Below are 57,671 nucleotides of genomic sequence, written 5' to 3'. Positions count from 1 at the left end.
CCTCGTGGTGGGCCAGATTCAGTTGGTGCCCGACCTGGCCTCCGGCGCGGTGCTGAAGCAGCTAGTGAACGGCAAGGAAATCGCGCCCGGTGCGCCCATTGCCAAGGGCACGAAAGTGGACCTCGTGGTGGGCGACGGCCAGGGCAACCAGACCTTCGCCGTGCCCAACCTCATCAACATGCCCGAGGACGAGGCCATTACTTTGCTCGTGGGCCAGGGCTTGCAAAAGGGCGAAGTATTTGAGCAGCCCGCCGAGGAAGGCCAGGTAGCCGGCACCGTGGTGCGCCAGCGCCCCGTGGCCGGTCCCGATGCCACCATTCGCATGGGCCAGCTGGTGGACATCTGGGTGGCGAAATAAACTGTTAATTTTCAGCGCAAAGCGGTGCTTTGCGTCGCCGCGCCCGTGCAAACTTTTCACCGGCCAGGCGGCGCGGGGCACCGCTTCGTCGTAATGCACTATTCCGGATGCTTCGGTCGTTAGGCCCTCAAAATCCTACTAACTTATGATGACACGATTCCACACGTTGTCCCGCCTGCTACTGCCGGCGCTGCTGCTGAGTGCCGGCCCGGCGGCGGCTCAGCTCTCCCCTTCCGAGCCCCTGCTGGCCGACCCGGGCCGGGCGGCATATGCGCCCACGGCTGCTAAGCGGGCCCAAATGCGCGGCACCACGGCCTTGGGCCTGCCTTTTTTCGACGACTTCACCACTCCGCTCAATGGCAACCCCAACCCGCTGAAGTGGCTGCCCACGGGCGGCCCGTATGTGAGCAACCGCCTGGCCATCCAGCCGCTCACCCGGGGCGCGGCCACCCTCGACGGCCTGCGCGCCAATGGCCAGAGCTACAGCGGCCAGGTGAACATCGTGTACGGCCCCCTCGACTCACTGGTATCGCAGCCCATCAACCTGGGTGGCCTCACCGTCAACGACAACGTGGCCCTCAGCTTTGCCTGGCAGGCCGGCAGTGTAGTGAGCGCCCCCGGGGCCAATGGCAGCACCACGCCCGTGCGCCTGGAGCTGTTTGTCAGAACCGATGGCAATGCCTGGGAGCAGGTCTGGATGTACAATGCCCAGCGCGTGCGCACCGGCTTTCGGCAGCAGGTGGTGCTGCTGAACCAAGCCAGATACCTGCACGGCAATTTCCAGTTCATGTTCATCGCCACCGGCAACAGCTCCGAAAACCGCGACAACTGGAGCGTGGACTACATCTTGCTGGACCGGGGCCGCACCGCCGGCCTGGCCGATACTACGTTTCTGGATTCGGGTGCCGGGGGCGGCCTCACCGGCGGCAACCCTTCGGGCGGCATGCGCAGTCCGCTGCGCCGCTTTACGTCGATGCCGGTCTGGCAATTCAACGCCGCCACGCCGCCCAGCAGCGAGCTGGCCACCAATCTGGGGGTGAATTACAGCAATCTGCGCAGTAGTCTGGCCCCGCTCAACGTGAACGTGCTGGGCACCGTGCAGCAACTGCCCGCCGGCCCGGTGGTAGGCACCTGGCTGCAACGGAGCCTGCCCTTGGGTACGCTGCCCCGCCTCACGCCCGTGACCGGCGCGGCCAGTTCCGTGGCCCTACCCGCCACCCCCGATGCCAAGCGCCTGCGCTATACCATGGCCCTGAACTCGCAGGAGCAAAATCCGCTCACGCTGCCCAACGATACCATTTTTCGGGACGTGGAACTGGCCAATTATTATGCGTATGACGACGGCAGCGCCGAGGGATTTACCAACCTGCTGCCCTACGCCAGTGGCCAGCAGTCGGCCTTCGCCTACCGCTTCGACCTAAACCAGCCCGACTACGTGCGCGGCCTGCGCCTATACCCGGTGTATCCCGGCTCCAGCGTGAACAACGGCTCCCGAACGCTGGATTTTGATGCCCGCCCCGTCACCATCAGCGTGTGGGACGATGCCAGCGGCCGCCCGGCCGCCACCGCCCGGGTTTCCAAAACGGCCACCATTCCGGCTTCCGCCGCCAACATTCCGACCGGCTCGCAGTACTATCAGATTGATTTCGACCAGCCGGTGCCGGTATCGGGCATTTTCTACGTGGGCTTTTCGCAGCCATCCACCTCGGCGGGCCGCATCCTGCCCTACGCCCTCGACTACAATAACAGCTTCCCGGCCCAGCACCTGCTGCGCCGTGACAATGCCGGCGTGTGGGACACCACCAATTTCGTATCCGGCCGCGGCGCCATCATGATGCGCCCCGTGATGACCAATAACGTGGCCACTGCCACCACCCCCAGCCGCGCCGCCGCTGCCTACAGCCTCTACCCCAACCCCGCCCCTACCGGGCACGGCCACGGCACCGTGAGCATCGCCGGGCCGGGCTTTGCGCGGGCTGCCCTGCTCGATGCGCTGGGCCGTGTGGTGTGGGAGCAGCCCGCCGCCCAGGCCGGCAACGCCACCCTGCCCCTGCCCGCGCTACCCGCCGGCCTCTACACCGTGCGCCTGACCCTGGCCGACGGCCGCACCATCGGGCGAAAGCTGGTGCTGGAATAACTGCCAATTATCAACCAACAAAAAAGCCGTCCGGAGTGTCCGGACGGCTTTTTTGTTGGGTCACGCAGCCTGAGTCGGCTGAATTACTTAGCTGGCATCAGCACGGTGTCAATTACGTGGGTCACGCCGTTGCTCGATACCACGTTCGGGATGGTCACGGTGGCCATGCCGCCTTTGGCATCTTTCAGCATCACGTTGTTGCCGGATTTCATCACCGTCAGTTGCTCGCCTTCCACGGTGGTCAGCACCTGCCCGTCTTTGAGGTCAGCGGCCATGAGGCGGCCGGGCACCACGTGGTAGGTGAGAATTTTGGTGAGCGTAGGCTTCATTTCGGGCGTCACCAGTGAATTCACGGTGCCGGCGGGCAGCTTATCAAAAGCAGCATTAGTGGGCGCAAATACGGTGAATGGTCCGGCGCTTTTCAGGGTTTCGACTAGGCCGGCAGCTTTCACGGAGGCTACCAGGGTGGTGTGGTCGGCGCTGCCGCCGGCATTGTCCACGATGTCCTTATCGGGAGTCATCATGGCTCCGCCCACCATCACGCCGCCAGTGTTGGTGGTAGTGGTAGTAGTGCTCATGCCATCGCTAGTCATGGCCATTTCGCCTTTGCGGGGCGTGGTTTTGGACTTCATCTTATCGCCGGCGTCCGACTTGCCTTTCACTTTCATCTTGCCATCGTCGGCCATTTTAGTCTTCGTCGTCATGCCATCGGCTTTCGTCTTGGTCTTTTCGTCGTCGCTTTTGGTCTTCATCTCCTGCGCGAAACAGGTGGCCGAGCAGGCGACGGTCAGGGCGAGGGCCGCGAAGAATGGTTTCGTGTTCATGGTGGTGGGATTTGGAGTGAGAGAAATAGTTGTTATTCAGTCTATACGGTAGCGCAACAGCGTTGGATTTCATCCTTTCGAACTCGTCCGCATCAACAATTAATATATAATATATGAAATAAATATTATTTGAAAAGCATTCTCCGCCTGATATTCATCGGTGCTTCAATTTCCTTAACCCTGTATGATGCAGGCCCAACAGTGGATAAAATAAAAAACCCCACTTCCAGCTTGGAAATGGGGTTTTTAGTGGCCACGTTAGGAATCTCACCCTCCGACTTGCCCCGACACCGTTATATCGAAAAATACCCTGTTACAGGCTGTCTAGGCATATTGACCTTTGACACTGTCGGGATAAGACAGATCTATACCGGTTCGAATCGTCTTTTTTGTCCCCCGTTTGTCCCCCGGCTGTCCCCAGTCGGGGGACAAATGTTTACCTTTGAAGCGGCACTTTTCCCCTCCCACATATGGCAACTGTCTCGTTTCTGCTTAAGGAACCCAACGCCGCTAAGGCGACTCCAATCTTCGCATTTCTGAGCTTCGATGGCCAGCGCACAAAGGTGTCCACTGGGCTGAGCATCCGACCCAAGCAATGGCTCAAAGCAGACCAGCGGGCTCAGGTGCGCGGCTACCCCGACAACGGCACCTTGAATGACGCGCTCGAACTCATCGAGGAGCAACTACTGGCCTGCTACGGCGAACACCGAGCACAAGGAGCGCTGCCCACTACGGAAGCGTTGCGGGCTGCTGTTGCTCCCGCGGCCCCTGCCCTCCCCGCAACTATTCCCGCCCCAACTCTAAGCTTCTGGCAGCACCTGGCCGACTGGGAAGGACAAAAGCGTGCGGCCGGGCTGCTCAACACGGCCCGCACCTACGCCACGGCAGCCCGCCACTTGCGCGAGTTCGCCCAAAGCACAGGGTATGCGGTCGACTTCGATACCATCACCCCCACCTTCGGCGACAAGTTCACCGCCTACCTCATCGGGCCCGCCCATTTAACGGACAACACCGTGGGCAAGGTGCTCTCCCGAGTGAAGCGCTTCATGCGGTGGAGTGCCGAGCGCGGCTTGCACACCACCACGCAGTACACGCACCTTCGTTGGGCCCTGCGTGAGCCCGACGTAATGACGCTCAGCGCGGCGGAGGTGGCCCATCTAGCAGAGCTGCCCTTGCCCGCCGGCGGGTACCTCGACAACGCCCGCGGGCTGTTTCTGCTGAGTTGCTACACCGGTCTGCGCTACTCGGATTTGGTCAGCATCCGCCCCGAGCACGTGCACGGCACCACCCTGCGACTGGTGATGCAGAAGACGCGCGACGTGGTCACGGTTCCCTTACGCGCCGAGGCGGCCGAACTCGTTAGCAAGGTGCTCAGCGGCGAGGTGCGGCCCATAGCAAATCCTGTGCTTAACCGTTATTTGAAAGAGTTGGGGCAGCGCGCCGAATTAGCTTCCCCCGTCGAGGTGGTTCGCTACCGGGCCGGCAAGCGCGAGAGCGAGACGCTTCCCAAGTGGCAGCGCTTGACCTGTCACACCGGCCGGCGCACTTTTGCCACGCTTGCCTTGGAGCAAGGCCTGCGTCCGGAACTGGTGATGAAGATCACCGGGCACAAGAGCTGGACCAGCTTCAAGCGCTACGTCAACATCACGGCTGACGTGGTGAGCCGGGAGTTCCACCGCGTGTACGGCGGGGGTGTTTAGGTAGATTCGTTAAGTAAGCAGATGAGGTCCTTCGAGTAGGTATGTGAAGCCCGGTGCCGTGTAGTAATGCCTGGCTGCCTAGATCACCAGGGATGTCACACCGCCCTCAGCACGTTCGTGGCTTTGTTGCGAGAGCCGTTCCTACAGGTCTAGCTGGTGCTGATGGTAACTGTATACTGCACTTGGAAATTGATTACGTGGAACGTGGACACCACAGTGCAGAATGCGAAAAAGCAGCTTGTACTGGCTATTTTTTGCCAATGGGACTGGCTGAATGTTAAGGCCCGCTACCAGAAACGAAACCTGAAATGGACCGGAAGGCATGATGACCAAACGTTAAATACGCGTATGGACTAAGGTCCCCGAATTTAAAAAAGTCCTCATACGCCTCATTTTGGCATATTACCCTTGTTCGTACTTGACCTCTACATGTCGGGTTCCGCAGTTTCGTGTCGTCTTCCCCACTTAAGGGAGGCGACACAAACACATGCCACAACAACAGATACTAATCTGCGGAGTGCCGTATGAGGAACTGCTCGATGCGTTCCGTAAGGTAGTCCAGGAAGAGGTTCGCAAAGCGCTGCCGGCCGCTCCTCAGTCAGAGGAAGACCAGCACCCTTACACTGTCCAAGAGACGGCAAAATTTTTGTCCGTAACAAGACAAACAGTGCATGAATACGTCCGGCAAGGCAGGCTCAGAGTCCACAAAATCGGCGCCCGCTCCTACTTCATGCGGGCCGAAGTTCTAGCCGCCTTGCAAGGCGAAAGCTATCTGCGCACTCCCAAAGCCACCCGGACTCATGGCCGCCGTTAATCTCACCTCCGCCATCGTCGAGGCGTTGGCCGGAAACGAACGAGCTTCCATGCCGGGAAATTACGCGGCTGCCACCGGTACCTACAAACCGAACCCGGCACCAGCTTCACGCCCCTCTTCGGCCGCGTCCGTGAATTACGTTCACCACACGCGGGCGGCGCACCGCAAGCTGCTCGCGGAGCCCGCTTGCCGCCCGCATCACATGAGCCTTTACATGGCGTTGTTCCACCAGTGGAATAACGAACGCTTTCCAAAGAGCCTACGAATTGAGCGCCCTCTCCTCATGCAGGAAGCCCGAATCGGTTCTAAAAATACTTATAGCGCCGCCCTGCGCGAGCTAGAAGCGTGGGGTCTAATTGGCTACTATCCCACACGAAACAGCAACGAAGGATCCCGCATTGCCATCGTTGAGCTAGGTGGTGAGGTTAGCCCAGAAGTGGACCATCCTACGGCTTCCCGTATGCCCACTTCTGGGCCATCCGGTGGCAAGCCGCATGGCCCAGAAGTGAGCCAACCGGTTGGCCCGAAAGTGGGCCATCTCTCTTCCTCGGTTAGCCCAGATGTGGGCCATCACTCCTTATTATATAAAACTAGTACTACTAAACCAGTGCAAGGAAACGGCACTGGCGGTGCTACGCAAAAAAAAAAGGAGGGGGTAGCAGGCCCAGAGCTTGTAAAGAATGCTAGTCGGCCATCAGGCGGTACTCATTCCTCTCGCATTCGCGACGCGGCGTCCGCTCAAGCATCTGGGGTGTCCTCGACTGCGGAAAAAGGTAAGGTGCCCGCGCCGGATGTCCCCTTTGACCGGTCGGAGGTCGCGGGATTGGCTGCTTTCTGCGCAGCCTTTGCCGGCACTGATTACGAACTCGCCGACCTGGCTTTCTACCACGAGTTAGTGGGAAGCTGGCGCGACAAAAAAACCGGCGAAGCCCCGCGCCGCAAAGACTGGGTGGCCACCGCCAAACGATTTATGCTCAATGATGCCCGTGACAACCGCCTCAAACTTGCCCCAAACGTCCAGCAACACAGCGGTGGACCTAGCCACTCCCCAAACTCATCTACTGGCTATCGCTCAAGCCGCTTCGACTAGGGAGCTCGCCCATTCCACCAGCCCTGAAATCCGCGAAATATTATTTGACCTCCAAATCGGTCTCACGAAGCAAAAGGCTCTCAGTGCCCCGAAAGTGCGCGAGCTTATCCGGAGCCACGATGAGAAAACGGTTATCAAACTGGTAGTTATGACACTACGGGCAGCCGTGGAATCCTTCCAAGTAAAGCAGGCACCGGACGCTTTGGCCCTCATGGAACTCGCGGCCGACTTGGTGGCAAAGTATCCTTGCGAAAGCCTGGAAGACTTCCAACTGGCGTTAAAAACCGCGCTCCTTAAGGGAATCCAAACCTATAATTCATTGGACTCCAGCAAGTTTCATAGGATTTTCAACGACTACTTTGAGGATAAGGCCAAGTTCCTTGAAAATCGCCACCGCGACCAAAAGGCAACTAGTTCCAGTCAAGACGCCGCTGTGGTAGCCTCCATTGCCGCACAGCCACAAATTGCCACTATGCTGCAACGACGCCTCGACCCCGGCCACCCCAATCACGAGAGCCTGCGTCTTAAACTCAGCATTACCAACGGCTGCGAAAAGCGTGGGTTGATAACGCAAGAGCAAGCTGTTGAACAACGGACGCAAGTTGAAAAAGCCAATTATCGCCACGCCACCCGCCGCCAAATACCCACCTAGTGAACCACATTCGCTATTATCGTTCCCGGTGCGGCAGTACCTACCGCATTCAGACATTCTCGTCTAATCGACAGCAACCCGGCAGTGTCTTACAGGCCCGCTGCAGCAAGTATGCTACTGCGTTCGGACCTGAATACTTGACACACTCAGCGGAAGTAGACCGCCTCGTTACCATTGGTTTTTTGTGGAGATGGTCGATAAAGCACTGTATGAGGGGTCAAGCTAAACCAACCTCATTGGCGCTTTACTTAAATTCGGGCCGAACAAGAAGGGGGCTTTACCAAGGATGGTAAAGCTCCCTTCTCATTGATACCCTAGCAAAATTCTTCCACTAGTCTGCCCTACGCAGCCGTTTCTAGCGAGTGAGGCTTGCGGTCGCGCTTGGCAACGCCTTGCTACTCTTTGGCAATTTTGGTCAGCGCCTCCTTCTCTATCATCTTTTCAGCCCGCACCAAATAACCACTCAGGAAATTGCACGTGCGCCCCACGCCGCTACTTGGCATTGGAAAGATTAGGATATGCCTCTACTGCTAATGCCCATCGAAATGGACGTTTGACGAGTAATTGCTTCCGTTCTACAAGTCAAGGCAGGTACCCTGTGCGTAGGCCACTTGCTGCCGTCGGGCCTTTTCACGCGCTTGCAGTACTTGGCTCAGTTGCGCCGTGAGCTGGCCCAGGGCCACGCCTGAAAGGTGCGCCACTTGCTCAAGATGGCCGGGAGTAAGCAGCGCTGGATTATTCTCCCGCCGTTGCAACTCCCGCATCGACCAGCCCAACTCCGCCGCTTGCTGCGGCCGCGTGAAATTGGATAGGGCCAATACCTCGGTCAGGAAGGGTGCTGGACCTAACAGCCCTTGCTCTGCTTCGTTGATGGAGCCGGCCGACGCCACTGGCATGACCGGCCCCTTCCAAGACGTTTTATTTTCAAGCAAATACTGCGCGTAAGGCTTCGGCACGCGCATGCCGTCCATCACATGCCACTCCACGCTTTGCCCGGGCCATTTGACCGCGCACCCATACGTTGCCCGGGGAAAGGCCATCCGGTGCTCGGAATCGGGACTGGGCAACGATTCAAAGTGCGCCCAGGCTTCTTCGGTCGTGGCGTAAGCTGCCACGAGGCAGCGCTGGTCGTCTCCGGGCTCCAGTTGTACCCATACCCCGTACTGCCAGCTCGGCTGGGCCAGGGCCAGCGTGCGGCCCAGCGAAACGAGTACTTGCTCCAACGCCAATCGATCCGTAGCGTACCAGCCGCGCCAGTCTCCCTCTTGGCCGATTTCCCATTCGTGCCGCTCCAGGCCTGCCAGGTCGCGCAGCCTCGCCACGAGAACCGGCTCCGTTCGCTCTACGTCCTCAGGCATCGCCAACTGGTAGTACGTGATGCCAGACCGCCAGCAGGTGTGGGGGGTAAATGGGACCTGCTGCTCCGTAACAGGCGACTCGGGTAGTTCATGCACTGCGAATCCATGCGGATTCTCTCCCCAGCGCAGGCATAGGGCGCCGTAGATGGGATGGGTAAATACTTTGCCCGGGTGCGCCGCACTCCATTCCATAATATCCGGTACGGTGAGACCAGCGGCTTGCACGGCTTGTGGATTCAGGAATGGTACTAACTCGGCTCGATAGTGGTTCTTATGCCCCGCCTCGCTGGCCTTGTAATAGCGGCGTTGGACCACAAAGCCCTGGTGGCGCAGCGCGTGGGCAATATACCAGATGGCTTGGGGGGTGGATACTTGGGCAATGGATGGTGGCAGCAAGTTCATTGCGGACATAGGTAAGGAATTTGACATTAAAATACTTATTCCTGCTCCGTTTGCTTGATATACGTCCCTTCAATACCCAAATTCCCCTTGTTGCTGATAATGCCCAGTCCGTCGATGGTGAAGCACATTTGGCTGGGCTGCCCGCCGACGTAGATGATACCGTTTTCCACCGAGTAATCCATGGCCATGTCCCCGTTCAGCGGCATGGTCAGGATGAATTTGGAATTGGTCAAGCGTAGCTTCTGCACCACGGCCGAGGCATTGTCTTTATCAGAGCGATAATAAGTGCCACTCAGGCGGTGTTTGGTGAGGGTTTCGCAGCTGGAAAGAAGAAAGAGGGCGAGGCAGGAAAGGGCGTAAAAATGTCTGGTCATAGCAAGGGAAAGGAAGAAAAATCCTCCTGGCAAATATACGTTCCCTCTACCCAATTATATCGGATGCGATAAGTTAATAATTCGTCCCTGGCCGGTCCTTCGGGGCTGTGAAAAACCCGGCTCTTATTCAGGCTTTCGGTGAGCACCTGCGCGCCTTGCGCAAGGCGCGCGGCCTCAGCCAGCAAGCCCTGGCCGATGAGGCAGAAATCAGCTGGCCCACCGTGCAGCGCATGGAAGCTGGCACGCAGGTGGCCAGCCTGGATGTGCTGGCTTCCCTAGCCCGGGCGCTGCAGTTGCCGCTACGGGAGTTGGTGGATGTTGTGGTTAAAGAGCAAGCATAGGGGGGTGAGTCAACTAGGCCTTTTCACCTAAACGAACCCATGACGTATATTTACGTCATACGCTTTTCCACTATTATGGCCCAGGCTAAAACTGCTGCTTTTTCTCCCGCACACCAAAGCCTCGCCCGGGTTGCCCAGGCGCTAGCGCACCCGGCGCGCCTGGCGATTCTCCAGCTGATGTCGGACCGAAAACGGCGCCTATCCGGAGAGATTTCAGAGGCCTTTCCCCCCTGCCCCGCACCACGGTATCTCAACACATAAGTGTCCTGCACAAGAGTGGGTTGCTGCGGGCCCAGGCCAAAGGATTGACCATCACCTACTGGCTTAATCAGGAAGTGGCGCAAACCGGGCTGCGGCAGCTCGCCTCCTTTGGCATTGCCATCATTACTTGTCCGTTCTGCTTAGTTGGGAACGGATGCGGGTGTGTTGATAAGGACTAGACAGAGGAATGCGTCTGATTGCGTTAGGTACGACTGGGAATATATTCCTGCTACTTGCCATTAGCTAAAAAAGGGGAGCCAGCGTGCAAGATTTCTTGCACACTGGCTCCCCTTTTTAACCAACACAAGGCACCGGTTTTACCGGATTTCGATGCGCTGTGTGGTTGTTTTGCCTAAGCTTGTAAGTTGGAGCAGGTAAAGGCCTGGATTGAGTCCATTGGTGGGAAGCGTTCCCAATAATAGCCCATTGCGTATGGCGAATTGCTGATTGGCTACTACTTTTCCATAAGGCGTAGTTAAAGTTGCCGTGGCACTCCCTTCGCCGAGGCCATCGGCGCTGAATTGAATCGCCTGACCTTGCCGGCCAGGATTGGGGTACACTTCAAGTGAAGGAGAGATTTTAGCTCCTGCGATTGGGCTACTGCCAGCTGTGCTCACAAAACGCAGGAAAAAGCGATGCTCATAAGTTGTGGCCTGCGCTTTGAATACGTACTGTGGCTGGCTGGTCAAATCCTGTAGGGTTCCGTTCTGGCGGTCTTCCAGAAAGACCTGACCCGACGAGAGTTGCAGTAGCTTGGCGGGTTGAAGCACGTACGACTGGCCGAGTTGTAGGGTGCGCATGCCAACCGGTACGGTCACGGTTCCCTGAAGAGTAGGAAGCCCATTGCGCATGCATTCTTCCCCTACTGGGTTTACGGTAAATAAGGTGGGCGTTAGCCCCGTATTATTTCCTGGCCGGACAGCGTCGTAGCGTGCATCGTGCCCAGCAGTGGCATCGGACCGAAATTCCACGCGGATTTCATCCTGCAGACTGCTGTCTTTCGCATTTCGCAGATTTAGGTAGATTCCAGTAACTGGGGAGGGCTGTGTCGTACGATAGAACGGAGTGGTATTAGTTGTCGGATAGCCGAAAGAACCTATCCGCTGGGTATCGTGGAATTGGTACGATGCAGTACCTACGTTATCGGTTTTTCGCACGAGAAAACCCTGCATCATGGGAAAGAACTGGTTCAGCGAATCGGTTCCCGTATCGTTCAGATAAAGTGCCTGATAGCTGCCGCTGTACATACTGGTGGTGTGGTATTTGTACACTACGCCGTCAAATCCCTGGTTGGTCGAGTTGTCCAGGTTATCCCCCATAACAGCGTTCATATCGATAAAGCCAGGATAAGGGTTTCCGACCAGATTGTAACCCGAGTTGTTTGGGTCGCCCCCCCGCCCATAAGCTGGGCTCAAAAAGTCGCCCGTGTGGGGAATGCCCGTTAAGCTGATGGTGTTAGGATTCCCGGTAGTTGCATTAGTAGCCTCAATCTGGACCGTATACCCACGCCCATCTTCCATGGTTTGGGCCTTGGAAGCCACTGAGAGCCAACCAAAACTAAATGGCGTGGGGTCGGTCGTGGTTGCCGGTACCAACGACTCATCGTAGTAGAAAACGGTTGGATAAGGCTTGAGCGCGTTGTTGGTGGGGTAGGCGTACGAGGAATTGCAGACCGCCGTAAAGTCGGTCCCGTTCTCGAACATGGCGAAGGTTGCGCCGCTGACCGGCGAAGCATAGTGGCGGTAACCGCTGTTGCGATTGTAGAGCGTGCTGATGTAACGCTGCGCCACGGCATTGTCGGTAACTATCCCGGAGCCATTATTATACAACATCCCCGTGGAATTTACGTCGGAGGTCAAGCGCAGCTTACCGTTGCTGATTACATCCGCCGATTGAATCGTTGCCAGGCGACGGACATCGACAAACCGAGCCAATGAGGCGGATAGGGTAAGGGTCGCGCCCACGGTATTGCTGAACGTAACGTTGCTAAGTCCGGTGGTGCCACTGCCGCTGAAGGTGATGGGCAATCCGTTGCTAAACGTAAGCTGTCCTGCATCGCTGCTGCTCACCGTTCCATTGTTGGTGAAGTTGAAATTGCCCGTGTTTTCGTAAGTGCCGTTGATGGCCAGTGTGCCCGTGTTGGTGATGGTAGTGGCGTTGCGTGCGGTCACAATCCGCAGCCCCGACGTACCGACGCCGCCAACGGCGAACGTGCCGGCGTTGACCGCGGCGCCGTAAATGGAGAGACGGCCGTTGACGGTGAGCGACGCCCCGGCATTAATGGTCAGGGCCTGACACATACCGGTTTTACCGGCTGGAAGCACCGGATAAACTTTGGGCGCGGTTACCAGGGGGATAACAACCGGGCGGGTTGCGGTGGGTGCTGAACCAACGGACCAATTGCTTCCCACAGTCCAGTCCTGGGTGGTGCCGAGCCATGTGCCTGTTTGGGCGTAACTGGTCCTGCCCACAAGCAGTAACACAAAAAAGACGACGGTAGTGATTCTCATAAAAGCAGTGGAAAAAATGAAGGTGTAAACTGGAAATCCCTCCAGTGGGTAGATTTACTCAAGAGTTAAAGGGATTATCTGAGGTGCCCGGGTCTTGGTGCGCACGCGCAGAAAATACACTCCCTTGGGCAGTTGGCTCACATCGTAAGTCTGCGTTGCACTAGCTGAAAAACGCCGTACTTCCCGTCCCAGCGCATCATGCAGGCTGAGTGTTTCCACGACCTGGTCTCCCTCAAATTGGATTCGGTCGTGCGCAGGGTTGGGGTAGACGGTCACGGAAGCCCCGCCTTTGCTTTGCGTCGTGGCGAGCACCACTCGTCGGGAGCCGAGCAGCACGGGCCAGTAGTCGTAGCCATCCTTGGCCGGCTGTTGATGGTCGCCACTGGCAGTGGGGGAATTGCTGAATCCCCCAAGGGCATAACCATACCCGGGGGTGGGCGTCAGGCAGGTCAACTCGTCGTGGCCGCTGCCCCCTTCGCGCTGGTCCCAGGAAACCTGCCCTTGGGCCGTCAGGCGCAGGAGCCAGTAATCGCTGCCGCCTCGACTGGCTTGGCTGACTTCTCCGCTGACGGGCGAATTGGTCGTTGCTCCCACGAGGTACCCCCCATCCGGGTCAATTTCCGTGGTCGCCGCTTGCTCGCCCCCGCTGCCGCCGTAGCGGTGCTGCCACTGCAGCTGACCGGTCGCGTTCACCTTCACAACCCAAATGTCGCGCCCGCCCCGGCTCGCCTCGGTAATGTCGCCCCCTACCCCCGACGCCGTCGTTCCGACCAGCAGGTAGCCTCCATCGGGCGTGGGGCGGGCGGCCGCCAGCCAGTCGTCGGCAGTCCCGCCGTAACGAGCCTGCCATTGCACCGCCCCAGCCGCGCTCAGCTTGAGTACCCAAAAATCGGCCCCGCCCCGGCCTGCACTGGTCACGTCCCCGCCCACGGGCGAGGTAGTAGAGCCGGCCAGCAGGTAGCCGCCGTCGGCCGTTTGGCGCACGGTGGCCAGGGAATCAAGCCCGCTGCCGCCGAAACGGTGGTCCCATTGCTTGACGCGCAGGCGCGAGAGCTTGACGAGCCAGAAATCGGCCCCGCCCCGGCTGGCCTCGCTTTTGTCAGCGCCTGCGCCGGAACGGGAGGTGCCGCCAAACACAAACCCCTGGTCGCTGGTCTGTCGGGCTTCGGCCAGCCAGTCATCGGCCAGCCCGCGCAGTTCCACGGCGTACTCCGCGCGACGGTAGCGGTCGAGTTTATAAGCCACAAAGTCGGCGTCCAGGGGTGAGTCGCCCCAGTCGGCGCTGCCGCTACGCTCCGTGCCCGCCAGCAACAGGCCCTGGTCGGCGGTGGCCACCAGCGAGCGCAGGCGGTGGTCACGGTAACTTACAAAAGAGGTGTCCCACCGCGCGGAACCCAGCGAGTCGCGCTCCAGGAGCCAAAACTGAAACAGCTGGTTGCCGTCCTGGGTAAAGCGGCGGTCGGCGCTGCTCCCGCCCTGGGTCTGGCCGGCCAGCCACAAGCCCCTGTCGGCAGCAGGGAGCACGGCCTGCAGGTAATCGTCGGCCGCGCCGCCCGTGGCCTGGTCCCATTGTCGCTGGCCGCTGGCATTGAGCTTGAGCAGCCACACATCCGTTGTGCCGCGGGCAGGGGAGCGTTTGGTGCCGGAAGCAGGGGAGTCGGACGCCCCCACTACCGCTACCCCTCCGTCCGCGGTCGTTGCCAGGTCACTGCTGGACTCGTAGCCCGTGCCCCCGTGGCTGAAGTTCCACTGGGGGACGCCCGCCGCGCTTAGCCCCACCACCCACACGTCCGAACTGCCCTGGCTGGGCTGGCTTTTGTCGCCATCCGCGCCACCGGTTGTATACCCCCCCACTACATACCCACCGCCGGTGAGCGCCGCCACTCCGGTGGTGTATTCGTCAGCCGCCGTGCCGAGCGCTCGGTCCCACTGCAGAACGCCGGCCGCCGATAGCTTTACAACCCAGTAGTCTTGCCCGCCGCGGTTGGACTGGGTGCGCGCGCCGCCGATGCCCGACCACGAATTACCGGCCACTACGTAGCCCCCGTCCGGGGCCACGCAACAGGCAGCCGCGATGTCCTGGTCGAGGCCACCGCACCGCTGGCTCCATTGCGTTGTTCCCTGAGCGTCCAGTTTCACTACCCAGAAATCGCCGTAGCCGGCGGCCAGAGGGGGTTGCGTTACGTCGCCGCTCACCGGGGAGCCCGTGTCGCCGACCAACAAGCTCCCCCCGTCGGGAGTAGGCACCCCGCTGGTTAAGGCATCGGCGTAGAGCCCCCCAAGCGTGCGGTCCCACAGCTTGTTGCCCTGGCCGTCGAGTTTAAGCACCCAAAAGTCCTGGTCCCCACGGCCGGGCTGGCTTTTGTCCCCACCGGCCGCAGTGGCTTCCGAGTAGCCGGCCAGCATGTAATTGCCGTCGGCGGCCTGCCAGACCGTTTGCAGCACGTCGACCGAATCCGTGCCGAAGCGCCGGTCCCATTGCTTGCGGCCCTGCGCATCAAGCTTAAGGACCCAGTAATCCGCCTGCCGATGCGGCAGCTGGCTCAAATCGCCGCCCTTACCCCAATACGCGCAGGCCCCCACGAGGTAGCCGCCATCGCTGGTGGGCCAGACGCTGCGGCCATACTCGGCCCGGTCGCTGCCGTAGCGCCGGTCCCATTGCTTTGCTCCGGCCGCATTGTATTTCACTACCCACACGTCCAGGTCACCGCGTAATGAATCAGTGACATCACCCCCGCGGCCCGCATCGACGGTGCCGGTAACGACGTAGCCTCCATCCGGCGTTTGGCGCACCCCGTACCCTAAGCTGGTTCCACCTCCACCTAGGGCGCGCTCCCAGCGGATGGGCTGAGCCATGATCGTAATGGAACTCAGTAGTAAGGCTATTAAAAGTGGGTAGATTTTTTTCATTAGAACAAGCAGTAACACTTTTTAAAAGGAGTTTACTCGTTTCATGCTACTGCAAATTGGGAAGGGGTCGTGTCAGCTATTGAATGGTTGAATACCCAAACTAGTACAGGTGTTTGTGTTAGCCCGCAGAAAAGGAAATCATTGGATAATAAAGCACAAGTTGTTTGCGTAGCTGGATTCGCACCGTAGTGCTCAAGTATTTAAAGATTAATTGATTTGACGCTGCATTTATTTGGTCATTGCCCTGGTTTCTGCCTAGATGCACGGACGCAGGGGCAACCTATTTTTAACAATACACGAGGTAATTCTTGGTTTGCTGGCAAGGATTTAGTGGCAACCCTTTACTTAGAGCCCGGCAGATGATTTCGGTCGTAATACTGGTTTAATTCTGCTAGCACGTCATTGGTTACATCCCGCGCGTCGGCTGCGTAAACAATGTTCCCACTATCGTTAGCACCCAAAATGAAATCATAGTGCTTCGCCTTGCCGTAGGTTTTCAAAAACATGTTCACTTCCTTCAGCAGCGCCAAGTCGGAGAGCTGGCTCTGCCTCTGAATTTTTTGTTGCAATTCGCTTCGGTACTGGTCCACTTGCGCCTGCTGCCCTGGGGATGGTGAACGAAGAACGGATACTACTGCGGTGAGGGAGTCCAAGCTGCGTTGCCAGGTGGTTGCTAAATGAGCGATTTTCTGTCGTTGAGCAGAAGTGCCATGATACTCCTGCATCAAACGGGTTGAATTAATAAAGCCAATTGAGGGAGCTTGTGAAGTACAGGCGGGGCTCAGTAGTCCTAGAATACTAAAGCCGAAAGCATATTTAAGCATCTTAATGGAACAATGAAGTCTTGTCTGCCTGGATTGGGCGGTGATTGTAACAGTGTAGCTGCGATCACGCAGCGGCTGCTTAAATAGGAATTGCTCAGATAAAAGCGGTAGTTGGCAATGGCTCGTTGACAATCCGTAATCGCCCGACAACCAGAGAATACCCATAACCATTAGCGGCCCGAAAGGCCCGGCGTAATCGCCGTTTCCCAAGTGGCAAAGGCGGCTAACCAAGTGGGGAGAGGAATTTTCGTTGCGTCGACAGTTAACAAGCTTTTATGGCCTCCCCCGCTGTGCTCAGGGGCAGGTAGGCGACAGCTCCGTTGTGGCGACCACCTGTTCTTGGTTGTATGTTGGGCTGGCCGTGTTAACATCCCGGAGCCGGTGTGCTAGGTACCCAGTGCGCTGGCCTGCGGCATTTGTAGCACACTCAGTGCCCACATCCAGCCAGTTTGGGGTACGCATCTCGGCGTAATTATAGGACGACTCTTTGAGCAGCCGTTCTGCTGGCGCTGAGGAGTTGCCAGGGGTAAGCACCTCCTTGTACACTTTCACGACCCGGCCTGCCGCGTCGTATTCGTAGCGCGTGTAGAGGTTGTCGTTGTTGAGGGTGAAGGTGGGCTGGCGCGTGGCAACATCGTAGACGCTGGCATTCAGAGGCGCATCCAAAGGATGAAAACGAAAGTCATCAACATACACGTCCGCAGAACCAGCGTTGCGGCACCCGACTGTTAATTGCTGGCCCGTAGTACTGGCGGGTAAATCCACATAGAGATTTAGCAGGTACCATCCCCCGGCCCGCCGGGTCGTGGGGTCGGTGCTGCTGACTTCTTTCACCGTCGCACCGTTGAGGGCCACATACAAGCGCGCGTTGCCTTGCGTATCGCTGGTGTGCACCCACACGCTGGCGCGGTAGGTACGGTCGGTACTCAGGTCATTGGCGTTCCCTACCAACGCCTTATAGGTAAATCCTAAAGGGGCCGTTGAGGTCAGCAGGGAACTGTATAACCCCGTGTGATGCTGTAGCGGGCTTTGACGTCCTCCGTCCCGCACTTCACCCCCAAAATGGGACGTGCCGGTCCCTACCGATTGAACATCCTCCGCTCCCGAATACGCAATTTCGGTGTAGCGGGCGTTCTGCGCGGCGGCCAGTACCTGGCTCTTGTCATAGCCGACTTTCAGAGACGCGTATTGCCCGTTCAGGTCTTTTGATTCAAGCGGCCTCGAATAGTGGTCATACAGCGTAACCTCTCCTACGTTGAGCCAGTTTGCAGCCTGGGCAGTTTGTGCCCAGTTGTAATCCACAAAATTGGCATAGGTTCCATCTGCATGGAGCTGAGGCGATTGCCAAGCGTAGGTGCGGTGCTGGCGCCAGATGGGCACGTTTGCTCCAGGGTCGGACAGGTAGCGGTCGCTGGCCGCATCGTATTGCCGGTAGGTAGTCCACGCGTTGTTCCACGTTTGAATGCCTGCCCCCAGCACGGATGGAGTAGCGGTCCCGTTTTCCTTGAAGCTATAAGTGGCCGCCATCTGGGTCAGCATGTGTCGATTTCCCACGCCCTCCGTTTTTGGGCCCATGCCGGCGTAAATGGTATAGGCGGGGACTGTTTTTGTGCGGTAACGGTCCCCAATGGAATTGGTCAACGAAGACTCCAGGACGGCTCCGGTGTAAAAATCGTACACCTGGTTCGTCGTGGTCGCCGCAATGTTGTTGGTCGTTGTAGTGGTTCCCAAGAGCGTGGTTGGCAGGTACTGCTTGGTTGTCCAATTGACGTTGTATAAGGCCCCGGTGGACTTTGTGTTATCGACGTCGAGAAATTCAGAGGTTAGCGCACTCTCCGAGTAGGTGCCTTGGCTGGCGATGCCGTCCGCATTGGGCAGCGCAGTGGCGTAGTTAAAGACGGTGCTGAACTCCAGTGTGCCGCGCCGGTTGAATTTGCGGATGCTTTTGGCTTGTCCCAGTAACCCGATATCAACGGAAACCAGGTTGCTTAGCTGACGAAGTAGAATGTCGCCGCTATCGTTCAAATAGGGGTAGTAGTTGGTTCGGGTGTCAACTATCGTTTTGGTCGGCGTTACCATCGAGGAGTTGGCGGTGTAGAACGCGTACTCTTCCCGCTGGTCAATATCGGTGGGAGTAGTAAAGTTGCCCCGCAATACGGTGGTTTGGCCGTACATAACCGGCGTGGCCGGGTAGTCAAACAGGATATAAATATCGGAGTTGTCCGGCACATTATAGTTTCCCTGCTTTATGTATTCGGGCTCTTTGGAAATCACCCCGGTGCTGTTACCACCGGCCGTTCTACTATTGGTATATTGGTATTTTATTGTGTAAGCATGGGCGCTTTCATCCCGCGTGGTGAGGGAAGCCACCCGGATGTCGCCCCCGTTTTGGTTCATTGGTACAGTAATCGAGGCGGTGCACCCTCCATAGCCGGCATCCCCGCCCGAATAATGATAGAATCGATTATCCGGTGGTACCCCATCGGGGCAGGAATTGGGTGCTGGTGGAGGCGAATCAAGCTGAATAGAGTTACGGGTTATACTGACAATGGTGTAATCGCTGTAAAACGACACCGGGCATTCGGATATAGAAGTGTTTGGCCGGTCATTTGGATTGCCATTTTCGTCAACCGGGGTCTCCGTGACTTGATAGTTCTCCCAGGACCGTCCCTTGACATGAATCACCTGGCCTACATGATAAATAGTCGTCAAATCCAGGGAATTGTCGCCCATCAACAGGCCATTTGGCCCCCCCGTGCCCTGGTCGGTAAGCCCGTACGAGCCGTTGTAGTACTCCGACACGCTGGCGTATTGGTCGCGCTCGTACGCGATGTCGGTAACCGCCCCGAGTGGGTTGGTGATTTTGGTGAGTGACCACGCCGCGCCGTCCTGGGAAGCAACCGCAAAGCTGGTCGACGGCCGGTGAGAGGTTGCCGTGCCCGTGCTCGCGTACATGCCAAACCCGTCCCATTTGTCCGGGGCATAGGCCGGGTTGTTGCCGTAGTCAAAGCGGAAATCCGGAATCAGCTTAACGCTGTTGGGACCGTACGTGGCAATGCTTTCAAGCGTGAGCTTGCCCTTGCGGTTCAGGGCCGTATACGTTGCCCCCAGTGCGGGCGGCAGAGTCGCGCTGCTAAATGAATTCGGGGTGCCCGGGCAGAGGCGATAGCTGTAGTTAAAAACAACCCGTTTAAGCGCTTTCTGATTTAATGTGGAGCGGATGGCCGCGACCGCAGTCAGGTCATTTTGGTCGAAAACGTTTGCGAAGGAATCGTTGCCACCCAAGGTCGCATTCTGCGTGTCGGCGTTGTTGTTTGTGTTTTCACTGAACCCCGTGGTGGTTTTGATTTCCTGCAATTCTTTGTTGCTTAAAACGACGATTTCATCAAGCCGCAAGGAGGAAGAGGGCGTGCGCTCGTCGATGCCCAGGTTAGAGGCGCTTATTGATGCCGAGCTGGAGGTTGCCCCCAGCGTGTAGTGGCCGTGCCCATCCTGGCGGACACTTTTGATGAACACGGCCGTGTGCGTACGGGTCCGAATGGTGTTGAGGTAGTACGTTTCCTTGGCGCCTTCCTGATAAGTAGCCGAGTTCTGAGAAGCCGGTCCGTGCTCCGTGCCCACGTACGGCTGGCGCCACTTGAACTGGTTGGAAAATTTGCCGTAGGAAAACGCCACCCACGTGCCCAAGTCCTGGTCGTCGACGACCCCCAACGTTCCTTGGTCCACGTAGTCAGGACTGGTAATAGCGGTAAGCAGCCACGCCGTAGCATAGTTAAACCCCTCGTTACCAGAAGCTCCTGTGCGATTGACGGCCACCCCTTTATTGGAGCCGGCCGTTTCTTCCGTATGGCTAAATTGCCGGAAATGGTATACTGGGAGCGAGTAGTGATAAGTCGTACCGTCCTCAGCTGTCACGGCAAACGCGCCGATACCGTTCTCAGGCCTGATTTTTCGAAAAAAGTTATTCGACGTAATTGACTGCGTCTGGTAAATAGGCTCGTGAACTATCTGATGGTCCACCCGGGTGTTATGGTAGCCGACAATCACTTCCCGCGTTTTTGTATCCCTTACTGGCGGACCAAACTCAGCAATTGGATATGTTACCGGGGTGTTGTCGTAGGCATCGGCAATTTCTTTATTGGTGAACCAATCTACTTGCTTGCCCTGTACTAAATGGCGGTCTGTGAGTCCCTTCCGATTAGGTTCCGTGCGAACCGCAGCCGCATTTTGCGTGGCATCATAGATTTTGGGGTCGGTAATAACGAGCTCTGAATTTCCCCAGTGGGTACCGTCAATGCCAGCCGGCGTTGCAGCAGGGTTTGCATTATTGGTGTAGGTATAGGTATTAGAAGCCGTATTATCGTAGCGGAACGGAACCTTGTAGTGTTCCCAGGGTACGAGGCTGTATTTATCGTGATGCTCCAGCATCTGCCGGGGGTAAGCCAAGCTCCCAACGTCTAAGCGTTGCGGTCGGATGGAGCCGGAAACCCCGGCCCCCATTACCGTGAAGTCGTCGTGCGCAATGCTGATGGGGTCTTGCGTACTGTTTTTGTAATCCAGCCCGGGCGCGGTGAACTGGTGCATGTCAGCCGCCGTCTCCGTTACAAAATTGCCTTGGTTGACAAAATTGCGTCTATAATTAAATTTGTAGCCCTTGCGCGAACGGCCGCTTTGGTAATTGGCAACCCCGTCGTACACATTGGGGCCGTAGTTGTTGGCGTTAGCAAAATCGCCAAAATTCGGGTCAATTTGGGCGCTCATCTGGTCGAAGTTAAGCGAACCAAACATCGCCTCCTTGGTCGTGTCGTTGACAAAAACCCAGTAGTTGGTTCGGAACCACGTGTGCTCCTTCACCACGGTGGGCCGGTTAAATCCTCCGCCCGAGGGGCTTTGTTTGCCGAAGGCGGCAATGCCAACCCCCGTGGCCAGGGCAGTGCCCGCCTGGAGCGCTACGCTGGCGCCCACGGAAAGCGGCGCCCCGATACCTGCGGTGGCCAGTGTAGCCATCGTGGAAATGAACGCCGTCGGATTGATAATACCTGCCCCTTCACTCCGGCTAGCCCCGACCCCAATAACGTCGCCTTCCTGCAGTTTTCCTCCGCTCCAGGAGGCGTTGACAAAGCCTAACAAGCTGGCTGACCCCGAGTGCCCCGTTTCAGAATCCCAGCCCAGATTAAGAATACCGGGCACGCCGCCGTACCAGCCGCGGTGGCCGGGGTCGGAATAAGAGTTGGTGGCCAGTTCGCCGTTGGCATCGTCCGGGTAGCCGTTGACGTTGCGCACAATAGCTCCGGGATTCATGCCCCAGCCCAGGCCCACCCAGGAGGCTTCTTGTTCCGGGCGAATGCCGGCACGGTAGGTGAGGGGCAGTGAGAACGTCGTTTCCGGCCCTGGCACCTCCAGCACGGGCACATTGTAGGTGAGGTCACCAGTGCTCAAGTTAACCATGTCGGCCGAGGCCGGAGACTCATAGCTGGTGAACTCCGCTTGCCCAGGCCCCATCAAGGCGTAGCTTAGGCTAGGGGCAGCAAGAGAACCAGTTATTTCCAGCAAAAAAAAGCTGGCGACAGCGCGGCGTAAGGTAGCGTTACGAAGCATACAGGCGAGACAACAAAAGGTGAAAGGTGAAAGGACTATTTGGTAACGGGGCGCGGCCCCTGCGGGCCTGTTTCATATCTTGATCGGTGAAGAAAAAGCGGCGCGTACCTGTTTCGAACTTATCTCCCCGAAAAGTGATGTGGCATCCGTCACGTAATTGGCTACTGGGCACGGGGAATACAAGTAATACTGAACTGTGACCAGTGTTCCCATACTGGCGGGGATAGCTGGCGGCAATAGCCGCGACGGAATCGGTCCGCCCGGGGATACATAGATAGACGTCTCCGGCAATATCATAGTTGAGGTACTGAAGCGCACGAGCGTAGAGTGAGCTGTTAGTTATGAATTGATTTTCGATTTCCTGGTTGTTTTTCGACAGTAAAAGCACACAAGATGCTTGGCTATTAGGCATACTGCTTGAATGCCATACACAAGTGATTTCAGTTTTAGGTACTGTTTGAAAATTAAATGGCCACATCATCAGGAACAGAGCTACCATTTTGAGTGACAACATCGTGCTGTAGGTCATTTATTCTCTGTTTCACAAAGATTTATTTCATCTATATAGTAATAGCATTGCCCGTTTGCATTGTTTTTTAATTTGTATTTGCTGGTTGAATATTCGTATTGTTCATAGTTAAATACGCTTCGGTCTAAGCCTATTGAAAAGTATTTCCAGACTTTATCAGGCGTAAAAGTCATTGCAACCTGTATCCAACCGTTTGACGAATTCTTTTTGTCCTCAATTGGTAAGGTCAATACTTGAATGGCTATACCGCTACTCATTCTCTCAAATGGCTTAGCGAATGGTTGTTCACTAAATGTGACGGTAACGTATTTGCTGAAAAATGTAGAAGAATCGGCCAAAGCCACCCAGAAGCTCAATTTATAGGTTTTCCTCGGAGAAATTGGCATAGCGAGTTGCGCCCAGATAGACTCGCTGACCTCGTAACTTTGCTTTTTAGACAAATTACTCTGCGTCGTGTATAAAACGATGCCTGCGTAGCAATTTCCGCTAATCGGGGATTTCGAACCCGCATAATTATTAGGAACGTTCAGGCCATTTTCCTGATTGTTTGTGCATGAGCTGAATATATCCGGTGTGAATCCGCCATTGTGCCAGTTGCGAGCCAAATCGATATCACCAACGTATTTTGGACAATTATACAATGACTCAAAACTGCCGTTTGCTATTAAGGGCTGGCATATAGCGAGGCTAATATTCGTGGCTAAAAAGGCCAGTATTATCAGAGTCTTTTCCATGAGTTGTTTATTTGCCCGTACGGCATCTTACGAACTTTAATTAACACTCTAATATTTCTAGCTGTACCGAGCGCTGCTGTATTATCATTTGCTGAATTTTGCGCAGAGTTGGTATTGCCAGAAGTATTCATTTGCAAAGCTGTTCCATTTAAATTGACGGGGCTAAATGCATTGAAACCTTTTCCATTGCTAGGAAAAAATTTTGGCAAAAAACTTATGCCACTTGTATGGTCAATAAGCGTTCCTCCTCTATACAAATCTAGAGAGACATTAATTTTGCCAAGGGTATTCGAGAAAGAACCTTCTTTCATATATTTTGAAGCCGGTATTGCAACTTGAAGGCCAGTATTCAAAATGCCTCCTGAAGAAAATTGCTGAAAAAAATCTTTTTGCAATACTCCTGTAAATGTTGATTGGGTTCCTCTTTTAAATAACCCTTGCGCATCGGAGCTAAACTTCGTTCCTTCTCCGAAAACAGAGTTTCTGAAATTATCCCATTTAGTTGCAGTATGCCATGTTCCGTCATCTCCTATACCTCCCAGAACACCGCCTGCTACAAGTCCAATAGCTGCTCCAATGGCAGCGCCTTTTAAGAAGCTCCCAGGTTTGTTGCCTTCGGCAATTGTACCACCTACTAGTCCACCTATAATAGACCCAGTTACTGCTCCTGCTAAACTGGGGACCCATCCTCCGTCCGGGTCTAGGCCAGATACAGGATTGTTACCCATTCCTACATAGGGCGAATCGAACTGTCCTTCCGGGTCGGGTGCAGCCCATCGCCCAATGCGCGAATCATACATCCGCAACTCAAAATCGTCCCAGCCCGTTTCCTCGTCCTTCTCAGCGAATTGCCCCTGGTAGCCGTGCCGATAATTTTTGCTGCCAACCACGTAATTGAGCCCTGCCATTGGTGCGCCATACGCATAAGTATGTTGCTCCTGCACGATGGTGTTGGCCGTGTGGTCCACCTGAATGTCGTCGAAGTAGACGTCTGGTCCCACCTGTCCATCCGTTTCTACGCGCAGTTCCACGCTGCCGCCCTGCTGCAGGCGCAGGCCTACCTGCAACTGCTGCCAAGTGCCGGCATTGCCTGGTGCGGCGCTCTGGTAGTCCTCAAGCATGACCGTTCCGTTTTGGTCGCGCACGATGTAATGGAGTTGGGCATTGCCATACCCCCCGGTTGTGCGCTGCTGGGTTTCGGGTGCACGGAACATCTTACCGCCCCCCACTATCAGGCCCGCCCCCACGCTTAGCCGCGTGAGGGAGGAGAAGCCGGTCGCCTGATTGCTTTCCGTGCTCATGGAAGGCATCCGAAAAGCAAAGGAGTTTAGCGGGGCTGTTAATCCAACCAGCGGAATAATGCGCGTGACTGGGTTGTCCGGCTTTGCCGTACGCGCCGCTACGGCGGCCGTTAGCCAAGCATATGCCGTGAAAGTAACCGTGTCGCCACGTTCGACGGTAAGCGTCTTGCTTGGGCCCGTGCTTAACCCGGCGGTCAAGCCCAGCCGGGCCACCGATGCGCTACTGCCATGGCCTGGCGCAGTAAAACGGGTAGTGGCTACGTTGCTGAAGTCCTGCTCTTCCTGGTTAGCGTTCCCTGGCTCCATGGTAGCCAGGGCAGTCGTAGTAGTGGGCTTGTGGTATATAACACGAGCATTGCCCAACTGGTCGTTTAACTCGTAGCGGTAGTCGAGGCTGCCGTCGTCGAGGCGGGTGAGCATCCCCAACCGGCTGGCACCGTACAGGGGCACCTCGCTGCGTTGCAATGCGCCGCCGGCTACGGCAGCCTCCTGTACATAGGTGCTCAGCACGTGACCGGCAGCATCGTATACCGAATACGTTGTGCGTTTGAGCAGGAACGTGGCCGGGTCGTAGCTGGCCTTGCTAGCCCGGAGTCCCCGGTCGTCGTAGGTAAACAGGGCCAGCGGCCGCTGGTGGGCCAGGTCGTTATAAATTCCCGTTACCTTGCCCGCTACGCTGTAGCTGAGGTAGCGCTGGCCGTGCTCGTCACGCTGGCGGGTCATCTGCCCGTTGGCGTCATAGTCGTAGTCGAGCACCGCCGCCCCAGCCGGGTTGTTCACCGCCGCTAGTTTGTTGGTGCCGGCCGTGTATTGATAGGTAAAGTCATCCGTGGTCGCACCGGCGCCATCGTATCGGCGCAGGGTATTCAGGTTGCCGTTTAGGTCATAGTCCAGGTTCCCCTCTTCGTTGGCGTGCGGTATCGGCACCACGAAGGTGCCCGGGGCAGTGGGCGTGCTGCCGGGCAGCAACTGCCCGAAACCGGCTTGCTTTAATTGCCCTTTTGCATCATAGACATACACGTGCTGGCGCGTCATCGGATTAGCGGCCGTGAACCACGCTGCCGACCGTACGGTACCGTCATAGCGCGGGGCCGGAGCGGCAGCAATAGTGGGCGTGGCCACCGATGCTTGGCCACTGCGGTAGTCGCCGCTAAAGTAGTCAAGCGTCAGCCCAAACAAATCTTTCGCAAAACCATTGCCCCCCGGACTGTCGCCAGTAAGGCTGCGGTTGGCTCCGTTAATACTTTTCAGCCACCCCTGCACCGTATACGTGTAGTCGGTACCTTGCAGGTTGTCAGCCGTTTCTATGCGTTTTAGCGGGCCATGCAGGTAATAAAAGTAGCGCGCCTGCAGCAACAGCGTCGCGCCGTCGGTGCTGGTGGACACGGTTTCTAACCGCTGGTTCGCGTCGTAGGTGTAGTGGTGGTAAAAGGCATCGGGTTGCCCTTGCTGGTAGGATACCTTTGTTACGTTACCAGCGGCATCGTACGCATAGTCCACCGTTTTTACCCCTACCACGGGGGCCTGCTGCACCAGCCAGACCAACTGGCCCAGGTCGTTGTAGCTGTACCAGGTCGTGGCAGTGCCGTTGCTGGTTTTAGCCACCGCTCCCAGCACAAAGTCTTGTTGCCGGCTGCCGAGGGCTGCGTCGGGTTGTGCCACGTCGTACCAAACCTGGCTCCGCTGGGCGCAGCGGGATAAATCCAAGCCTCCGGTAGGAGTTCGGTCTTCCAGCAAAGCGGGTTCGAGCGTACTGTTGGCTGCGGGTGTTCCCGTGAGCATATTCTCAAACACCACGCCTTGGCCTACGCCCGCGGCCTGGGTGTATTCGCCTGATTCCACCATTCGGCCCAGGCGGTCGTAGTTGGAATAGGAAAAGCGCGGCGTTGTTCCCCCGCTGCCCTGGGCTTGCAGCGCGCTTTGCGAGAAGCGGATGCGACCGTCGCGGGTGTATACATACTGGGTTGTGCCATCGTCCGGCGACGTCGTGCTAAGGACTCGGCCCGAGGTATCAAAAATATTGCGCGTAACGAAGTTGGGCACGGCATCAACGCCGGTGTCAAGCCCGGCCGGCAACAGTTCGGCCATGCCCTTGGGAGCAATGCTGGACACAGCGCGGCCAGCATCGTCGTAGAAAACGTAGCTGAAATTGCCGTAATGGACCTGATAGGAGAAGCTGATGAGGCCCTGCGTAACCTGCAAACGGTAAAAGCCCGGCATCAGGTTCAGCTGCTGGGTTCCGGTGTAGGCCGTTTCGACTACCGGATTTTGTGACAAATCGATAACCACGAACTGGCTTGCTCCTGCGTTGCTGTTGTCGGTGACCGTCACGGCGGAGGACGTGGCCGAAGCGGGCAGGTGGATATCCTGATAGAGCGGATTCCCCGCAGCGTTGCCCGGGTCGAAGTCCAGCACACCCGTTAAAGTGCTGGCTGGGTACTGGTCCCCGCTCAGGCAACTGGCCAATGGTTGGCCCTCGCGGTTAGTGAAAGCAATGGATTCAATGCCATTGGTGCTGATGCTCACGGACTTGATGCCCTGTGCCCGCAGGCTAGGCGTGGCGCTGCCCGGCACGAAGCGGGCCCGCAGCCGGCTATAGTGGTCCATTTCGTTAAGCAGCGGGAACTCGCGGCTTCGTAATTCATGGCCCGACCCTAGCCGCAGCTCGTCGCCCGGACCAGCCGCCCGGCGCATACCGCCCAGCGGCCCGGGCATGGGCTCGGCAATACTAAAGGGGGTGTGCGTAGCAGCCGTGGCCGGCTCCCAGGTGTTGTTGCTGCTGTAGTAGTAGCCCAAGGTGCCGGGGGAAGTTTCATCCAGTGGGTCCGGGAAGTTGCCGTTGCCAGTTGGCTTCTCAAAGTTTGCCGCCGTATAGTCGCGCCTCACGGCGATGCCAAAAATCCTCGTCGTGGCCGTTACAAAGTCCGTCTTGTACTTGAATTCCTGGTTGTTCGTTGGAGCTGGCAGGGTGGCGAGTACTGCCACACCGCCAGTATTGTTTATTGTTTGCGTCGCGAAAACGTGATGCTCGGCCAAGTTTTTCGCTTGACTCTGCGTGGGACGGCCCATGGCGTCCGAAAACTGTTTGCTCTCGCTGGTGACGGTACCCGCCAGGTCATAAGTGCGCGAAAAAGTCCAGTTACGGTTCAAATCATCGCTGGGGTCGGAAGGAGGCAGTTGTTTGGATACCGTAACCCGCTGGGGCTGCGAATACAGCGTCATACCCGTAATCCAATCATTAACGACGACGCAACGGTACAATCCGGCATCGAGCGCTGTGGCACTGGATACTTGCAAGGTGGCCGTTGTCGCAGCAGGCAGATTCTGCCAGGCACCAACTCCCGGCTTGCGCTGCCATTGGTAGTGCGACTGGAGGCCTCCAATCGCGCTGGGCAAGCTAAATGGTTGACCAACCGTCGCAGCAACCGCTTGCTCAGCAATAGGCAATACTTGGCCGCTATACTGAAAATCCGGGAAGTTATACTGGTCCACGCCGGTAAATTCAGGTTCCAGCGTCCCAAATTCTAATTGATTATTCGCGACTTCTAACGCAAGAGCTGTATTGCCACTAAAGTCAGGGATGGAACTGAATTCGTTGGTGTTCAACAACAAGTATTGCAAATTGGCCAGTTGGTTTAGGCCCGCCGGCACGTCCCCGGTGAAGTGATTATTATTCAGTTGCACGTAGGACAAATCAGCCCACTGCCCCATAGTCGTTGGCAACACCCCCGTAAACTGATTGTTCGATAACACCAACTCCACAACATTGGCCCACTGACTCACGCCGGGAGGCAGGTCACCATTGAATTGGTTGTTGTCCAGGTAAACGTACCGAAGCGCCGTGAGCTGCCCCATGCTAGTGGGCAGCCCCCCCGACAGTTGATTAGATGCCGCGTCCAAGTAATACAGGTTGGTCAGTTGGCCCAGTTGGGCAGGCAACGATGTATTGAAATGGTTATACGATATCCTAAGCAGTTGCAAATTCACCAGTTGCGTCAATTCAACTGGTAGTGTCCCGCCGAACTGGTTGCTGGAACAATCCAGATACGTAAGGCCACTCCACTGCCCAATGACGGCGGGCAACGTCCCGGTCAAGCGGTTATCGGAAACATCGAGGTACTGCAGATTGACTAATTGCCCCAACGCGGTTGGCAATCCCCCAGTAAATTGATTCCCCTTTACGTCCAGCGTTTGCAGAGCCAGCAGTTGGCCTAGCTCCGTGGGCAGCCCCCGGCTGAACTGGTTATACGAAAGCACCAGAAACTGCAGGGAGGTAATCTGCCCGATAGCACCCGGCAACCCCCCGCTGAGTTGATTGTCCGATAAGTTTAAGGACTGTAACTGATTGAGTTGACCCAGGGCTACTGGAACCCCCCCGGTCAGCTGATTGCCGGATAAGTCGAGGGACTGCAGCGCGGTGAGCTGCCCTAAAGCAGTTGATACCGGGCCGATGAGTTGATTTTGGCTCAGCGCTAACCCTGTAACGTCGCCATTGGTTACCGTCACCCCCGTCCAGGTTGCAACGTCAGCGAGCGTAGTGCCCTGCAGCCAATTGGAATTATCCAGCCATCCGGACCCATTGGTGTCCGTGTAGAACTGGCGAAGGGCCTGCAACTCAATCCCGTCGGGGACTTGATTGGCAGCAACGGCTAACGGAAAGCCAAAAATGGCGGCGCACGCGCACGCAAAGCGGAACCAGTAACGGTGCATCATAGGTAGAATCTGACTGATAGCAACGGCAATAAGCCGTCACGTACTGAATTAGCCGCAACGTGCGGTACCCGAACCAGTTAGTTTCTGACCTGGATTCACCCTACCGGTCAGGTATGCGAGGAAAGTGTGGAGTGCGGAGGAAAGTAGCGGAAAGGTATAATGCTTTTTTGAAAAGTCAAGATATGACAGATAAGATAATTTGATTACATTCAGCTAACAAGGTCATTTTTTGAACAGGATGGGTGCCTCGTAACAAGCAACTTTCGCGAGCCCCGACACGACTCACTGCGATACGATGCCTTATCCCTCCCCTACCCCAACACCGCGCCGATGGTGTCCAAGTGCAGCGACGGCAACTCCTGAGGGTCCTGGTAGAGGGCAATTAATTCTTCGGTCGGCACCTGCGCTAAATGCTCAATCCAGTTGCCGGGCTTAGTCCACGCCGCCACTTAGGTGCTGCTCAGGTAGCCACTGATGGTGGCATCCCCGAACTGTTCATAGAGCAAGGCTGATACTCACCGGTTGCTGGAACCCCTACTTGGCTTGGGCAAAGCAGGGGTTCCATAGTCCGTCCCGTTCCAAGCGGGTATTCCTCTTCGCTACTCCAGCATCAAGCGCTTCGTAAGGGCCTGCCCGCGCTCCACCCAATGCAGGGTGTACACGCCCGGGGCTAGGGCACCAGTTTTTAAGACGTATGATGCTCCTCCGATAGTGACGTGGCGCACCACCTGGCCGAGTGCATCCAGCAGGATTAATTCGGTGGGGGCGGCGGCATTGCCTAGTTCAATAGTAACCTGCCCCCGCGCGGGGTTGGGGTAGAGGGCGAATTCGGAATTGGGAGATGAAAGACGCGTGGGCAGCACCCCGCCCCCTAGCCGGGCCAGCAGGCCCGTCTGGCTATTCACCCCTGGCAACGCGTAGCTGCCGAAGGTGGCGGGCACACCCACCTGCCCCACCACATATACCCCAGCCGCGTTGCGTCCCACCGCGTAGCCCCGCTCGTCGAAAGCCCCGCCGCCCGCTACGGCCCAATTGATGTTGGGGGCCGTTCCCGCGTCGGTGTACTGGGCCACGAACAGTTCGCTGCTACTCGTCGCGTAAACGCCGTTTAAAGGCATATTGCCAAACGTTACCTGGTTGACGTTGGTGCTGGAATTGGAAAAGCGCCCGGTGATGAAGAGGCGGGGGCCTTCCACCGCTAGGCCATAGCCTTGGTCGTCGCCCGAGCCCCCGGCTGCCGTGACCCAATTTAAATTAGGTGCCGTGCCCAGGTCCGTGTACTTGGCTAGGAAGATGTCTTGATAAAAGCCGTTGGTGTACATCCCGTTTAGGGGGGTGCCACTAAAATCGACCTGGTTCCCGTTAGTCGTGGAATTACTAAACGCGCCGGTCAGGTAGATGCTCGTCCCGTTCACGGCCAGGCTATTGCCTTGGTCGACGAAAGTACCTCCACCGACCGTGCCCCAGTTGAATTGGGCGGAGGTATTTACATCGGTGTACTTGACTAAGAGCATATCCGGGTATAAATCGCTGCTACTGCCCCCGTTCAAGGATTGTCCCCCAAATCGGGCCTGGTTGGCATTTGTGCGCGAATTGGTGAGCGAGCCTGTGATATACAGGCTAGTTCCGCTTACCGCCAGGCTGGTGCCGGCATCATCGCGGGTCCCGCCCCCGGTCACCGCCCAGTTGAAGATAGGTGAGTTGTTTATGTCTGTATACTTGGCTAGAAATAAGTCCTGACTAGTAGTGGTGCTGGCCCCGTTCACGGTCGTGCCGCTAAACTGCACCCGGTTGGCGTTCGCCATGTTGTTGCTCAAGGCGCCGGTGAGGTAGATGCTGCTCCCGCTCAGGGCAATACCCGCGGCGTAATCCCCCTGGGTCCCGCCCGCGGCCACGGCCCAGTTGAATTGGGCAGAGGTGTTGGCGTCGGTATACTTGGCCAGGAAGATGTCGCCGTACACGTAGTCGGTGCTGGCCCCGGGCAGGGCCAGGCCGCCAAACTGGGCGCCGGTTGTGTTGCTAAGCGAATTGTTAAACGAACCCGTGACGTATACCGCCGTGCCACTCACGGCAATAGCGGCGCCCCGGTCAAAGTCCCAGCCACCCCCTGCCACCGCCCAGGCCCAGGTATGGGTACCCGGCACGTATTTGGCCACGAAGACGTCGGTGCCGCCCGCGCTGGTCAGCGTGGTAGCGCCAAACGTTGCTTCCCGGCTAAAGGAGCCCGTCACGAACACGTCGCCGGCCGCGTTGAGGGCCAGCGCTCTTATTATGGCGCTCCCGCTGCCATTCAACTGGCCGACGGCTTCGGCCAGCTGCCACGTCGGGGCCTGCGCCTGGGCTAGCGCTGGGATTAGGAGTAGAAGAGGGATTATTGTTTTTAGCCAGCGGGGGGTGGTAAGGGCTTTACTTGGTAGGGAATGGGGTAAAGGGTGTTGCATGTAGTTTAGTATATCACGGACGGGGTGGGCATTGGCCGTAGTAAAGTTAATTGTTGGGCTAGGCGGTGAAATGGTAGAGCAGAGTCGCCCGGTCTGGGGGCAAAGGGCATCCTTTGGGCTTAAACTCTTAAATCCTGCCTTAACGGGCACCGGCCTAAATCCCTTCTCATTCCACCACCACGCGGCGCATAAGCGGTCCGGCATCGGAATCGACGCGCAGCAGGTAAGTCCCGGCGGGCAAGCCCGCGGTGGAAAAAGTGGCTTCCCGCGGGGGATGCTCTTGGCTTCTTACCACCCTGCCGACCGGGTCGAGCAGCTGCGCCCGCCGCGCGGAGGAGCTAAGTGTTAAGTGAAGCACATCGCGTACCGGCACGGGCCATACCTGCAGATTTAAAGATTGTGTAGCCTGGCTTTTATCCCCAAGCACATTGCCCCCTAGCAGGCGGGCAACGCAGCGACGAACCTGGCCCCCGACCTGCAGGAATGAACCGCCGAGCAGCAGGGCCCCGTTGGGCTGCACCCGGATGACTTGTAAGCTGGTGGTGTAACCCGTGATGTACGAGCGCACGGCCGGGCCCAGCGTTCGGTCCAGCGTCGGGTCCAGGCTGCCGTCGGGCTGCAGGCGGGCCAGCTGCTCGTAGGCGTTTGGCCCGCTGCCGGTTTCAAACAAGCCGCCCGCCAGCAGGCGCTCGTTGGGCTGAATCGTCAGGCAGGTGATGGACCCGCGCAGGGCGTTGCCCACCACCGGGCTGGGGTCGGGCTGGCCGTTGGGCAGCAGGCGCTGCAGCGGCGCCACCGACGTGCTGCCGTACCCGTACACCAGCAGGCGGCCGTCGGGGTAGCGGGCCAGGCCCGAGGTGAAGGAAAAGCCGCTCGGCGGCAACACCGGGGCGAAGGACGGGTCCAGCGCGCCCGAGGGCAGCAGCTGGGCCACGGTGGCCGCGCCGCTTGGCGTGGGCGTGGTGCCCACCACCACGATGGCGCCGTTGGGCTGCACGAGCACGGCCCCGGGCGCGCCCGAGGTAACGGGCTGGAAAGCGGGGTCCAGGCCGCCCGTGACGGGCTCGAAGCGGGAAAAGCTGCGGAACCGGTTGCCCGTCAAGGCAACATTGCCCGCCGCCAGCACCTGTCCGTCGGGCTGCAGGGCCAGGCGCTGAATGATGCTGTAGGCATACGGGGTCGTTTGCATTGGCGGGGCATACGCCGCGTCGGGCTGGCCCGTGGGTAAAAAACGGGCCAACGCCTGCCGGGGCAGGCCTCCGGCCACGCCGAAGCCCCCGCCGACCACCACCTTGCCGTCGGCCTGCAGCGCTAGGCTGGTGGCGTACTCGCCGGGCCCGCCCGTGAGCGTGCTGCTGGCGGTAAATTGCTGGTCCAACGCCCCGTTGGCCTCCAGCCGGGCCAGGTTGCGGGCCGGCTGATTATTGATTTCACAAAACGAGCCAGCGATGAGCAGGCGCCCATCCGGTTGCAACTCCAGGGCCAGGACCGAACCCGTCTGCCGCAAGGCAGGGTTAAACGCGGATACATAAGCCCCCGTGCTCGACAACACGGCCACGCCGGTGGGCAGGTCCGTGGACGCGGAAAAATGCCGGGGCACGCCGGCCACCAGCACCTGGCCCGACGAAAGCAGTTGCAGGCTGTACGGACTCAGGTTCAGGTCCCCAAAATCGGCCACGGCAAAGCTCGCGTCCCGTGCCCCCGTGGACAAGAGCCGCGCCACGTAGCTGAACCCCTGGCCCGAGATCCCAGTAGCGACCAGCACCCGCCCGTCCGGCTGCACCTCCACGTTCGGGTAGGCCGTAGCCAGGGGCGTGGCCTCGGGCTGGGGCAGGAAGGTAGGGTCCGCCGCGCCGCTGGCCGTGAAGCGAATAAAGTCGTGCGTGCCCATCAAAGGCGTACGCGGCGAGGCCACCAGCACGGCATTGTCCGGTTGCACGGCCAGGGTGAAGAGGCGGGCGGCGGCGGGGAGCGCCGGGGCAAAGGAGGGGTCGAGTGCGCCCGTTGTGAGGAGCCGGGCCAGTTGAGGTCGGGCCACGCCCTGCACCGTGGTAAACGTGCCGGCCACCAATATTCGTCCGCTGTTGTCCAGGGCCAGCAAGTCCACCACGCCGCCGGCCAGCCCTGCGGCCTGGAACGAGGCGTCGGGGGTGCCGTCCGCGTTTAACCGCCGCAGGTTTCCGCCCTGGAGCAAAAACCCGCCGACGAGCACTTTCCCGTCGGCCTGCACCAGCAAGGCGGCCGAGTACTCGTTGCCCGTCAGGACAAGGGGGGTGAAGCCGCTGTCTTGGGTGCCGTCCGCGTTTAGGCGCAACACCCGGCGCTGGGCCGGGTCGAATACGTCCAGCACGAGCTTGTCGCCGGGGGCGGCGGCGAAACGCACCACGTTCCAGGTCTGGGCTTGGATGTTATTGTTGAACACCGTGTCTGGCACACCGGTCGGTTTATAGCGCACCAGCTGGCGTACGGGCCGGCCCTCGGCCCGCTCGATGGTTCCCCAGCAGACTCGGGCGCCGCTGACTAGCTCCAGGGCCCGGTTGAGCTGCGCGGGGGCGTAGACTTCCACGGGCTGGAAGGCCGGGTCGAGCCGGGTTTGCGCGTGGATGGGTAGGGAGAGAAGTAAGAGGAATAAGAGGTAGCGGTGGGGCATATTGGGCGTGTGTAATTTGTTCATTACGTGCTAATTATATTAGACAATTAGCTCGGATTAGTTGATTGTGTGTTTTACGTTTGTCCCGTATTCCAAACGGGAGTAACACCCACCTCGGGGCAAAAAAAGAGGGGCCGGCCGTTGGCGCGGCCGACCCCTCCCGAACTGAGGAAAATTTCTCAATCCTATACGTAGTACAAATGTACACCACCTTACCCTCTGGGCAAGCGGCCGTTGGCGCGGCAGCTTCTCCCGTCGCGGGCCTGCGCGCTGCGCTCACGGCCCTCACCTTTGGCAACGCCTTGCTCAGCGAAGAAGAGCAGCTGCGGGCGAACCATTCCATTCATGAATGCGAGGACGTTTTTCGTTTGACGCGTTGGTTCGTCAATACGCGTAGGGAGCTTGCGCGGCGGGCGAGAGCAAGGGAAATGGGGGCGGATTCTGACCGCATGATGGCAGTGGAAACACAAGCCCCCTCCCCTATTTGCTACGCGACTTGTGAGCAAAAGACCCTCCTGCTTCGTCTGTTGCAGCAGCCCCATGTGACGCGGGCGCAGCAGACGCGGGTGCTGGTGGGGCTGAACCGGCTGACTAGTGAAAAGGCAGCCGTTTTATTGCAGCAGTTGGCCTTGCCGCCCTGGCTGGATGACCAGCCGGCTTGTTTACTGGATTTGCGGGTGGCGGAAGTTTTTAGTCCGGCGATGTCTCTCACCTACGCGGACCTGGTTCGCGGTTAAGCGGGAGGAACTGGTGATGTACAAGAAGCAACTGAAGCGGGTGAAGTGTGCCCGGCGGGCAGTAAAGCGGCAGCAAGGTTTGCTGGCGGAAATGGAGCTGGAGGGGATGGTCGGCATTTCCTTCCACACCCTGACGCGGAGCGTGACGATTGGGGTTGGTAAAGAGGTTTGCTCCCAGGCGGTGGATGTGTGTAGGGAAGCACTGCGTGAGCGGCTACTGCAGTTGAAGAGAGAAATGGAGCGGCTTGACTTGGACTGGCGGGAGAGCCGGGAGATTCGGGTTAGGGATAAGGCGTTGGTGCAGGTGGCGAAGCGGAAGCAGGCTAAGGGAGATGCGCCTATACCCTACCCTAATGCAGGGTCCGATAACCCATCTCCTCAATGAGCCGGGCGGCTTGGATTGCGCAGCAGCGCGGGCGGAAGGCCGTGCTGTATGTGGTGCGCGTGTACACGGCGGGTGAAGCCTTTTATAAAGTGGGGATTACCTATCAATTGTCCCACCGGTTTTCCAAGCTGAAGACCGTGTACAGATGGCGGTCAATCGCCCGTTTTAGTAGCTACAACGCCGGCTATATCTGGGATTTGGAACAACGTATCCATCGTGGATTCATAGCCATTTCGTACACTCCCGCCGCTCCTTTTTCAGGCTATACAGAGTGTTACTCAGCTGTTGAGCCCATCCTGGCAGCCCTGCCTGCTGGCACCTTTTTTCTCAAACCGGGAATAGACATTTAATCACCGTGGGGCAACCAAAAAAAACGGCGACTCAATTCATCGCCAAGGCACTAACCGTCCATGGCGGGAGGTATGACTACGCCCAGGTCGTTTATATGGGTAGTCAAGTGAAGGTTGAGATTGGTTGCCGGGAACATGGCCCTTTTAGGCAAGAACCATCCAACCATTTATCCGGAAAAGGCTGTCCTCGATGCGCCATTGCTTTACGGAGGGCGGGGACGACCCACACCAACGAACAGTTCATTGCCAAAGCACGCGCAGAGCATGGGGAGCGCTACGATTATGCCCGCGTCATTTACCGCGGCAACCGAATCCCCGTTCTCATTGGCTGTGCCGAACACGGGCTATTTTCCCAGCGCCCCTTCGAGCATTTGCTTGGAAGTGGTTGTCAAGTTTGCGCTGAGCGGCGTAGACAGCAGGCTCGGAAAATGACCACCACGGGCTTCATCGCCAAGGCCAAGGCTGTTCACGGCGACCGCTATGATTACCGCCAGGTTGCGTATGCTGGGTGCTTGCAAAAGGTCCGCATTATCTGCTCAACCCATGGCTTATTCGAACAGGCGGCTCACAGCCACTTGCAAGGTATTGGATGTCGCCAGTGCGCACATGCACAAGCCCGTATTGCGAGAAAAGATACTACCGAAAGCTTCGTTCAGAAATCACGAACCGTGCACGGGAACTGCTACGACTACTCCCTGGTGGCCTATAAGGCCACGAACCTCAAGGTTACCATCATTTGCCCCGCCCACGGCGTCTTTGACCAAAGGCCCGTTATTCACCTGCAAGGCAGTGGGTGCCCACAATGCGGATTGGAGCTCATTGACGCACAGCGCCGGCGCAGTTGGGTGGAACTAGCTGAAGGCCGAGAGGCTATCTTATACCTGCTTAAGGTTTTTGATAGCGCAGAAGTGTTTTACAAAATTGGCATCACTTTTCACTCGGTACATGCGCGCTACAATTGCAAGCGAAGCCTAGGACGTTATTCTTACGAGTTGATTGCTTCCTACAAGAGTACCAACGTGGCGGCCATTTATGATTGGGAGCAGAGCATTTTAGAGACGTTTACCCACTTGCGCTATCTGCCGAAAGGGCGCTTTTGTGGAGAAACAGAATGCTTCACTGATGAGAAAGAAATTTTAGCCTGCTTTCCCCTGTGAAGCAAGTGTTCAATTGTATAAATGCTCGTTTACAAGATGTAAAATGAGATTGTTTCGCTCTTTATTGAAGACTATAGTGCTAGGTGGCTTCTTCAATAGGGAAGCGTACACATCTAACACAGGAAAGCCCCATACTGGATAGTATGGGGCTTTTTGCTTACTAGAGCTTTAATCTAAGGTATCGGATCAAACCTCATTGCAGGAGGATATGTGCCAAGTTTTGTAACCGTATCCTTACCTTTTTTGAAATTTTCATCTGTTACGTTCGGAGTATTTTGTCGAAGCTTTTCAAAGTCCCGCTCAAGGATTGGTAATTGAGACATGACATAATCAGCAGTTACAACATGATTCACCAACAATTGCTCAATTCTATGCCGTAATTCTTCATAGCTGGAAGAACTGTATCTGTGTTTCTCGGCTGCTTCTGAGGGCTTGGTATTGGTCTGTATTCCCGTGATTCTAGCTACCAACATAGATCCAACTACTGAAATACCGGTACTCACAGTTTTCCATTCGCTATTGTCCGCAATTGACAGGCCAACTATCCCTGCAACTACAGCCGATATTATTGTGGCAGTGTTTCCCCAAAAGCCGTTTCGACTTTCGTTATCCTTTGATTCATACCTGTGAGCATATTCAAGCGTGTGGACTTTTCTAGCCCAGTCCATAACCAGAAGCTTTTGTTGGTTCGTAGGAGATATGTTAGTCATTGTCGTATTTTATTAATTCATTGAGACTTCCAATGAGTTGATATGTCTCTTTATCTGTGAAGGGATGTCTTATTCTTTCTTCCCTTTCAATATTTGCAGGGCCTACGACTCCTCCACTTTTGATGATGCCTTTCTGTGCATCAAAAAGAAATAAAGTAGACAAGAGACTGTCTTCTTGAGGAAATTCTACATAAGAAGAATGAAATACTCCGCAATCAATTTCGTAAGATTGTCCCTCTTGGCAGGTGTGAACAATTTGATTTCCAAGGTCTGCAAAGATTCCATTGTTCTTGATAAAAGACTTGTTCTCATCTAATCTGGCTGATGTTGATGTCTCCCATTTAAGATCAAAAAAACAGTAATCTGTTTCATGGTCGGCTACACTGACTTTGTAGGAGTAGTCTGTGATGTGCCCTTTCAAAATCCAGCTTGTTGCATGGAATCTATGTGAGTGGATGGATGATTGTACATGATTCCCTTCCAAATCCTTGAACATGGACTTATGCCAAAAATGGAGCCGTAATATTGAAGAAATGTCACTTCCCTTTCCTTTAAAGTAAAAGGGTATAGACAAAAAACCTTGAGACCCTAAAGACGCAATGAGTGGCAACTCACTGTCTTCATTAATTGCACTATAAAGCATGGGCCAAATGCTTCTCAGGTCAGTCGCTGAAGTATCCTCGCTTCTAGATAAGCGGAGTAAAATGCCTGCAAGTATCGCTCTCTTTGCAAGCGAGATGGCTGCTTTGCTTTCAGTTTGCTCAACTATATTAAGTATTTCCCTGCCTGATATCAGATCATCTTTTGTAGAAAAAACAAGATTTAAAATTTCAAGCAATTTCAAATCGATAAGATCACTATTTGGTACTTGGGAAAAAGCACCTTCTAAAAGCTCTGCAAATTCAATACGATTGATCTTAAATGTTTCAAGCTCCGCGACAAGGTCAAGTCTGGTAGAAGTGGGCAAATGGCTTTCCATCGAAATGTAGGTTTGGTAGAATGTCGAGTAAGCTACGCACAGTAAGACTTATATGCTTCCACTTGATTAATCCTGCGAAGTGCATGATAGCGCCGAATCCCCACAATCCAACTAGAAGTAGAATTCAGTCCCCCACGGAAGATCATCAAGCCAATCTTCGAAACTGAGGTGGTCTAATTAAGCCATACAGAACTGGGACGTTGTTTTGAGTTGGGTTTCGAATTGATTGGGAGCAAGATAGCCGAGCGCAGAATGCCGCCGTTCGGCGTTGTGATAGGCGATGTGGTGGCTGATTTCGAGCTTGGCCTCGGCCAGTCCGGGGAAGCGACCGCCGTCAAGCAGTTCGGCCTTGAAGCGGCTCCAAAACGATTCGGCGTGGGCGTTGTCATAGCAGTTGCCGCGCCGGCTCATTCTTTGCAGCGCGCCGTGGTGGGCGACCAAGTCTTTGAAGCGGGTGGCCGTGTACTGGCTGCCTTGGTCGGAGTGGATGACCAGCCCAGATGGGGGCCGGCGCACTACTAGGGCGCGGCGCAGCGCCTCGCTGAACAAGTCTTCGGGCATGGTGTCGCGCACGTCCCAGCCGACAATCTTGCGGGAACAGCGGTCGAGCCAGACGGCCAGGTACAGCCAGCCGCCGCCCTGGCGGGTCAGGTAGGTGATGTCGCCCACCCAGACCCGGTTGGGGGCGGTGGGGGCCGGCTGGCCGAGCAGGCGGTTAGGCGCGGCGCGCACGGCCGGGTCGGAATCGGTGGTGCGGGGCACAAACGAACGGGGTTGCTGGGCTCGCAGGCCGTGCGCTTTCAGCACGCGACGGATGCGCCAACGGCCCACGGCGTGGCCCTGGGCCTGCACTTCGGCTCGCAGTCGCCGCGTGCCGTAGCGCTGAATGTGACAGGTAAACGCCTCGCGCACGGCCAATTGCCACGCTGGCTCGACCGCCAGCACCTGCCGACGGTGCTGCCACGCGTAGGCGGCCGGGGCCACGCGCAGCACGGGGCAGAGCTGGCGCATGGGCACGTGGGCAGCTTGCTAGGCAATGTGCTGGTAGGTACTCACCGAGTCGGCTGGCCGAAGATGACCAAGGCTTTTTTAAAATATTGAGCTCCTGCTCGGCCCGTTTCACACGGGCCCGCAGGGGGCGCACCTCCGGGTCGCGGGCCACTTCCTCGCTGCCCACCTCGGCCACGAGCTGCGCCTACTGCCAGCGGTAGAGCAGCTCGGGGCTGATGCTCAACTGCCGCGCCGCCGCCTGCGTGCTGCGGCTCTCGCCGGCCAGGCGCAGGGCCTCTGCCTTGAAGGCCTCCTCGAATTTGCGCCGTTTGCCGGGCGACGCCCTGTTGGTTTTGGTTGCCATAACCGAAGAAATATACGTCCTTCTTCTGTCCGCTATGACTAGACCACATCATTATTAGAACCTGTATTTTTGGAAATACAAAGCCCCGCACCGGATAGGATGCGGGGCTTTTCTTGCTATGCCGGTCTAATCAAAAGTTGTATTTAAGCCTACGCAGCTCAAAAGCATTTTTACCCCCTTCCATAGTCTGAGTGATAGCGTCACGAACGGTAGGAAGGTCTATAGCACCTATTTCGCTGACTACACCTCCTGCTAGGTTTGCGACCAATTCTGCGTCCCCATTTACGACTAAGTTGGCATTGTGAGTAGCGAATATCAACTGCTTCTGTGACTTTGCAGCATGAATAGCTGAGACTATATCACCTATGATGCGATTATCCAAATCCTCCTCTGGTTGGTCTAATAGAAGGGGACCACCTGGCTGTCGCATCAACACATTTAGGAGAATGGTTGCCTTCTCCCCTTGTGAGGCTTGGCTAAAATCAACCTCGCCCCCCTTCTGTTTTTGCATCAATTTTACCCTTGGACGAGCAACTGCTGTAAGTGTCCGGCCAACGCGCTCAACGTTGAGTATATCACAAAACCTTGTTAGTCCGCCTTCATCAATTGCGACATCAAGTAATGGCAGGGCAGGACGCTGCTCTGTTTCATGAAGGCCAGTTATTTTCCATCGCAATACAGATATCAATTCATCCAAAAGTTTCCACCAGACTACGACAGTATCAGCAGTTTTCAACTTATCTACTAAGGTTTCCAAACGATTGCCACGCACTCCACTGCCGACAAACAGCGCTGTTATAGCACTAGACAGTTCGGAAATGTCATCTATTGGCAATAATTCAGCGCGAGCCATTCCACTTGTTAATTCTGATAGCTTCTCTGCACTTTCCTTAGTTAAACGCCTCAATTGCTTTTGAAGACTCGCGTAACTAGCGCCTCCTCTTTTGATGTCTAATTGAAAAGACTGAAGCGCTTCCATTCTTTCAGTAAGGTCATCGCGTTTAGCTTGTTCTTGAGCTTCTTGCTGTTCCAACTGAGTAAGCCTTTGCAAATCTGCCGTGTACTTCTCAGCCTGACTCAATGCAATAGAGTACTCAATATTGTGCTCCTGTTCCTCAGCTTTCCACACTTCCTCAAAAACCTCTAGTTGTTGCTCAAAAACCTCATTAGCAATAATTATATCCCTATAGGCTTCGGAAATAACAGCTAGCTCTTCCCTAAATGCACTCACAGCTTGCTGCGCAGCATCAGCAACGGGAATTGAATCCGCGGCCAGGTTTTTTTCCGCGCTGCTTAAATGGGCTTCAAATGCTTGAAGCAGATTACCTTCCGACTCCGTGTAATCGTTTCTTAGACGTTTGAACCACCGATTTGTCTGTGCTACAATTTGATGACGGTCAAGAATAGCCTGTGTTTCAGCGGCTAAGCCTCCGAGGCCTTGCTTAATACTATCTATTCCAGCTTTAGTAGTACTGATTTGAGCGTCAATCTTACGGCGTTGACTCTCTAGCCGCCAGTACTCAACCGCCTGCCCCAACAGCTTTCTTAATTCACCATCGGTATCTTCTATTGCTTTATCCACCTCAGCAAAAGCTACCTGATTTGGTGCTGTCACCAAATCAAACAGCCGCTTTTCTGCCTTATCATCGCCAAGATGAGACAACTCCCCTTGGCTATATGCTTGAATTGGGAAAATAGTTTTGGCGTCATCTAAGCTGATGAATCGCTCATCTCCACCTACAAGCATAATAATCCTTTCAGGATTGGCATGTGCACGCTTAAGGCTGATAGTAACTCCATCTTGCACTACCACTACCTCAATTACACTCGAATTATTCAACGTTGCCTTCAGCAATGCATGTCTACGGTCATAAGTTGGGTCCCATTCTGAACCGTGCCCTTCCAAAGCAGATATACCCAAGGCATATCGTATATACTCTAATAACGTGGATTTTCCTGAACCTCGACCACCGATTATGGATGAATATTGGGGACTGAAGTGAACCGTTTCTTCTAAAGTGAGATACGCAGCATTTTGAACATTAACTGATTCAATATATAGTGTTGGCGTAGTAGTAGCTGTATAAGATATGCGTGAATCCGCAGCAAGCATAGCTTGGCGCAATGATTCAGCAGTTGGCGCAGCTAATTTTAACCAAGTAGGAAAAGACCCAAGATTACTAAAGTCAGCAATGCGAGAATCGGATGTACTGATAATTCCCCTTGCTCCACCCCAATCAATAGTTTCACCAGATAAACGCCGTTGAGCTTTTGAACTAAGGTCTTCCGGATACTTCTTATCTAGATAAACGCCGACATACGGCATTTCAGCAAAGCGTTTGTGAAACCCATCCCGAATAATATGCTTGTGCCCCTCGGCTGTGACATTAGGCATAATAATAAATCTACCAGCAAGCTCGATATCCTCATCTAGAAGCCCCTGCAACTCTTCTAGATTATGGTTCATAACATCGACTCTGATGCCTACTTGACTACTCTCATTAACATCTGACTGTAATCCCAATCTGCTTCTAACTTTTTCAAATAAGGATTTTGGTATATCATGGTCAAATATGATGAGTGCTTGGGCAGAATCCCGGCAGGTCAATTCCATTCCTGGCATAAACCAAAAATCCGCATTGTTGCGCTTCTTGGCTTCTTCAAGCACATACCAACAATACACTCCTTCGTGATGGTCTGTTAAAGCAGCTACTTGAATTCCCCTGGCAATACAGGCGTCCACAAAATCACTGGCCCACTTGACACGCCTTGCTACTATCTCTGGCTCTGTGAGTTCTGTTATGCTGTCATCAGGTCTCTTTCCTTTCCAATTATCATCTCTAGGTGAATGAATTTGTAGGTCAGTTTTTCTATAGGTTGCTCCTTTATGGCTCATGGTAGAATTAGTGAGTGGACACATTCACCCTCAAACATAAGCATATCTAGACAAGATTGAACAACAACCTCGTACCACCTACCCAACCCTCCTATCTTTAGGTCACCCACCCCTCCACCACGTGACCCACGCCCTCCGCGCCCTCGCGCTCTGCTTCGCCACCAGCGCCCTGCTCTGGGCCCCCGCCTATCCCTCCAGCAGCGGCTAGGCCCCACAGCCACTGGCCTCCACCCCATTTTGTGATTATCCCCGGAGTCAAGCGCGAACTCCGGCCCTGAGGCCACGTAACACCGGCCAGTTTACCAAACTTGTGCGGTCATGCCTGCTTCTACTTTACCGGTCTGGTTAGTCTGGCCCTGCGGGGCAGCTTTTGTGTTGGGCATCTACGGGCTGGGGCGGGCCATCGGCTGGGCCACCCGGCTGTTTGACCCAGCCGCCAACTACTTTGCCATCCCCGCCGACCAGGAAGCCTTCCGCTTCACCCTGACCGCCGTGGGCAATTACGAGGTGTCCTGTACCCGCCCCGGTAAGTGGGGCCGCTACTTCACGCTGCCCGACGTGACGCTGCAGGTGCGCCGGCTGCCCGATGGGCCGGTGCAGCAACTGCGACCCAGCTTCTGGAACTGGGCCAAGCGCACCGACATGGAAGGTAACACCACCCAGCGCATTGCCGACTTCGTGGCCGACGTGCCGGGGGAGTACGAACTGCTCAACCCGTACACCACCCAGTTCCACCTCGGCGACAAGCTGCGCATTTTGCCCTCCACGGCTTACAAGACGCTGCCGCTGGTGCTGCTGTTCCTCGTGTCGGGCTTCGCCACCATCGGGGGCTTCATCATCGGGCTGATTGCCGGCATTGGGGGGTGCAACGTTAGGCTTTGGCAGCAGAGCATATATCCTTAGAAACACGAAGCCCCGCTCCGGAGAGGACGCGGGGCTTTTTTATGGACGTGGTGTAAAAACACGGGTTTTGTTTAAATCTAGAAACCGAATTGGGCGCCAGGCGTAGCTTTTTGGATGTGGATAACGCAATAGATGAAGCGCCACTGAAAGTGGCCGAGGGTCGTTTAGAAGGATTTTAGTCATCCTCACCTTAAAAAACCAGTCGTGGATACTATGAATTTTCTCTAGGTCGAAAAAGAAATCGTCTTTTTTCTCCATTGGTTGAAGTGTAAAGGAGTCTGATAATTTACTACCGGGCCCTAAGCTTCGAAGAGCAGTAACCATTGCTTCAGTTGATGTTAGCGGGATTGGTAGATGCACTCCAAAATAGTGAGCTGCGACTGTTGTTTTGATAGGAAAAATGCAGTGTATACCCTCGACAATCGGTGTTGTACAGAGATGAACACCCTCATGGTATTCCAGAAGATTGTGGTCTTTATGCCAAAATCCTTTAGGATAAATATTGGCACCTGGTTCTAATAATTGTTTCCTAACAGAATCATAAACCTCGTCAAGCAAGAAGGAATAGCCAAATTTCGCAAAGGCTAAAATGTATGCAGTCTTTAACAGTCCGACCTGCATACGATGTGCATCAGTTTGGATTTTCCCGAAATCGAGATTTATAAGGGGATTTGTTCTTGGCCCGACCCTATCTACGAAGCTATCCAATCTTCCCGGGTGGTTCCTTGCAAGATTATGTTTTAGCGTGATGACGTTATCGGGACCAACCTCAATATCACCCTGTATTGTTAGGTCACCGCTCGTTACTCTTACTTGACCGGAAATATTTGGCACAAGATTTCTCAGCTCTGCTTCCTGTAGCCGTTTGATAAGGTGGAAATCTATTTGCATCCCAGCAACGCTATTACACTCCTTACAAGTTAAAACAACCCCTTTCCCACCAGAAACAGCAGGTGGGGCGTGCTCAATTGTAAGCATATTAGGTGCACTATCTTCTAAATCTCTCTCCGAAAACTGCCGTAGGCACACTGGACATATATATGTTTCATCATATTGCAAGTGAGTGCCTTTCAAGAAACCATTTGCCTTCAGAAAGTTCAAGTGTCTAGAAAAGAACTTGAATATATTTCTCCTTTTTTCTAAAGGTGTTGCCATGTTACTATTACAAAACACTTGTGCATCGTCGCCAAAGGCCCCAAAGTAGCGACCTGTATCTTTTTGAAGCCTGAGCTCCTTCCCACACAACCGAAATCCACAGCCTGTTCTTCGCTGGTACTTTTGCCTAAAACAGGTCTGGGATTAGTCGAAAGCTTTCCCAGCTAAAAGCCCCAAACTGGCAGTTGGCATCACCTGCACCAGCCCCGTCGAACTGCGTGATGTTCCGGCCATCCAGCCGCAAAAACACATCAGGGAAATAGACTGACTCGATTGTGAACGTGTTATCGGACTGCTGCACGATGCGGAACTGCTCCCAGGCTCGCGCGCCGAATTGGCCATTTACTGTCCCCGCTCCTGCCCCCTCGAATTTGTTAACGTCGGTGCCATCCAAGCGCAGGAACACATTTGGGAACGCCACCGATTCGATGGTAAAGTTACCGTCAGGCTGCCGGGTAATGCGGAATTTCTCCCAGGCTCGACTGCCAAACTGTGCATTAGCCGTGCCGCTTCCCGTTGTAGCGAACTTTTTAACGGTGGTGCCATCCAATCGCAGGAAGGCATTGGGGAATTTTACGGATTCTATCGAGCACACGATAGATGGGTTGTTGAAGGCCATTTGAAGGAAGGTTGGACAAGGATTCGAATGGGTAAGTTACTGCCGATTTCTTCTCAACCTACATTACTTGGACACGGTACTAGCCGACATGCCCATTGCCTTCCCAATGACACAGTTGCTCTTCCCTCCTACTTGAGCCGGCGCACCCGCTTCAGCTTGGCCAGTATCGATACGGTCCATCCTTAAACAGCCCGGTCGAGTCCAAGTACTGCTGCGACTTGTAGCCCACGCCCCAGCTTTCGAGCTGGTTCAAGTACTGGAGCGTCGGCAGCGCCCCCGCGCGGCGGAAGCGGTCAAGGCTTCAGAACAGCACCAGGTCGAAGCGCCGCCGGTGGGCATCGGCAAGCAGCGCCTTGAACTGCTAGCGTTCCCCGGTGACGGCTGACTCTTCCCATAGGCGTCGCACAACAAATGAGTGCGAGAGAAAGGACCTGCAGGCAATGTAACGTTGCCAACCTAGCAGCACATAAATTATATCGTATGTTAGGGTCATGCAAACAGCCGCCGTTCTCAGCGAACTAAAAAAGCATCACCATACACTACTACCCAAGCCCGAATTGCTATTAGCTGTTTTTAAGCTGTATACGGATTTTGGGGGAATCGAGGGGTTGCCTGAATCATTCAATGAACAACAACTACGGGAGGCTTTTATCTGGGCCGAAGCACAACTAAAGACAACCGACAACGGGAGCAATCGGGTTTTTTATGAACGGTACAATACTGAAACGTACACGCTCTTCGATTTCATTCTAAATCGAAATATCCAAGAAGGCACCTACCGGCTTTCTTCTTACGCGCTACAACTCTGCCGGCTGCTTGGCGACACTCTTTTTCACGAAGTGAAGGCCACAGAACTAATTACGCACCTTCGCCTAATGGAAGAGCAACTTGCTGACGTTGCTCATTTTTTGGAATGGGCCGAACTACAACTCGACCCCATGTTTCAGAAGATAAACGGACAATTGGAGCAAGCCGAGGCAAATATCCGGCAGGAAGTGCGACAACTACAAGGGCAAGCCGCTCAAAGTACTGAAGATTACGAGCACCATTTGCAGGAAACGCAAACAAAGCTCTTGGCTCTGAAAGCTCAAACGCAACAGTTGTTGGATGCCTTCGCTCACTCGGCCACGATTGAAAATCAATTGCGTCGATTGCAAAACGAAGCTCCGGCCAATGAGCAATTGCAAGAACAGATTACTAAGGCTCTTCGCCTTTTATTAGAGGCTCGTCGCAACCTACGTTCGCAAAGCGGACTGCTCGAACGCGCCCACGGCCGCGTGATGTCGCTATTCAAAAACCTAGACGCGGCCCGTTTCGACCGACTTTCTGGTCTTTTTTTACAGCGCCTGCTATCGCCGCCTGATTTTCAAGGTCCTACTCCCGGTCCCCGCCTACCCGATGACGTACCTCTGAAAGACCTGCACAGTTGGCCACTATCATTTCGGTATTTGACCAAAACTAGTCGCATTTTCCCGCCTACTCGTGTTCCCGTGCCGGTACCAGAGCCTGACCCAGAGGCGGAGCTAGAATTTCGGCAGCAAATGCAACAGGAGATTAACCTATTGCAAGGAGTTGAGCGGTGGCTACATCTGCTCGTCGAGCAAATGCAAACCGTAGGTTCTGTTGATTTTTCAACTTTTGCAGAAGCCATTATACTTGCTGAAGCTGATGAAGAACAAGCCTATGCCATCATAGCCTTATTGATGGCGCAGTTGGTGAGTGAAGTAGCGCCACAAGAAGGTTGGGAATTGCGCGTTGCGCCGCAGGAGCCACCCACTTCATTGGCTAGTTCCTCGATTGCTTTGTGGCCTTTCACCATTCAACTAGCATGAATTATCAGGATTTCTTTACCGCCCCGGACACGGCGCAGCATTTTTCCGAAATAGATTACCTGTTGCGCTCGGGCACGTATTTGCAACATGAGCATCCCGACCACCGATTGCTGGTAAATTTTCTGGAGGAAGCAGATAACCTGGTTACTTTACAAGCTTATTATCGTGACCTGTTCGGGTTACAATTGAAACATCAGTACGAGGCTGAACGCAGATTTTATTACTTAGCTCCTACGGAGTTGAGTTCTGCGCGTTTGCCCCCGGCGGTGCGACAGAGCCTGAAGCCGGAATTGGTGATTGCGGGCTTACTGCTGACGCAACTGGTGAACGTGGACTTGGAGACACCGGACACAGTAGATAGTTTAATGAGCCTACTACGAGTTGAATACGTGCCTTATTTAGATGGGCTGTTGAAACACGTAGCCAGCCTAAAACATAGCAAAAACTTTGCGACGGAGCGCGACGAAAATCGGGTACGTAAATGGCTGACCGATTCTATTGAAACATTTGCCCAACTGGGTTGGGTGTACAAACAATCCGATGGCACGTTCCGGATTATGCCCGCGATGGAGCATTTGCGGACACTTTACCGAGACGAGATTCTGAAAATGGAAGAAACCTTTGGTCCCAGCCCAGCCTAGCCCCTTACTACCATGCGCTATCCATACATCTACAGCCTTTCTACGGTCAATCTGATTTATCACGGTAATCTCAATTACCGGCTAAACCCTGTCAGCACGAGCTTCGTGGCCGATAGCGGAGTGGGCAAAAGCGTATTGGCCGATTTGCTACAGTTGATTTTTGTGGGACCGGGCCGGTATAAATCTTCTACCCAAGCCAAAGGTGGCAGGCCGTTTCACACGTTGGTGCAAGGCAGCAGTCAGGGCACAGGGCGGGGTTATGCTTTTATGAATATACAGCTTGGCCCGTCCGAATTTCTGTTGGTCGGGTGTTTGCTCGAAGTGGCCACACAACATTGTACGCCGTTTGTGGTGCAACAGGGCGAGGATTTTCGAATAGGCAAAGTGCGGCCCCTAGTACAGCCTCTAGGTTGGGAAGCTTTTGTGGATGCGGAAGGCAACGTGCCAACGCTAAAACCATTGAGCGCTCAATTAGAACTAATTAATGAGGTAGTATTGCGGGAATACGACGACAAGTTGGCGGCGTACTTGCAATTTCTGTGGGAAAACAACTTGGTGCCGCTTGATTTGAGCAAGCCCAAGCTGCTGAAGGATTACGCCCAGATTATTCGCTCATTTGCCCGAAGTGGGGAATTAAACAAAAATCCCGAATACCTCGAAGATTTTTTGTTTGGCGACGAAGCTAAAACACGAATTGCCAAGCAGCATATAGCTTTGCTGCACGACATTTCTCATGACCAAAAGAACTACAGTGACAACAGTAGGCGAATTGAAAAAATCAAGGATAAGATCAAACGCTTCACCGAGCTAGACAGCTTGAAAGCTACTTTTCATGCGCTTCAGCGGCAGCAGCTACAGCAGGCATGGTACACAGCCTATCATGAATACAATACCAACGAAAAGCAGCAGCAGCAAGCGCAGGTAATAGTACAGGATTTGCGGAAGCAGGTGTTGCAGCGCAAGTCGGCCTACTATCAACGGCTGCTAGACGATAGCATGGCCCAAGCTCAACGGTTTCGGGCCGACCGGCAGCGACGGAAGGCGCTACCAGCACTACTTGAGGCCGCTGAAGACCAGCAGCGCCGGGCCAATGACCGAGCCGAGGCTACCCAAACAGCTAAGCGAACGGCCGCCGCTGAGCTAGAAAAAGCTGAGCAGGTGGCTATTTGGCTAAAGAATTGGGGGCCAGATTATGATAGTTTGCGTCAGCACTGGCAACAGCAGCAAACCGCAGCCCTCAATCGGGAACGCAGCAGCCACCTGTGGCAACACTTGCAGCAAACCCAACAAGCCGATAATCTGCAGGCACTGGGTTGGCATCAGGGATGCTCAGCCAGTCAACTTAACCACGACTTGGAAATATGGAAGCAACGCGCCGTCGAGGCTCACGCGGTCGCATCTTATGTGGATGCCGACAGACCTGATTCGCTGGCTTATTGGGCCTTAAATCACCCAACGCCTCTCACCTTAGAGCAAGAAAGTGTGTTGGCGCACTTTGGCCAGCTTGCTCACTGGCGGGGACAAGAAGTGCAGTCGGCCCGTTTTTTGGAAGCAGCCGATTTGTTGCTCCACGATGCAATGCAGACTAAAAAAGGCGCTTCGGCCACCGGTTTCTGGCTGTGTTTGGCGGGTACCCGCGAATGGATAAGTTGGGTGCCCGACAACCAACGGTTGTTTAATAAGCCTAACAAAGCCGAAACTCGTGCCTTGCTGGCCGACTGGCAAATGCGCCGCGCCAACGAAGCAGCTACCCGGCAACGCCAATGCGACATAGCAGCAGCGGTGCTACAGGCACTACAAGATTTTACTCAATGGGAGGCAGCCCTACCGCTGCTGCCCACCGTGGACCAAGCCCCTATTCCGGCGCTGCCCAATGCGCCAGCCAGTTTGCCAGAGTTAAACGCCGCTATTGTATTGCATTCGAAACTCGCGACGCTGCAACACGATACCAAGTTGGCTAACGAAGTGGCTGAAGAAGCCAAAACCGCTCACGCTGCAGCGATTGCCAACGCGGCTAACTTACGAACGGAAGAAAACCACCTGAAAAATACTCCGGCCAATCGCGCCGAGAAGGCAGCAAGTCTTTGGACTGCCCGCCGCGAATTGCGCACTGTACGCCAGCAGGCAACCGATTGGGGAATAATTGTACCTCCCGAAACCATTACCGCTGACCTCGCAGCTCTGATGACTGCGCAGACTGACCTCGCTACCGAAACCGGCAATTTGGCAAAATTTCGAGATGCCCACGAGTCGCTGCATACAGCCGAACAAGATGCTCGAACGGCCTATTACGTAATACTAACGGCCGAGCAGCAAATACCTAACGAGCCGCAAAGCGTATCCGACTGCCCGACAGCTTTGGCTGTGGAAAGGGCTTATACCGATTACCGTAACACATTTCGAGATGCCATCAAGGATTACTTAGGCGAAGACCAGACCGAGATATATTTGACCGGTGACCACCTGGTTGAGTTCTTGCGCGAAGTCCTACCCCAAGAAGTACGCGGCGTAATTGGCAGTACTGCTGAAGGGCAGGCCCGCCTGCATCGGGCCATGCACGACATCAACGAAATCAACCGCGATATCGCCCGCCGCAAGTTCAGTGAATTGTCTTTTCTGATTGGCGATGTCCGCAATGCGGCGGACGACTACTTTCGGGAAATTTTACAGCTGCAAAGCTATTTTCAGCGCGAAAAAACCGAAATCACTGGTGGCTTTCGCCCATTTATTCAAGCACATACCACTAGCAAATATCCTCTTGACTGGCTCACCGAATTTCAGCAGCTAGCCGCCGACCCCGTGGCGTTTGAGCAGTCGGCGCAAACGGGCACCCTCGACGATATTTTGCTACACGCCTTCCGGCAGCGCAAGGGCACCGACGAAAAAGCGACCGTAGCTGATATCCTGAATCCGGTGCGCTACATCAAGCTCGATTTTGAGATGCGTGACGCAGACGGTCAGGCCAACGATGGCAGCAACGGCCAGACATTTATGGCAGTGGCTCTGCTCAACATTGCCCGCTTGGCCGTGATTGGCCGTAGCGGCGGAGCCAGCACCGCCCCCCGACGGCTCCGTTTCATGGTTGTGGACGAGGCTCACGATTTGGGCACCAACTATTGGACACTGCGGGAACTAGCTAGCAAGGAGGGCTTTCAGTTTATTTCCCTTTCTATACGCCCGCTTACGCACCATACCGGCCCACATCAGCGGCTGTATTTTCTCCGAATGGGCCGAAATAAAACACTGCGTCACAACCTGCCACCATTATTGTTGAGTCGGGGCGAGTCGGTGCCCGCCGCCAATGAGCCGTTTGCTCCGCCTGCGCCACCCGATTTGTTTACCCCTACATCCAACCAAGATGCTGAAGCCTAACAATATTTTACTGGGGCCAGAATATACGTGGGCCTTGCTTCGCGCTTTGGCCAAACTGCGAGTTGACAGGCAAACCAGCAGCAAGACCATTCAGCGCAGTGCCGTGTACGCACGTTATCACCGCCAGCATCTACTTGCGCCCAAGCCCCGCTTCCCGCACCTGACCGTAGCACTGCCAGGCTTTGCAGCGGTATATGACCGCGACATTCGACCTTACTACGAAGATGCACAACGGTTTCTACAGACCTATGGCTTTGATATTCCACAGGCTCGTTTCACGCTTGATGACGTAGTACGTTTACGGCTGGTGGCCGATGAATGCGTTACCATTGTCACGGATGAACTTAGCCGCGAAACTATTGGCACCTTGTATTTTGATAGCGCCAAAGCCCTAAAAAAGCAGGAAGGCCTAAATGAGGCAGTTCTGCATCTATTGGGCTGGAAAGATTACCCACAACTCAAACATTTGTCGGAAGAGGCCATTTGGGTTAGTGGGCATCCGAAGGCGCGGCTGGTACTGCTCTGCGAAAACCAGCACTATCTATTGCAATACCAAAAAGCACTAGCTCAGGAAATAGAGTTGCGCCATGCCGGGGGTAATAACACGCCGAAGCTGAGGCACGCACCCGACCCCGGTGTAACGTTTTGCTACTGCGGCGACTGGGATTTCCACGGACTGCGAATGTACCGCGATGTGTATGCAATTCACTTACAGTACCACGGCCGCCGTGCCCGGTTACTCACCCCGCCACCCAACACCAAAAAGCTAAAAGTAGGTACCAGAGGCCACGGCAGCCAATGGCCCACCGACGTGTGGCAGCATTTGGCTCACCCAAGTATTACAAGGGAGGAGCTATTTACCGATGAGCAAATTGCATTAATAGACGCCTTGCACCAAGCCGATGAATGGATTGAAGAGGAAGCTGTTAAGTTTAGGGATTTACTCGGGTATAACGGACTGTTAAAGGCAATTATTTAATTAAAAATAAAAGGTAATCTTTTCCCGCGGTGGGCTACTTACCGTTTCAAAATATTGCGTATCCCACCTGCGGGGCTCTTCACGTCGCCCGCGTAGCGCGGAATGACGTGGATACTGGCGTGGCCCATGAGCTGCCCAGCTGCGGCGCAGATGTTCAGCCTAACCGTGAAACCGGCCGGGGCGTAGCGGTTGATGAGCACCCGCCGGGCTTGCCCGGCCAGTAGTCAACATTCTTGCTGGTCGGTTAGGGACAAATCAAAGAAATTGTCAACATGGGCTTTTGGCAGAATCAGCGCGTGGCCTTTACTGACGGGGTGGCCATTCGTTTGCTGCTTGCTACTGCGGAGAACAGAAAACCTACAAAAGCTGTCATGGCCGCCAACTGCGTGAAGAGGTCGATAATATCATGAACAAACTACACACTGTGTTAAACAATCAGAATTGACTTTGGTAAGATTGTGGCAACTTTACCCAAGGGTTAGCCCCGAGCTCCTTCACTTATTCACGCCAGCTATGCAGCCGTATTTGACGCACAAACAGTTTACCCTTTCCCCTCGTCAACGGGCCCTACTGATGCCGTTGGTGAACGACCTGCGCGACTCCTTACAAGAACAGCGTGCCGACGCAGCGGAACGGGAGCCGGGCTACCGGATTCCGCTGGAACCGTTGGATCTGATGCTGCAGGAAGCGGCTAAGCTGAGCTACAATCTGGCCGAGCCCGATATACAGAAGATCAGCATGAGTAAGCCGCTGCTGATTATGGTCTTGTTTGAATTGATGCAGAAATCCGGGGTCTACAACGAGATAGCACCCGACCCGGCGTTGGCCATAGAATGGTTGCGGCTGTACTACTTCCTGAGCCGCGACCTGACCTATCATTTTACCATGCAAGAATACCACGCCGGCTTTATCGACCAGTTCCGCACCGGGGCTGAGGAGTCGCCGTTCAAGGGAACGCCGCGTCGGCACGTCAACACGTCGGGTATGAATGAAGTCGCTGTATTTACGGCGCTGTTTAACGCGGCCAAACCGCAGGGGATGGGCTTCGTGCACGACGAGCCCCGCGATATTACCGAGAATGAAGGCGCCGAACTGATGCAACAATACCTGGACAGCGGTTTTGATGGTGAACCGCGGTATCAGTTTGACTACGTGGAAGGCCGTCGGATGAAAATCAGCGTGAGCGACCTGCATGAGGGATATATTGATGTCACGAACTACGATGAAGGCAACGGGGAAGGAACCGCACAGCGCGCAATAGAGCGCCTACCGCGCATTTTTTAAACTCTGGCTGTCTGATTGACCAGTCCAACAGTGCTGCTGGAGCCCTGCCCGCAGCATCGTTCGCTGGGCCTACTTGGCTACTAGTTCATCGTTTGTTTCTAGTGGCGTCGCATGCCTCAACAGCACCAAGTTCTTCGGCTAGATGGCATAGGCCTCGCAGCCAGGCACGGCCAGTAGGTAATGTGCCTTGGAAAAAGATACTGCCCCGTTTACCTCTAAGCTCCTCCCAGCCACTAAGCGTCCAGCAGCGCCCCCGCGCGGTGGAAGACCAGGGGAAAATTTGAGCACTATGCCCCGGCCCACTCCCCCACCCTGCGCGTTTGGCCCAGGGCTCTTCAGCAGCCCTTTCGCTTCCTTCTTCCCAGAGTGCTCCGGAGCAGGGAGACTTATAACAATCCTAATGTCAAGCACCCAGGGTTACTCCCCTATCTATCTGACCAGGCGTTCCACCCATAGGCGTCTTTCACAAAAGCCCCGGCCCGCCAGTTGGGGTTTTTGCGTAGCTTGACCCAAACATTCACGGTATATGTCAGACGCCTTTACGCTCATCGCCTCCATCATCAGCGAACACCCTCAAGCCACGGCCACCGTCGCCGGTATTTACGGGATTGCTAAACCATTTTTAGCGAAAGTGCTCGGCCCCAGCACGGAGGAACTAGGGGAAGTAGGCCGGGAATATGTAAAAAAGTGGCGTACTGGCAACGCGGCCCAAACAGCCGCCCAAGCCAGCACGATGCTGGATGATGCCGGCATTGCTCCCCAGCCCGTTGCGCCAAAGGTTTTGCTCCCCCTCCTAGAAGCTGCTTCGTTGGAGGACGACGAATTCCTGCGAACGCAGTGGGCCGCACTGCTAGCCAACGCGGCAACGCCTCACCGCAAGGTGCCGGTGGAGCCCGGGTTTGTGGAAATCCTCAAGCAATTAACCCCCGTGCAGGTCCGAATCCTAACCGTAGTCTCCAGCGAGGCCGGCACGACAGGGCAGAGCAGCGGCGTTACTTACATGGCCCAGACGCACAAGATTCAGCGGCAATTGCAGGCCGATGGCGTCTCAGTGGAAGAGTTTGAAATTGCGCTTGACAACTTAATTCGGCTGCGCCTGTGCTCTGCATCGGGCATGGCTCCGCTAAACACCACGCTTAACAGTGGGAACAACGCGGCACTCATGATGGCAGCGGCGCTGGGTCACGGAACGGCTAACGTTGGCCTGACTAAATTAGGTTTAGCGTTTTTAGCAGCATGTAGCGCACCAAACAGTTCTGCAACTTAAGCCTCCTCAATCTGCGGCGCAGCCGACATAGGCCACCTGTTGCGCGGGGCAATCGTTGGGGCTTCGTAGCTTGGTGGCATGAAACGAATACTCATTTTCTGGCTGCTGCTCTATGCCGCCAGCGCTCATGCCCAAACCACCGCGGCACCATCGCTCTATCGGTATTGCACCCTGCAAGCGTTTGCTAATCAGGCAGGCAAAGCGTCGATAACGCTCGATGTCGGCAGTGGGGGAACTGAAATCGGTATCACGGCCGAAAAACGGGAGAACATCAACAAAATGAAGTCGATGATGGATGCCCTGAACCTGTTGAGCACGGATGGGTGGGAAGTGAGCAACTACAGCGTGATGCAAGCCGGGATGGGCCAAGCCCTCTATTCTTACTTGCTTCGCCGACGCGCCCAATAGTACAGGCACCGATAAAGCCCCGACCTAACCAGTCGGGGCTTTTCCGTAGCTTGCCCGTTCTAACTACCACCGAAACCCGCCATCTCGGCATCGTTGGGTAATCTACTCTCAGAATTCAAACTGCGTTGATGAATGGGCCAGTATTTCATGTAGGGCAGTTGGTGGTGGCGCTCAAAAGCTATCAGAGCCGAACCGGGGCCATCGTCAAAGGCACCCTTTACACCGTTGGGTGGATTCAATGGCAGCACGAAAAATGGTACTACTGGCCGGAAGGCATTCAGGACGGCTGGACCGCCGAATATTTTGCCCCCGTCGAGCCGCTCGCCGATGAAGTCTTAGCGGAACTGCTGGCCGAGGCGTGGGAAGGGGTGCCAGCATAGCTTGCCTTTAACGAAGCCCGCCGTCTGGACATTTCGTAGCCGGTGCGTAGCTTGGCCGCATGAAACACTTGCTACTCGCCTTCGCTATCCTCGCCGGCCCCGCTACGTTCGCACAGTCAGTTACCGCTACGGCCTACGAGTTTTTAACAGTCGCGGAGCTTCAGGCGCAACAAGATGGCTTGGCAAAAATCCAGTTCGCGCCGGCTTTTCAGGGAAAAACGGAAATTCAGTTAGAGCGGCTGCCCGGAACAATATCGGCAGCTAAGTACATGGGCGCGTATCGCCACAACATGGAAGTAGTGAATCAACAACTAGAGGCAGTTACCGCTGCCGGCTGGGAGTTAGTACATGTTTCTTCCAGCCCGGTGATGTCGGTGCATGAGTTCCTGTTTCGGCGACCCAAGAAGTAAGAAACCTCCCACCCTCGCACTATGAAGCCCGCTGCCTGGGTGTAGAGTAGCCCCAAGAACAGCTCCTTTCCGCGCTCTCCTATTTTCTAGTGAAGTCTACCTATAAGCGTCACTTCATCGCCGCGCAGCGCAGCCATGAAAACCAAAACTTCCGTTTGGAGCTTAGTAAGCTCTATAAGCCCGATATTCGCCCCATTCTTGAACAAATCACCAAATGGTCGGAAGGTGACCCGCCGGGCAAGGCCTACGAAAATTATAGCAATATTTACCCGGGGTTAGCCAAATGGCGTATCAATGACTACCGCATATATACCTACCACCTGGGCGGGAACGTGTACATCATGCTGCACGTTTACAAGAAGCTAGGCCAGGAACTACCCCAAGCGGTGAAGAATAAGATAATTAAAAGAGCAATCATTTATGAAGACCACAGCCGAGCAAAAGACCTTCTCAAGTACGCGAAAGCTATCCGAGAAGCCACACTCCTTTGAGCTATCTCGCTACCGGGATTGCCAACGGGTTCGTGTCGGCAATCAGGTAGCCTCTGTGTTTTTTTCGCCTGTTGTCACCTGTCAAGTAGTGCAACGCGAGCAAAAAGCCCTTTCCGAAGAGTTCGAGCGCGTACTAGGGGCAGCGCAAACGCTCACCGTGCTCAAGCGGGCCGCTTCTTGCCGGGAAGCCCTGCATTTTGATTGGCCCGCGCTAAAGCAGTTTTTGCGTGAGCGCGGTGTAGCCGACAAAGGCCATGAAGCTGAAGCGCCCGATTTTACCTTGGCCGATAAAGCGTGGATTGATAAAATCGACCGCTCAAAGCTGAGCTGGGACAACTGGTAAAGTCTCCTGTCATACAATAGAAAAAGCCCCGACCTCACCAGTCGGGGCTTTTTGGTAGCTTGCCCGCTCTCTCGCCCTCGATGAAGCCCGCCGCCTGGGCGTAGAATAACATTAACGCCCCTTTCTATGAACCGCAAAGAGACGCTCGACCATCTTAAACTTATGCTACATCATGATGTGCATGATAATCTCACCGCATTCGCCCTGCGTACTGTTCTTACCGAAATAATAAAATCTGTGCGCAGCCTTGTCATTCAACCAGAAGAACAAGCATTTTTGAAGGAACGCAACTCCGCCCTCGCGACTTTGCAAAACATAATGGAGCAAGCAGACAAGGCAGTGCGTTCTGAACATGCTAACCAGGGCCGGAATGTACGCTTCCCCATTCGGTAAGCCAGTAGTAAGCAGAGGTTAAGCAGCTTGTTTAAATTCGATGGGGGTCATAAAATTCAAGGCCTGGTGCGGCCGTTGGGTGTTGTAGTCGAGCATCCACTCGTC

The 57,671-nt window shown here is 55.4% G+C and carries 44 protein-coding genes (1 of these 44 running past the window's edge); 23 read left to right on the top strand and 21 right to left on the bottom strand.

The features are described from left to right. Window positions 1-358 carry the end of a PASTA domain-containing protein gene (locus tag ACYU7Q_RS00220; protein ID WP_460607416.1) on the top strand. The gene continues 404 nt to the left of window position 1, outside the view, so only the last 358 of its 762 coding nucleotides appear in the window; its start codon lies off the left edge, out of view; its stop codon occupies window positions 356-358. Window positions 359-503: 145 nt separating this feature from the next. Further along, window positions 504-2,495 (top strand): T9SS type A sorting domain-containing protein, encoded by a 1,992-nt coding sequence (locus tag ACYU7Q_RS00215; RefSeq protein ID WP_460607415.1) that lies wholly within the window; start codon window positions 504-506, stop codon window positions 2,493-2,495. An 83-nt stretch (window positions 2,496-2,578) separates the two neighbouring features. Here the strand turns inward: ACYU7Q_RS00215 and ACYU7Q_RS00210 are convergent, their stop codons facing one another. After that, the gene (locus ACYU7Q_RS00210; RefSeq protein ID WP_460608723.1) at window positions 2,579-3,094 is read right to left on the bottom strand and encodes a fasciclin domain-containing protein; all 516 of its coding nucleotides are present in this window, start codon (window positions 3,092-3,094) and stop codon (window positions 2,579-2,581) included. 695 nt (window positions 3,095-3,789) lie between these two features. On the opposite strand from ACYU7Q_RS00210, the gene ACYU7Q_RS00205 reads away from it, so the two are divergent. The 4 genes from ACYU7Q_RS00205 (at window position 3,790) to ACYU7Q_RS00190 (ending at window position 7,575) form a co-directional block, all read left to right on the top strand. Continuing rightward, a complete protein-coding gene (locus tag ACYU7Q_RS00205) occupies window positions 3,790-5,019 on the top strand; it encodes a site-specific integrase (RefSeq protein WP_460607413.1) in 1,230 nt (409 codons plus the stop codon). Between the two features lie 487 nt (window positions 5,020-5,506). Next, the gene (locus ACYU7Q_RS00200; RefSeq protein ID WP_460607411.1) at window positions 5,507-5,833 is read left to right on the top strand and encodes a helix-turn-helix domain-containing protein; all 327 of its coding nucleotides are present in this window, start codon (window positions 5,507-5,509) and stop codon (window positions 5,831-5,833) included. Further along, on the top strand, window positions 5,820-6,923 hold the full coding sequence (locus ACYU7Q_RS00195; RefSeq protein WP_460607409.1) for a hypothetical protein: 1,104 nt from the start codon (window positions 5,820-5,822) through the stop codon (window positions 6,921-6,923). Before ACYU7Q_RS00200 ends, ACYU7Q_RS00195 begins: the two co-directional genes overlap by 14 nt. A gap of 166 nt (window positions 6,924-7,089) precedes the next feature. Continuing rightward, a complete protein-coding gene (locus ACYU7Q_RS00190; RefSeq protein ID WP_460607408.1) occupies window positions 7,090-7,575 on the top strand; it encodes a hypothetical protein in 486 nt (161 codons plus the stop codon). A gap of 575 nt (window positions 7,576-8,150) precedes the next feature. Here ACYU7Q_RS00190 and ACYU7Q_RS00185 read toward each other — a convergent pair. Together ACYU7Q_RS00185 and ACYU7Q_RS00180 are read right to left on the bottom strand one after the other, a co-directional pair. Then, a complete protein-coding gene (locus tag ACYU7Q_RS00185; protein ID WP_460607407.1) occupies window positions 8,151-9,344 on the bottom strand; it encodes a hypothetical protein in 1,194 nt (397 codons plus the stop codon). Between the two features lie 26 nt (window positions 9,345-9,370). Further along, complete coding sequence (locus tag ACYU7Q_RS00180) at window positions 9,371-9,709, bottom strand: hypothetical protein (protein ID WP_460607406.1); 339 nt, start codon at window positions 9,707-9,709, stop codon at window positions 9,371-9,373. Window positions 9,710-9,816: 107 nt separating this feature from the next. Here ACYU7Q_RS00180 and ACYU7Q_RS00175 point away from each other — a divergent pair, with 107 nt between their 5' ends. Continuing rightward, window positions 9,817-10,050, top strand: coding sequence for a helix-turn-helix domain-containing protein (locus ACYU7Q_RS00175; protein WP_460607405.1), 234 nt, complete (start codon window positions 9,817-9,819; stop codon window positions 10,048-10,050). Between the two features lie 578 nt (window positions 10,051-10,628). Here ACYU7Q_RS00175 and ACYU7Q_RS00170 read toward each other — a convergent pair. The 10 genes from ACYU7Q_RS00170 to ACYU7Q_RS00125 all read right to left on the bottom strand — a co-directional run bounded on the left by ACYU7Q_RS00170 (window position 10,629) and on the right by ACYU7Q_RS00125 (window position 34,545). Next, a complete protein-coding gene (locus ACYU7Q_RS00170) occupies window positions 10,629-12,821 on the bottom strand; it encodes a T9SS type A sorting domain-containing protein (protein ID WP_460607403.1) in 2,193 nt (730 codons plus the stop codon). Between the two features lie 54 nt (window positions 12,822-12,875). Further along, entirely contained in the window at window positions 12,876-15,677 is a 2,802-nt protein-coding gene (locus ACYU7Q_RS00165) for a T9SS type A sorting domain-containing protein (protein ID WP_460607402.1), read from the bottom strand. Window positions 15,678-16,072: 395 nt separating this feature from the next. Beyond that, entirely contained in the window at window positions 16,073-16,720 is a 648-nt protein-coding gene (locus tag ACYU7Q_RS00160) for an OmpH/Skp family outer membrane protein (protein ID WP_460607401.1), read from the bottom strand. A gap of 129 nt (window positions 16,721-16,849) precedes the next feature. Beyond that, on the bottom strand, window positions 16,850-22,153 hold the full coding sequence (locus ACYU7Q_RS00155; RefSeq protein WP_460607400.1) for an RHS repeat domain-containing protein: 5,304 nt from the start codon (window positions 22,151-22,153) through the stop codon (window positions 16,850-16,852). Continuing rightward, entirely contained in the window at window positions 22,143-22,682 is a 540-nt protein-coding gene (locus ACYU7Q_RS00150) for a hypothetical protein (protein WP_460607399.1), read from the bottom strand. The genes ACYU7Q_RS00155 and ACYU7Q_RS00150 overlap by 11 nt, the downstream gene beginning before the upstream one ends. Further along, a complete protein-coding gene (locus tag ACYU7Q_RS00145) occupies window positions 22,679-23,416 on the bottom strand; it encodes a hypothetical protein (RefSeq protein WP_460607398.1) in 738 nt (245 codons plus the stop codon). Before ACYU7Q_RS00145 ends, ACYU7Q_RS00150 begins: the two co-directional genes overlap by 4 nt. Then, entirely contained in the window at window positions 23,401-29,430 is a 6,030-nt protein-coding gene (locus ACYU7Q_RS00140) for an RHS repeat-associated core domain-containing protein (protein ID WP_460607397.1), read from the bottom strand. The genes ACYU7Q_RS00145 and ACYU7Q_RS00140 overlap by 16 nt, the downstream gene beginning before the upstream one ends. 311 nt (window positions 29,431-29,741) lie before the next feature. After that, window positions 29,742-29,879: a hypothetical protein gene (locus tag ACYU7Q_RS00135; protein WP_460607396.1), complete on the bottom strand. Its 138-nt coding sequence runs from the start codon at window positions 29,877-29,879 to the stop codon at window positions 29,742-29,744. A 150-nt stretch (window positions 29,880-30,029) separates the two neighbouring features. Continuing rightward, on the bottom strand, window positions 30,030-31,871 hold the full coding sequence (locus tag ACYU7Q_RS00130) for a T9SS type A sorting domain-containing protein (protein WP_460607395.1): 1,842 nt from the start codon (window positions 31,869-31,871) through the stop codon (window positions 30,030-30,032). A 166-nt stretch (window positions 31,872-32,037) separates the two neighbouring features. Continuing rightward, entirely contained in the window at window positions 32,038-34,545 is a 2,508-nt protein-coding gene (locus tag ACYU7Q_RS00125) for a hypothetical protein (RefSeq protein WP_460607394.1), read from the bottom strand. Between the two features lie 176 nt (window positions 34,546-34,721). Between ACYU7Q_RS00125 and ACYU7Q_RS00120 the strand changes: the two genes are divergently transcribed. The 3 genes from ACYU7Q_RS00120 (at window position 34,722) to ACYU7Q_RS00110 (ending at window position 37,150) form a co-directional block, all read left to right on the top strand. Beyond that, window positions 34,722-35,258: a hypothetical protein gene (locus tag ACYU7Q_RS00120; RefSeq protein ID WP_460607392.1), complete on the top strand. Its 537-nt coding sequence runs from the start codon at window positions 34,722-34,724 to the stop codon at window positions 35,256-35,258. Window positions 35,259-35,639: 381 nt separating this feature from the next. Next, window positions 35,640-35,993, top strand: a complete 354-nt coding sequence (locus tag ACYU7Q_RS00115; protein ID WP_460607391.1) for a hypothetical protein — start codon at window positions 35,640-35,642, stop codon at window positions 35,991-35,993. Window positions 35,994-35,998: 5 nt separating this feature from the next. After that, the gene (locus ACYU7Q_RS00110; protein ID WP_460607390.1) at window positions 35,999-37,150 is read left to right on the top strand and encodes a hypothetical protein; all 1,152 of its coding nucleotides are present in this window, start codon (window positions 35,999-36,001) and stop codon (window positions 37,148-37,150) included. Between the two features lie 173 nt (window positions 37,151-37,323). On the opposite strand, the gene ACYU7Q_RS00105 is transcribed toward ACYU7Q_RS00110, so the two are convergent. The 5 genes from ACYU7Q_RS00105 to ACYU7Q_RS00085 all read right to left on the bottom strand — a co-directional run bounded on the left by ACYU7Q_RS00105 (window position 37,324) and on the right by ACYU7Q_RS00085 (window position 43,089). Beyond that, entirely contained in the window at window positions 37,324-37,860 is a 537-nt protein-coding gene (locus tag ACYU7Q_RS00105) for an SLATT domain-containing protein (protein ID WP_460607389.1), read from the bottom strand. Next, entirely contained in the window at window positions 37,853-38,839 is a 987-nt protein-coding gene (locus ACYU7Q_RS00100; protein WP_460607388.1) for a hypothetical protein, read from the bottom strand. Before ACYU7Q_RS00100 ends, ACYU7Q_RS00105 begins: the two co-directional genes overlap by 8 nt. A gap of 177 nt (window positions 38,840-39,016) precedes the next feature. Next, on the bottom strand, window positions 39,017-39,850 hold the full coding sequence (locus ACYU7Q_RS00095; protein ID WP_460607387.1) for an IS3 family transposase: 834 nt from the start codon (window positions 39,848-39,850) through the stop codon (window positions 39,017-39,019). A gap of 184 nt (window positions 39,851-40,034) precedes the next feature. Continuing rightward, the gene (locus tag ACYU7Q_RS00090; protein WP_460607385.1) at window positions 40,035-40,193 is read right to left on the bottom strand and encodes a transposase; all 159 of its coding nucleotides are present in this window, start codon (window positions 40,191-40,193) and stop codon (window positions 40,035-40,037) included. 130 nt (window positions 40,194-40,323) lie between these two features. Then, window positions 40,324-43,089, bottom strand: a complete 2,766-nt coding sequence (locus ACYU7Q_RS00085; RefSeq protein WP_460607383.1) for a TrlF family AAA-like ATPase — start codon at window positions 43,087-43,089, stop codon at window positions 40,324-40,326. Between the two features lie 318 nt (window positions 43,090-43,407). Between ACYU7Q_RS00085 and ACYU7Q_RS00080 the strand changes: the two genes are divergently transcribed. Next, window positions 43,408-43,992: a hypothetical protein gene (locus tag ACYU7Q_RS00080; protein WP_460607381.1), complete on the top strand. Its 585-nt coding sequence runs from the start codon at window positions 43,408-43,410 to the stop codon at window positions 43,990-43,992. A 39-nt stretch (window positions 43,993-44,031) separates the two neighbouring features. Here the strand turns inward: ACYU7Q_RS00080 and ACYU7Q_RS00075 are convergent, their stop codons facing one another. Both ACYU7Q_RS00075 and ACYU7Q_RS00070 read right to left on the bottom strand, forming a co-directional pair. Then, a complete protein-coding gene (locus ACYU7Q_RS00075) occupies window positions 44,032-45,147 on the bottom strand; it encodes a hypothetical protein (RefSeq protein WP_460607380.1) in 1,116 nt (371 codons plus the stop codon). A 127-nt stretch (window positions 45,148-45,274) separates the two neighbouring features. Next, window positions 45,275-45,766, bottom strand: coding sequence for a fibroblast growth factor (locus tag ACYU7Q_RS00070; protein WP_460607379.1), 492 nt, complete (start codon window positions 45,764-45,766; stop codon window positions 45,275-45,277). Between the two features lie 491 nt (window positions 45,767-46,257). Between ACYU7Q_RS00070 and ACYU7Q_RS00065 the strand changes: the two genes are divergently transcribed. From ACYU7Q_RS00065 to ACYU7Q_RS00010, 12 genes are all read left to right on the top strand, one after another. Continuing rightward, window positions 46,258-47,598 carry a hypothetical protein gene (locus tag ACYU7Q_RS00065; RefSeq protein WP_460607378.1) on the top strand — a complete coding sequence of 447 codons (1,341 nt, stop codon included), beginning with the start codon at window positions 46,258-46,260 and terminating at the stop codon, window positions 47,596-47,598. Further along, complete coding sequence (locus tag ACYU7Q_RS00060; RefSeq protein WP_460607376.1) at window positions 47,595-48,239, top strand: condensin complex protein MksE; 645 nt, start codon at window positions 47,595-47,597, stop codon at window positions 48,237-48,239. Before ACYU7Q_RS00065 ends, ACYU7Q_RS00060 begins: the two co-directional genes overlap by 4 nt. Window positions 48,240-48,251: 12 nt before the next feature. Further along, window positions 48,252-51,611 carry a hypothetical protein gene (locus ACYU7Q_RS00055; RefSeq protein WP_460607375.1) on the top strand — a complete coding sequence of 1,120 codons (3,360 nt, stop codon included), beginning with the start codon at window positions 48,252-48,254 and terminating at the stop codon, window positions 51,609-51,611. Next, window positions 51,598-52,590 (top strand): hypothetical protein, encoded by a 993-nt coding sequence (locus tag ACYU7Q_RS00050; protein WP_460607374.1) that lies wholly within the window; start codon window positions 51,598-51,600, stop codon window positions 52,588-52,590. Before ACYU7Q_RS00055 ends, ACYU7Q_RS00050 begins: the two co-directional genes overlap by 14 nt. Window positions 52,591-53,172: 582 nt before the next feature. Continuing rightward, window positions 53,173-53,874, top strand: a complete 702-nt coding sequence (locus ACYU7Q_RS00045; protein WP_460607371.1) for a hypothetical protein — start codon at window positions 53,173-53,175, stop codon at window positions 53,872-53,874. A gap of 526 nt (window positions 53,875-54,400) precedes the next feature. Beyond that, window positions 54,401-55,141, top strand: a complete 741-nt coding sequence (locus ACYU7Q_RS00040) for an Abi-alpha family protein (RefSeq protein ID WP_460607370.1) — start codon at window positions 54,401-54,403, stop codon at window positions 55,139-55,141. A 78-nt stretch (window positions 55,142-55,219) separates the two neighbouring features. Further along, window positions 55,220-55,549: a hypothetical protein gene (locus tag ACYU7Q_RS00035; protein ID WP_460607369.1), complete on the top strand. Its 330-nt coding sequence runs from the start codon at window positions 55,220-55,222 to the stop codon at window positions 55,547-55,549. Between the two features lie 128 nt (window positions 55,550-55,677). Further along, window positions 55,678-55,929, top strand: a complete 252-nt coding sequence (locus ACYU7Q_RS00030) for a hypothetical protein (RefSeq protein WP_460607368.1) — start codon at window positions 55,678-55,680, stop codon at window positions 55,927-55,929. 59 nt (window positions 55,930-55,988) lie between these two features. After that, window positions 55,989-56,339 carry a hypothetical protein gene (locus tag ACYU7Q_RS00025; RefSeq protein ID WP_460607367.1) on the top strand — a complete coding sequence of 117 codons (351 nt, stop codon included), beginning with the start codon at window positions 55,989-55,991 and terminating at the stop codon, window positions 56,337-56,339. Between the two features lie 89 nt (window positions 56,340-56,428). Further along, window positions 56,429-56,830, top strand: a complete 402-nt coding sequence (locus ACYU7Q_RS00020) for a hypothetical protein (protein ID WP_460607366.1) — start codon at window positions 56,429-56,431, stop codon at window positions 56,828-56,830. Beyond that, entirely contained in the window at window positions 56,760-57,173 is a 414-nt protein-coding gene (locus ACYU7Q_RS00015; RefSeq protein WP_460607365.1) for a hypothetical protein, read from the top strand. Before ACYU7Q_RS00020 ends, ACYU7Q_RS00015 begins: the two co-directional genes overlap by 71 nt. A gap of 126 nt (window positions 57,174-57,299) precedes the next feature. Next, on the top strand, window positions 57,300-57,566 hold the full coding sequence (locus ACYU7Q_RS00010; RefSeq protein ID WP_460607364.1) for a hypothetical protein: 267 nt from the start codon (window positions 57,300-57,302) through the stop codon (window positions 57,564-57,566). An 18-nt stretch (window positions 57,567-57,584) separates the two neighbouring features. On the opposite strand, the gene ACYU7Q_RS00005 is transcribed toward ACYU7Q_RS00010, so the two are convergent. Further along, window positions 57,585-57,671: integrase core domain-containing protein (locus ACYU7Q_RS00005; RefSeq protein WP_460608722.1), on the bottom strand; the 87-nt coding region annotated here is incomplete at its 5' end.

The sequence above is a fragment of the Hymenobacter terrigena genome (assembly GCF_054776515.1).
This window is presented reverse-complemented; position numbering and strand designations above follow the sequence as displayed.

What these genes read in the sequence shown, in the direction of transcription:
- ACYU7Q_RS00215 (WP_460607415.1), top strand. Translation starts at nt 504, where the DNA reads ATGATGACACGATTCCACACGTTGTCCCGCCTGCTACTGCCGGCGCTG.
- ACYU7Q_RS00210 (WP_460608723.1), bottom strand. Translation starts at nt 3,094, where the DNA reads ATGGCCATGACTAGCGATGGCATGAGCACTACTACCACTACCACCAAC.
- ACYU7Q_RS00205 (WP_460607413.1), top strand. Translation starts at nt 3,790, where the DNA reads ATGGCAACTGTCTCGTTTCTGCTTAAGGAACCCAACGCCGCTAAGGCG.
- ACYU7Q_RS00200 (WP_460607411.1), top strand. Translation starts at nt 5,507, where the DNA reads ATGCCACAACAACAGATACTAATCTGCGGAGTGCCGTATGAGGAACTG.
- ACYU7Q_RS00195 (WP_460607409.1), top strand. Translation starts at nt 5,820, where the DNA reads ATGGCCGCCGTTAATCTCACCTCCGCCATCGTCGAGGCGTTGGCCGGA.
- ACYU7Q_RS00185 (WP_460607407.1), bottom strand. Translation starts at nt 9,344, where the DNA reads ATGTCCGCAATGAACTTGCTGCCACCATCCATTGCCCAAGTATCCACC.
- ACYU7Q_RS00180 (WP_460607406.1), bottom strand. Translation starts at nt 9,709, where the DNA reads ATGACCAGACATTTTTACGCCCTTTCCTGCCTCGCCCTCTTTCTTCTT.
- ACYU7Q_RS00170 (WP_460607403.1), bottom strand. Translation starts at nt 12,821, where the DNA reads ATGAGAATCACTACCGTCGTCTTTTTTGTGTTACTGCTTGTGGGCAGG.
- ACYU7Q_RS00165 (WP_460607402.1), bottom strand. Translation starts at nt 15,677, where the DNA reads ATGGCTCAGCCCATCCGCTGGGAGCGCGCCCTAGGTGGAGGTGGAACC.
- ACYU7Q_RS00160 (WP_460607401.1), bottom strand. Translation starts at nt 16,720, where the DNA reads ATGGGTATTCTCTGGTTGTCGGGCGATTACGGATTGTCAACGAGCCAT.
- ACYU7Q_RS00155 (WP_460607400.1), bottom strand. Translation starts at nt 22,153, where the DNA reads ATGCTTCGTAACGCTACCTTACGCCGCGCTGTCGCCAGCTTTTTTTTG.
- ACYU7Q_RS00150 (WP_460607399.1), bottom strand. Translation starts at nt 22,682, where the DNA reads ATGACCTACAGCACGATGTTGTCACTCAAAATGGTAGCTCTGTTCCTG.
- ACYU7Q_RS00145 (WP_460607398.1), bottom strand. Translation starts at nt 23,416, where the DNA reads ATGGAAAAGACTCTGATAATACTGGCCTTTTTAGCCACGAATATTAGC.
- ACYU7Q_RS00140 (WP_460607397.1), bottom strand. Translation starts at nt 29,430, where the DNA reads ATGATGCACCGTTACTGGTTCCGCTTTGCGTGCGCGTGCGCCGCCATT.
- ACYU7Q_RS00130 (WP_460607395.1), bottom strand. Translation starts at nt 31,871, where the DNA reads ATGCAACACCCTTTACCCCATTCCCTACCAAGTAAAGCCCTTACCACC.
- ACYU7Q_RS00125 (WP_460607394.1), bottom strand. Translation starts at nt 34,545, where the DNA reads ATGAACAAATTACACACGCCCAATATGCCCCACCGCTACCTCTTATTC.
- ACYU7Q_RS00120 (WP_460607392.1), top strand. Translation starts at nt 34,722, where the DNA reads ATGTACACCACCTTACCCTCTGGGCAAGCGGCCGTTGGCGCGGCAGCT.
- ACYU7Q_RS00115 (WP_460607391.1), top strand. Translation starts at nt 35,640, where the DNA reads ATGAGCCGGGCGGCTTGGATTGCGCAGCAGCGCGGGCGGAAGGCCGTG.
- ACYU7Q_RS00105 (WP_460607389.1), bottom strand. Translation starts at nt 37,860, where the DNA reads ATGACTAACATATCTCCTACGAACCAACAAAAGCTTCTGGTTATGGAC.
- ACYU7Q_RS00100 (WP_460607388.1), bottom strand. Translation starts at nt 38,839, where the DNA reads ATGGAAAGCCATTTGCCCACTTCTACCAGACTTGACCTTGTCGCGGAG.
- ACYU7Q_RS00095 (WP_460607387.1), bottom strand. Translation starts at nt 39,850, where the DNA reads ATGCGCCAGCTCTGCCCCGTGCTGCGCGTGGCCCCGGCCGCCTACGCG.
- ACYU7Q_RS00090 (WP_460607385.1), bottom strand. Translation starts at nt 40,193, where the DNA reads ATGGCAACCAAAACCAACAGGGCGTCGCCCGGCAAACGGCGCAAATTC.
- ACYU7Q_RS00085 (WP_460607383.1), bottom strand. Translation starts at nt 43,089, where the DNA reads ATGAGCCATAAAGGAGCAACCTATAGAAAAACTGACCTACAAATTCAT.
- ACYU7Q_RS00080 (WP_460607381.1), top strand. Translation starts at nt 43,408, where the DNA reads ATGCCTGCTTCTACTTTACCGGTCTGGTTAGTCTGGCCCTGCGGGGCA.
- ACYU7Q_RS00075 (WP_460607380.1), bottom strand. Translation starts at nt 45,147, where the DNA reads ATGGCAACACCTTTAGAAAAAAGGAGAAATATATTCAAGTTCTTTTCT.
- ACYU7Q_RS00070 (WP_460607379.1), bottom strand. Translation starts at nt 45,766, where the DNA reads ATGGCCTTCAACAACCCATCTATCGTGTGCTCGATAGAATCCGTAAAA.
- ACYU7Q_RS00065 (WP_460607378.1), top strand. Translation starts at nt 46,258, where the DNA reads ATGCAAACAGCCGCCGTTCTCAGCGAACTAAAAAAGCATCACCATACA.
- ACYU7Q_RS00060 (WP_460607376.1), top strand. Translation starts at nt 47,595, where the DNA reads ATGAATTATCAGGATTTCTTTACCGCCCCGGACACGGCGCAGCATTTT.
- ACYU7Q_RS00055 (WP_460607375.1), top strand. Translation starts at nt 48,252, where the DNA reads ATGCGCTATCCATACATCTACAGCCTTTCTACGGTCAATCTGATTTAT.
- ACYU7Q_RS00050 (WP_460607374.1), top strand. Translation starts at nt 51,598, where the DNA reads ATGCTGAAGCCTAACAATATTTTACTGGGGCCAGAATATACGTGGGCC.
- ACYU7Q_RS00040 (WP_460607370.1), top strand. Translation starts at nt 54,401, where the DNA reads ATGTCAGACGCCTTTACGCTCATCGCCTCCATCATCAGCGAACACCCT.
- ACYU7Q_RS00035 (WP_460607369.1), top strand. Translation starts at nt 55,220, where the DNA reads ATGAAACGAATACTCATTTTCTGGCTGCTGCTCTATGCCGCCAGCGCT.
- ACYU7Q_RS00030 (WP_460607368.1), top strand. Translation starts at nt 55,678, where the DNA reads ATGAATGGGCCAGTATTTCATGTAGGGCAGTTGGTGGTGGCGCTCAAA.
- ACYU7Q_RS00025 (WP_460607367.1), top strand. Translation starts at nt 55,989, where the DNA reads ATGAAACACTTGCTACTCGCCTTCGCTATCCTCGCCGGCCCCGCTACG.
- ACYU7Q_RS00015 (WP_460607365.1), top strand. Translation starts at nt 56,760, where the DNA reads ATGAAGACCACAGCCGAGCAAAAGACCTTCTCAAGTACGCGAAAGCTA.
- ACYU7Q_RS00010 (WP_460607364.1), top strand. Translation starts at nt 57,300, where the DNA reads ATGAACCGCAAAGAGACGCTCGACCATCTTAAACTTATGCTACATCAT.